A 55837-nucleotide genomic window follows, 5' to 3' on the forward strand; every position below is an offset into this window, starting at 1 on the left:
TCGACGTAGTCGTCCGCGGGCGAGGGAAAGCCGGCCTTCACGGCCCGGGCGAGGACCGGGAGCGGTGCCCGGACGCCGACAATGATGGCATGAATGTGCATGACGAACCCGAATCCTCGTTCTTGAGAACATAACAAGAACATGGTCGAGAAAGCGTCAACTCACGAGGGCGCGCGCTGGGGTTGGTGGTTAGTCGTGCTCGCCTACCGATGAAATTGCCTGCCGTAGGGCGTCCAGCCCATCCGTCAGAGCCGCCGGCCCGGGTTGCAGGATCAGCGGTGACTTGATCTCGTTGATCCGCCCGGCCCGCACGGCCGGAATGGCGTCCCATCCCCGCCGTGCGGCAATCCGCGCCGGCACGACCTTTTTGCCGCACCACGAGGCGAGGATCAGGTCAGGGGCGGCCGCAACGACCGCGTCGGGCCTAACGATGCGGTCCCGTGCCCCAGCCCGGGAGCGCAGGTGGGCGAACACGTCGTCCCCGCCCGCGATCTCGATAAGCTCTGATACCCAGCCGATGCCGCCGATGAGCGGGTCGTCCCATTCCTCGAAGTAGACGCGCGGCCGCGGCCCGCGCCATTCTGCCCGCGCGGCCTCGATGCGCGCCTCGTAGGTCCGGGCCAGCTTCTCGGCTTTGTCTGCCGCGTCGACGAGTGCCCCGAGCGTGCGGATCATCGCCAGGATGCCGGCGACGTCGCGCTGGTTGAAGGCATGAACGGCGACCCCATCCCGGACGAGCTCGGCGACGATGTCGGCCTGCAAGTCGGAGAAAGTGAGGACGAGGTCGGGCCTGAGCGCCAGGATCTTCGGGATGTCCGCCGAGGTGAATGCGGAGACCCGCGGCTTCTCCTTGCGGACCTGTGGCGGACGCACGGCATACCCAGAAACGCCGACGATCCGGTGGTCCTCCCCGAGCAGGTACAGGGTCTCGACGGTCTCCTCGGTGAGGCAGACGATCCGGCTAGGCGGGAACGCGCTCATGGAAACGAGCTTCGGCGCCCGGGCGCGATGCCTTGCGGGTACGGGGTGGACGTGTCGGCGGCGCAGTTCCGTTCGCGCTTCGTAAACACGGCGCAAGCCTGGCGCGGTAGCCGACGTAAGCGCACCCGCCGGACCCAGCGAGGGCCGCTTTCTAGTGAGTGCCACTTAGGCATAGATCGTGGTTGCCAACTATTTCGATGACGCGACATTCGGCTACGCGACCGTGGCCGCACTCGCTCACCATTCGCCGTAGCTCCGCTTGTAGAGCGATAAGTTGATCGATCCTCCGCCCGACCGCAGCAAGATGACGAAGAGCGATGGAATCGGCGACGTGACACGAAGCTTGCGGTTCGGTCTCCAAGGAGAGGAGCTCCCGGATCGATGGAATGTCGAACCCGAGCTCGCGCGCATGACGGACGAAGCGGAGCCGACGGACTGTGTCCCCTCCGTAGCATCGGCGATTGCTGCCGCTTCGATCCGGAGGAGGTAACAAGCCAATCTCCTCGTAGTAGCGGATGGTGGGCACTTTCACGCCGGCTTGGCGGCTCAGTTCGCCAATCGTTAGTGGCTTCATTTCTTCAGGCTCCGGACCCAAACATCGACCGCCAACTTCCCTCGGGTCTGGGTGTTGCCCGGGGCCTTGCTCCTCCAGTGGCTTGAGCATGCACAAGGTCGCTATGGCGGTCGAAAGGGGCCAAGTCGGTCCCGGGCTGCCGACCGACCGTAAAGGCGGTCGGCCACAAGACGGGAGATGGAAGGCATGCCTCAAGAAAAACCCGGATCTCACCACGACCACCCGGGCCACAAGCCGGGCGATCTCGATCCTCACGGCCATCGGGACAAGAGCGTTTCGGAGGTGCCCGGCCAACATCACGAGCATCCGGGACATACGCCCGGCGACCTCGACGAGCACGGCCATCGCGATACCAGCGTGAAGGAGGTGCCTGGACCTCATCACGACCACCCGGATCATCAGCCGGGTGATCTCGATCCGCATGGTCACCGGGACAAGAGTTCGCCGCCGAACCCGTAACCCGAGCGGAGAGCATCGGAAAGGGCGGCAGGAACCGCCCTTTCCACCTCGGATTGCTTGTAGCTTGGCGGCTGGATTGCCTCAGGGCTCGTCCTCCTCGTTCGCGTGCCGGCCGTGGTCGTCCACGAGACATCTCGCTTGGGTGCAGACGAGCGTCAGGACACGCCCGGCCCCTTCGCGGCATTCCACCTCATAGACGGAGGTTTCTCCCGTGGACGTAACCTCTCGAACTTGCTGAGGCAGGCAGCGCGCGATCTGCAGCGCGCGCTTGAGATGATGGTGGTCGGCGGCTGCTTCGACCCCGCTGCACGCGAGCAACATCGCCGTGCCTGCGCCGGTTAGAACACGTTGTCGGATCATATCAGACCGGTAGCGCCGCCTCTGCTTCGGGGGAGTTCGCGTCCTCGACTTGGATGGTGACGTGGCCGATGCCGAACTCCTCCGCCACAAGCTGCCGCGCTTGCGCCAGAACTCTCCCGCCGGAGGAGGCCTCGGACACGACCAGGTGCGCGCTCATGGCGTCGAGACCGGACGTGATGGTCCATACGTGAAGGTGGTGCGTAGCGACCACTCCTGGGATCGAGCGAAGGCGTTGATCGAGTGCACGCAGGTCGATGCGCGCCGGGGTGGCCTCAAGCAGCACGTGGGTGGCCTCACGCAGCAAGCTCCACGTCCTCGGCACGATGAACAATCCGATACCCGCGCCGACCAGGGGATCCGCAAGACGCCAGCCCGTAAAAGTCACGATCAGGGCAGCGACGATGACTCCCAGTGAGCCCAGCATGTCTGAGAGGACCTCGAAATAGGCCCCGCGGACATTCAGGCTCTCTCCCGAGCCGGTCGACAGAAGCCGCATGCTGACGAGGTTTACGGCGAGCCCGACCGCCGCGACGGCCAGCATAGGCGGGCCGAGAACCTCCGGCGGGTTCCTGAAGCGCTCGTAGGCCTCGAAGAGGATGTAGATCGTGAGCAGGAGGAGGACGACGGCGTTGCCGAGAGCTGTGAGGATCTCAGCCCGGAGCAGGCCGTACGTTCTCTCCGGCGTCGGCGGACGCTCTCCGAGCCTAATCGCCAGAAGGGCGAATGCCAGCCCACCTGCGTCCGTCAGCATGTGAGCCGCGTCCGCAAGCAGGGCGAGGCTCCCGGTGAGGAGCCCGCCGACCACCTCTGCCGCCATGTAGGTGAGGGTGAGCGCGAGAGCCCACGCGAGTCCCTTGCGGTTTTGGGATGCTGCCGACCGCGTTAGGCCGCCGCGAGAATGCTCTCCGCTCATGCCGCTTCCTTCCCGCCCCACTTTGCGCAGGGCCGTTCGGGTTCAGGGACCAGAGCCACGACGTCCGGCGTTTCAACGTCGCCGGGCTTGCGCGCCACCTTCCTCGCACGGGCGGTGCCTGCGCCGGGACCGAGTAGCTGCGCGAACCGCATGGAAGCAGCCACTTCCAAGCCTTCCTCCTTCGCCCGCCGCTCGATGCGGGACAGCGCGTTCATCGCTGGTCCGATCACCGTGAGCTCTGCTCTTGCTCCATCGTCGAGGATGCCGGCGAGGACGGTTCCGGAGTGCAGGGATGCAATCAGACGGATCGGCGGCAGGCCGGCTCCCGCTCGATCCTTGTTCAATTTCGAGAACCTGAGACCTATCGAGCTCACAGCCCGAAATGCAGCGGCGGCTTGGGCTGGAGGATCGCCCGCAAAGAATTGCGCTAAGACCCCGTCGCCAACGTACTTGTCGACCGTGCCGCCCTCAGCGGTGACCGCGGCGTTCACGATTGCTCGGGCCTGGAGGAGCCAGCTAACTACCTCCGACGCCGAATGGCGGCGAGAGAGTTCGCTGAACCCGCGAATGTCGACCGACACGAGGCAAGCGTGGCGGCGTTCCATCGGTAGCACCCGGCCGTGAGACCGGAGGCCTGTCCCCGGCGGGACGAACCTCGACAGGAAGGCTCGCTCCCGTTCGGTTCGTAAGGCGACACTGATCGCGCGCCTCAGAGCTCTCATCCCATGCAGGACGAATCCGCTGGCGGCCAGGAAGCTGACCAGACCGAACAGCTGGTGCCCGAGGCCAGGGGAGCCCGGTCCCGTCAGGGCATACGCGGTCGCGAGCGCGCCGCCCCATGCGGCTGAGACCAACCCGCTGTATAAGGCAGTCCGGCGCGGATCGAGCTCCAGCGCGCTCGACAACAGGAGAAGGAATGCAGGCAAGAGCGCGACCGCGTCCGCACCGACCGGATCGGTCCTGATCAGAACGTGCTCCGCCAGGACGTAGGCGACGAGCCCGGCATCGATTGTCGTCGGGAGCCAGGTCGGACCCGATCCGCGCCGGAACCGCCTTGCTGCCAGCAACCCCGTCGCGCCGGCGTAGGCGAGTATTGCGAGCCAGTGCGAGTGGGCGTGACGGAAGCCGTCGTCCAGGGCAGCTGAGCCCAACAAGACAAGCAGCACGACGCATCGTGGTGCGAAGAGGGCCGCAACCGTGCTTAGTCCCGTGAGAGACGCGAGCTCGGCCGACGCCCAAGCGGGCGGGGCGGCGGCCATCAGCGCCCGTCCGGCGTGCGCAGGCCCCATAAAAGGTCGCGGACCTGCTCGTAATGCGTTCCCGCTCGGTATCGGGCCACCTGAAGGTCGAGAGACGCTGCGCTGAGCCGGCCGACCGCCTGCGCCACCGCGAACGCGCCCACCACCCGATCCCGTTGCGCAATAATTAGGTTGACGCGCGCGATCAGGAGTTCCTGCTGCTGATTAAGAACGTCGAGCGTCGTGCGCTGGCCTGCGCGCGCCTCCTCTCGCACCCCTGTCAGAGCTACGTCGTTTGCCGCGACCTGCGCCTGGGCCGAGACGACGGTCGCCTTCGCGGCTTCGAGCGCACCCCAGGCCGAAAAGACAGTCGACCGAACCGCGTCCCGAGTGGCTTCAGCCTCGATGCGGCGCTGGCCAGCTACCTCCTTGGCCTGCCGGACGCGCGCATAGGTCTCGCCCCCCTCGTAGAGCGGTACCGAGAGCTGGGCGACGAGGGCTGCCGATACGACCCGATCCCCGGAAGTCGACGTGTCGTATCCCCCGCCGACGCTCCCGACGAGGTTCAGGCTCGGGGCGAGTTCCCCCTCGACGACCTTCACCTGAAGCTCGGCCGCGTCAACCGCGTGCAACGCAGCTATGATCGCGGGATGCTCGGCCTGCGCGATCCGAACTGCTTGGGCGAGCGAAGGGGGCACAAGCCGATCCGGCGGCTTCCCGGGCGCGAGTTGCCGCGGCTCCACCCCGACGATCCTTCGGAACGTTGCTATGGATGCTTGCAGGTTCGCTTGCGCAAGGCTGACCTGGGAGCGGGCGCTTTCGAGACGCGCCTCGGCTTGGGCCACGTCCGTGCGCGTGATCTGGCCTGCCACGAGACGTTCGCGCGTTTGCCGAAGCTGCTCTTCGAGGACCTCGACGTTGTTGCGCTGGAGATCGAGGGTCGCCGTGTCGCGAAGGACGTCCATGTATGACTGCGCGGCGGAGAAAAGCGTGTCTCCCTCTGTCTGCGTGAGGGTCTCTCGCGCGCCGAGGACGCCGCTCTCCGCTTCCCGGACGGAGTTCGCCGTCCGAAAGCCGTTGAACAGGTTCTGCGTGACCTGGAGACCGGCCTGTCTCGGAAACAGCGCGTCGCGCGTGTTCGCGAGCACGCCGGAGCTCCCGGACCGACCAGTCTCGTAAGTCGCTCCGGCGTTGGCGGAGGCCGTGACGGAGGGCCGGTACCCGGCAAGCGCTCGGGGAACGTTCTCGTCCGTTGCACGAACCGAAGCGCGACCGGCGTTCAGGTCCGGGTTGCCCATGTAAGCCTTTGCCAGAGCCGACGGCAGCGTCTCCGCCGTTGCGGTTCCCGCCAGCGCAACCGTGATCGCGGTCGCGCGCAGGGACTGTCCGAACTTCACCGTTGATGCCCCTTTCGAGTGTCCGGCCGATGCTCGCGGGCCGGTCTGACCGGCTCGGTGCAATGCACGAACGCATCCTCGTCTGGTTCGCGGTGTCGGTCCCTCATCGCGGCCTGGCCGGGCAGTCGCCGGACCCGTAAAGGCCCATGCGGCCCGGGGATGCACGTGCCTCGTTCCGTCCGGATGGGCGGAAGCTCCGAAGCGGCCACCGGTTCGGGCGATGGCACTCCGAGGCCGGCGAGCAACGAGAGAGCAAGTATTTTCATCAGTCAGCCCTCCTCACTCTGCTGCCAGCGGAAGCGGCTGGTACTCGCGGTCGGGTTCAGCTTCGGCCTGCTTCGGAGCGTCGGCCGTCCCGAACAGGGCGTAGAGGGCTGGCAGCACGAGCAGCGTGAGAAGGGTTGCGGAGATGAGACCGCCGATGACGACCGTCGCGAGCGGCTTTTGAACCTCGGCGCCGGTCCCGGTCGCCAGCGCCATCGGCACGAAGCCGAGCGACGCGACGAGCGCCGTCATGGCCACAGGCCGAAGTCGGGTCATTGCCCCTTCCATGATCGCGTCGAGCTTGGGCCGTCCTTCCTCGACGAGCTGCTTGACGAAGGTCAGCATCACGAGGCCGTTCAGGACGGCGACGCCGGATAAGGCGATGAAACCGACCGCTGCGGACACGGAGAAGGGCATTCCCCGGAGCCACAGGGCCAGGATTCCTCCCGTCAACGCGAGCGGCACCGCGCTGAACACCAGGAGCGCGTCCTTCGGGGAGCCGAGCGCCTGATACAGCAGAAGGAAGATCAGGAAGAAGCAGCCCGGGACCACGATGGCGAGGCGCTGACGCGCAGCAGCGAGGTTCTCGAACTGCCCGCCCCAAGTGATCCAAGCGCCCGCAGGCAGCTGGACTGAGGACGAGACCTTCGCCTGCGCCTCTGCCACCACCGAGGCGATGTCGCGCCCGCGGACGTTCGCGGTCACGACGATCCTGCGCTTCCCGTTCTCGCGCGAGATCTGGTTCGGCCCTTCCGAGAAGGAGAAGCTCGCCACCTGCTTCAGGGGCACGGTGGCCGCTTTGCCCGAGGCTCCAGGCGGGAGCGGCACGGGAAGGTTCTTGAGCGCCTCCAAATCGTCGCGGACGTTGTCTGGCAAACGCACGACGATCTCGAAGCGCCGGTCGCCCTCGAACAGGACCCCCGCCTCGCGACCCCCGATGGCAGCACCGAGGACGTCCTGCACGGCGAAGTGGCTTAGCCCAAGCCGAGCGATCTCTGCCTTGTCGATGCCGATCTCCAGGAACGGCAGGCCAGTGACCTGCTCGACCCGCACATCCTGCGCGCCATCAACGGAGCGGAGCGCCGTCGCGACTTGGTTCGCTGCCGGAAGCATGGTCGAGAATTCCTCGCCGAAGACCTTCACGGCGAGGTCGCCGCGGGTGCCCGCGAGAAGCTCGTTGAACCGCATCTGGATGGGCTGGGTGAACTCGTAGTTGTTGCCCGCGAGCTTGCCGACCTTGGCCTGGATATCAGCGATGAGCTTGTCCTTGGGGAGGGACGGGTCGGGCCACTCTGCTTCCGGCTTCAGGATGATGAAGGTGTCGGACACGTTCGGCGGCATCGGGTCTGCGGCGACCTCGGCCGTGCCCGTCTTCGCGAAGACGAACGCGACCTGCGGGAACGAGCTCACCGCCTTCTCGACCGCCAGTTGCATGTCCTGCGACTGGGTGAGCGAGGTCGACGGGATACGCATCGCGTGCATGGCGATGTTCTTCTCATCGAGTTGCGGGATGAACTCCTGCCCGAGGCGCAGGAACAGGAGGCCGCTCGCGAGGAAGAGCAGGACCGCCCCTGTCACGACCACCCCTGGATGCCGGATCGAGCCGGCAAGCGCCGGGCGATAGATCGCCTTGAGCCAGCGCACCAGGAACACGTCCTTCTCCTGCACCTTGCCCGTGATCACGATGGCGATAAGGGCCGGGACAAAGGTCAGGGAGAGGACGAAGGCCGCCGCGAGCGCGATGATGACGGTGAGGGCCATCGGCGCGAACATCTTGCCCTCGACGCCCGTGAAGGTGAGGAGCGGGACGTAGACGAGGATGATGATCGCCTGCCCGTAGACGGACGGCTTCACCATCTCCTCGGCGGACCGGCGGACGGTCTCCAGCCGCTCCTCCAGGCTCAGCTTACGCCCGAGCTCGTGCTGGCGTTCGGCGAGGTGCCGGAGCGAGTTCTCGGCGATGATGACAGCGCCATCAACGATGAGGCCGAAATCGAGCGCGCCGAGTGACATCAGATTGGCGCTGATCCGGCCCTGCACCATGCCGGTCATTGTCATGAGCATCGCGACCGGGATGACGAGGGCCGTGATGATGGCGGCGCGAATGTTCCCGAGGAGAAGGAACAACACGGCGATGACGAGAAGGGCGCCCTCCGCCAGGTTCTTGGCCAGGGTCCGCACGGTCGCTTCGACCAGTTGGGTGCGGTTGAGAACCGTCTTCGCCTCGATGCTCGGCGGCAGCGAGCGTGCGATCTCTCCCATTCGGGCGTCGACGGCCTTGGCCACCTCGCGGCTATTGCCGCCGATGAGCATCAGCGCGGTGCCGACCACGGCCTCCTTGCCGTTCTCCGAGGCCGAACCGGTGCGGAGCTCGCGCCCGATGGTAACGCTCGCGACGTCCTTCACCCGGACGGGAACGCCGCCGCGCGTCGCGACCACGACGTTGCCGATCTCATCCATGCTCTCCAGCCGTCCGGCCGAGCGCACGACGTAGCCTTCGCCGTTGCGCTCCAGGTAGCCGGCGCCGCGGTTCTGGTTGTTGTTCTCGATGGCTTCGGCGACGTCCTTGAACGACAGCCCGAGCCCGATCAGCTTCGCCGGGTCCGGCTGCACGTGGTACTGCTTCTTGTAGCCGCCGATGACGTCGACGCCGGCGATCCCCGGAACCGTCCGAAGCTGCGGCCCGATGATCCAGTCCTGCACCGTGCGGAGATAGGCCGCTCGCTCGAAGTCGGAACGGAGCCGTTGGCCCTCTGGCGTCAGATAGCTGCCGTCCGACTGCCAACCGGGTTGGCCGTCCTTCACGGGACGCCCGTCGCCCGGCTCCTTGAAATGGACCGTCCACATGTAGATCTCGCCGAGCCCGGTCGAGATCGGCCCCATGTGGACCTCGGCGCCCGGCGGAAGGCTCGCCTTAGCCTCCGAGAGGCGCTCGTTGACCTGCTGGCGGGCGAAGTAGAGGTCCGTCTTCTCGGAGAAGACGGCAGTCACCTGGGCGAACCCGTTGCGCGACAGGGAGCGCGTGTATTCGAGGCCCGGGATGCCGGCGAGCGCCGTTTCCATCGGATAGGTCACCTGCTTCTCGACGTCGTAGGGCGAGAGGGATGGCACGACCGCGTTGATCTGGACCTGGTTGTTCGTGATGTCCGGAACGGCGTCGATGGGAAGCTTGGTCAGGGACCACACGCCGACGGCGCAGGCGACGAGCGAGACGAGGAGCACCAGCCAACGCTGGCGCACCGAGAAGTCGAGGATGCGGCTGATCACTGTCCCCGCCCTCAGTGCACGTGCTCGGCCTCGGCCTTGCCGAGCTCAGCCTTGAGGACGAAGGAGTTCGTGGCCGCGATCTTCTCGCCAGGGTCGAGCCCGAAGACGACTTCGACAGAGGCGTCGTCTCCCTTGCCGAGCACCACCTCGCGCTTCTCAAAGCCCTTCTCGTTACGGACGAAGACGACCTGCTCGCCTCCGATAGCTTGGAGCGCGCCGCGGGGGATCTTCATGTCCACCGGCTCCTCCGAAACGACGACGTTCGCCGTGACGTACGAGCCGGGCCTCCAGGACATGTCCTTGTTCTCGACGGACGCGATCACGCGGGCGGACCGGGTCTCCTGGTTGAGGACGGGACTGACGAAGACGATCTTCCCCTTCGAGGGCTCGGCTCCGTTGCCGGCCGAGATGGCGACCTCCTGGCCCTCGCGAATAACGGCGAGGTCCCCGCTCGGGACGGACAACTCGATCCAGACGGAGGAGAGGTCGGCTACGACATAGAGCTCCTTCTCCTCGCTCTCCCCGCCGATGGGCGCCCCGAGATCGACCCTTCGCTCGATCACGCGGCCAGCAAGCGGGGATCGGATCTCGTACTTCTGCAGGCCCGCCATTGTCCGGGCGACGGGCGCGGAGGCGCCGGCCGATGCCGTGCGCACCGGAGCGGAGCGGCGCGCGAGATCGCCGACCTCCGATTCCGAGAACCCGAGCGCCTGCAGCTTCTGAGAGGCGAGCTCGACCCTAAGCTGCGCCTCAGTGAAGGTCTGGCGAGCGCGCAGGTATTGCTGCTCTGCCGAGATACGCTTGTCCCAAAGGGCCTGCTCGCGCTCGAACAGGGTCTGCTGCAATTCGAGGTTCGTCGTCGCGGCGAAGTATTCGCTTCGCGCCTCGGCGACCTCGCGGCTGTCGAGCACGGCGACGACCTCTCCCTTGGCCACCTGCTCGCCGAGGCGCTTGCGCATCTCCGCCACGGTCCCGACGACCTTGCCGGCGACGCGAGCGACCCGGTCTGCATCCGTCGTCACGGTGCCGGGGACGGAAAGTTTGCGGGCAAGGTTCCCGCCGCCCACCTCCGCCACCCCGATCTTGGCCGCCTCGATTTGTTCGGCAGTCATGACGACGTGGCCTTCAGGTCCCTCCTTTTCGCCTTCCCCGTGCCCATGGCCGTGCCCGTGGCCGTCTCCCCCCTTAGGTGGAGGAGGCAAGGCAAGGCCGGCAACTTGGCGGATGGAATCTGTGACGCTGGGCACGAATGTGCCCACCAGTAGCCCCAACCCGACCAGGGCGAGGCACAACAACAGCTTCTTCATGGGACGTCCTGACAAGGCTTGCGCGGCTTGGGCCGGGATGGCGCCGTCAGGGACGGCCGTCATCGCACGCAGGGATGCCGACATGCCGTGGCGTGTCGGCGCTCAGGCCGGCGGGTGCCGGCGCCTGTCAGGCTATGGGTGGTTCAGAAGGAGGCTCGTGCTCACCGGGGGCGATGGCCGTCGCGAGCCGCGCAAACCTGACCTCGGTCTCGCGAGTGAGGAGCACCGGCGCGAATGTCGCCAGCGAGACTGGCTGATGGCAGGCGCAATGCGCGCAGTGCAGGACTGTCCCGGCGTCCCCTGGCTCGCCGGGAGCATGATGGTCGACGCCGTCCGCGGTAACGAGGACGACGCCGTCTCTGCGCGGCTCGACGTCTAGGGCGAGCGCTGGTTGCAAAGCGGCGAGAAGGAAAGACGCGCAGAGCAGCAGCGCGAGCGCGCGGCGCCAAGAGGCGAATGCCTCCTGGAGCCAACCGCCCCGACAATGTTGCCCGACGCGAACCATCTCTCCGCTTATAGCGCTACTTGGTGTCTAGATTGTAGCGGGCCTTGCCCACTTCGGCCGCCCCCTTCTTGAGCGTGAGCGAGGCTCGAAATTTGCCCTCGACAGGGAAATCGATCTTCGTCGCTAGCTTGTTGTCGCCGGCCGGCTTGAGCTCGACCGTCTTCTGCTGGTTGCCCTTGGCAAGGACGGACGCGGTCGCCGAGTACGAAGACGCATCGACCTTCTGCTCCTTGTCATCGACGAGGAAAAGCGTGACGTCCGAACCCTTCACGAGGAGCTCGCCTTCGACGGTCCCGATCTGTTGGATTTGGCCGCCGTTTGGGGCTGCGTGCGAATGCCCGTGCCCGCCTTGCGCAAGGACTGCCCCTGGCGCACCCGCGAGCAGCAGAGAGACGAACGCCGCAGTCATGCTGGCGCGAACGAAACTGAACATGAGCGGCACCCCGGTGTGAGTTGCTGAGGCGCTTCTACGACCTCTAGCCGCTAGAGATGCAAGAACGTTTTTCGATATGGACGAGTTTGTCGCAAGCGTCGTGAACATGGATGATCCTTGAAGCTGAGCACGCGGTTGGCGCAGTGCGGATTTCTGAGACGACCCGGTCGGCCCGGGGCGCGTCAGATCCGCGGCGGCTTCAAGGGCGGTGAGGAAATGGGACCTGGGTCTAGACGTTCGCGGCCGAAGTCGAAGACCGCTTTGGTGAGGTGGCGAACTTGCGCACTTGCCTCGTCCGGCACTCGGCTGATCTTCAAGCAGTGACAGTGCGCTTCGGATGGCCCTGGTTCGCTTTCCTCAACGTCGAGTGGGACCGAGAAGCTCGTAGCGTCGGGTCGATCCGAAAAGGCATAGCTCGGGGCAGAGCCGAGAAGCGCGAAGACGGTCAGCAGGGCAGAGACTAGGCGCATTGCGGCAGCGCTGAAGCGCATGCGGGTCGTTCGCCTTCCCGGTCTCGGAATCATCCGGCGATGATACGGCGAGCCTTTTCGGTCATCAACGCGGCCCGGCAACAAGAACCCCAAGAACGATGGCGGCAGTCATCAAGCCCATGGCTCCGACAGCCATCGCCAAGCGTGCCTTCCGCAGGATAGGTGCTCGCGGGCGCCGGCGCCCGCCCCTGCCTGGTTGTGGGTGAGGAATTGTCCGCCGGAATAGCTTCTTACTCATTAGGAGGATCGGCTCAGTGCCGGTCGTGCTCGCACATTTCGTGATCCGCGAGCACCTGAATAACCCGGCACTCGGCCACCCGGCCGTGCCCGCATTCCGAGATCATCCGCGTGAGCTCACCGCGAAGGGCCGTCAGCTTTGCGATGCGGCGGTCGACCTCGCCGAGGTGGCGCCGCGCAATTTCGTCGGCCTCATCGCACGAGCGGTCCGGCTGTGCTGACATGTCGAGGAGCTCTCGGATCGCGTCGATCTCGAACCCGAGTTCACGTGCATGCCTGATGAAGTTCAAGCGGCCAGCATCGGTCTCGTCGTAGCGCCGCTGCTTTCCCTCCGTCCGAGGCGGAGCGGGTAGCAGCCCGATCTGCTCGTAGTATCGTATGGTCGGCACCTTGACTTGCGCCCTGCGGGAGAGCTCGCCTATCGAAAAGTCCATAGTTGCTGCCGGTGAAGCCCCGGTCGGAGTAATCCCAGTCACGTGAATTGTGAACCAGCGATCTCGCGTCGGCGTCCGCACTGAGGTGCCCGCCATACGTCCTTAGCGTCGCGCGTTCATGATCGTGGCAACCGTCGCGCCGATAAGGGCGCTAAGCATCGTCCAGCCCAAGACCGCGCCGACGAGGAACGCGGCGGACCCGTTCGGCTCGGGAGCGACGAGGAGCCGGCCGGGCCCGAGCAGGGCGCTACAGATCGCGCCGCTCCAAACAGCGAACCAGAGCGATCCGGTCTCGGGCCTCAAGACCGCCTCGCGACGTCGGCTATGCCGCGTGTTGATGCCATGAAGTCGGTCATGATTGCGGCCCGGCGATGCGGCGTAGCTTCGCCAGACGCGTGTCCCGCGGCTCGTGCATGTCGAGTGTGGTAGCAAGGCGGCCCTCGCGGTCCATGACGTAGACGGTCGCGGTGTGGTCGACGGTGTATGAACCGTCGCCGGTGGCCACCTTGCGGTATTCGGCGCCAAAGGCACGAACGACGGCGTCGGTCTGGGCGGGCGTGCCTCTGAGCGCCATGATCCGCTCGTCAAAGGACCGCATGTACTCCGTCAGGATCTCCGGCGTGTCGCGTTCGGGGTCCACGGTCACGAACAGGGCCTGCAGCCTGTCGGCCTCGGGACCGAGCTCCCTAAGGAGCTCGGTGACGTCGAACAGCGTCGTCGGGCAGACGACCGGGCAGTGAGTGAACCCGAAGAACATCAGGAACGGCCTTCCTTTTAGGGTTGCGTCGGTGACGAGGTCGCCCCGGTGGCTCGTCAGGGCGAACGATCCTCCGATCCCCCGAGCCGGGGCAGCCGCCTCGCTCGGACCTGCCTCCCGGAAAATCAGGCCTTCCCGATACAGCCCGAGCGAGGCGCCTGCTGCGAGCGCGACCGCGCACAGGCCCGCCGTCTTCCAGGGCATCCTCAAGTGACGGCCTCAACGTCTCGTGGAAACCGACCTACGCCCCGCGCCCGCCATCGATCAGAGCGCCTGACCACCGCGATAGCGGGCGAAGGTCCGCTGTCCGGTCGGACCGAACAAGGTCACGTCGTACGTCTCGGGCTCCATTCCCTCGACCTCCATCCCGGGAGAGCCTGCCGGCATGCCGGGCACTGCCAGCCCCGTCGCGCGCGGCCGTTCGGCAAGGAGGCGTCTGATAGCCGACGCCGGGACGTGGCCTTCTATGACGTAGTCGGCGACCTGGCCCGTGTGGCACGAATACAGGGACTTCGGCACGCCCAGCCGAGCCTTAAGCGGGTTCACCGGCAATTTTGTCACGGAGACGGCGAACCCTGCTGTCTTCAAATGCTCGACCCATGCGTCGCAGCAGCCGCAGCTCGGGTCCTTGGTGACCTTGATCTCCGGTGCCGTCTCGGCCCGCGACCGCGTGGACAGGGCGGCCGAACCGAGACCGAGGAGCAGAGCGCGACGGCTCGTTTGGATGCTATCGGACATCAAGATCCTCTCGGTTCAGGCGTGGGCTCGGCGCGTCGCGGCCAAGTCGCTTCGCGCGTCCTTGATGATGGCGAAGGAAGACTGGAGGAAGAGGCCGGCGACGACGGCGGCGACGGCTAGGTCCGGCCACGCCGTCCCGGTCCAAGCCACCAGGGCCGCAGCTATGATGACGGCCACGTTCCCGACGGCGTCGTTGCGACTGAACAGCCAGACGGCGCGAACGTTCGCGTCGCCGGTCCGGTGCGGAAGCAGCAGCCAGGCGGAGACGATGTTAGTCACGAGTGCGGCAACGCCGAAGATGCCCATGACGTCCGCGTCCGGTTGGTGCAGGACGAGGACACGATACGCCGATGCCCCCAGCACGCCCAACCCCAGCAGGCCGAGGAAGACGCCCTGCAGGAGAGCCGAACGGGCGCGCCAAACCGTCCTCCAGCCGATGGCGACGAGCCCGAGCAGCGTGATCGTGCCGTCGCCCAGGAAGTCGAGCGCGTCGGCCTTGAGGGCCTGGGAGGCGGCGAAGAAGCCGGCCACGATCTCCGCGGCCCCCATCCCAAGGTTGAGCAGGACGACGAGCCAAAGCGCCCGCCTGTAGGCCGGGGTCGCGCTCGTAAGGTCCTGCAAGCCCTCGTCGTCGTCGCAACTCACCGCCGGCCGCCCTCCGGGCGAAATCGGAGGAGCCGCAAAGCGTTCAACGTCACGAGCACGGTCGCGCCGGTATCCGCCAAGATGGCGAGCCACAGCCCCGTGGTTCCCGTGATGGTAGTAACAAGGAATACGGCCTTAAGCCCGAGCGCGATGGCGACGTTCTGCTTGATGTTGCCCAGCGTCGCGCGCGACAGCCGCACCATGTCGACGACGCCACCCACTCGTTCCCGCAGGAGCGCCGCGTCGGCCGTCTCCAGCGCCACGTCGGTGCCGCCGCCCATCGCGATGCCGACGTTGGCCGCCGCCAGCGCCGGGGCGTCGTTGATGCCGTCCCCGACCATCGCCACGCCGCCGAGCGCCTTCAGATTGGCGATCTCTGCGAGCTTCTGGTCGGGGAGGAGCTCGGCTTTCACGGAAAGCCCGAGCGCCCCGCCGATGGCTTCCCCCGTGCGCGAGTTGTCCCCGGTCAGCATGACGGAGGAAACGCCGAGTTCCGACAGCCTACGAACTGCCGCAGCGGCATCCGCGCGTGGTTCGTCCCTGACCGCGATCAGACCCACGGCCGCGCCGTCCAGCGTCACGACGACGACCGTCTTGCCCTCGCGCTCCAGCGTTTCGACGAGCGGGCTCTCCGCCGGCAGGGCGCCAAGCTCACGAGCGTGCCGCGGCGAAGCCACGAGGACGACCTTGCCCCCGACCCGCCCCTCGACCGCCTTCCCGGCGATAGCGCGCGCCGCCAGCGCCGGCTTCACCGACAACCTGTCGGCAAGGGCGCGTTCCAGGATCGCCGCGGCAATAGGATGGGCGGAGCGCGCCTCCACCGCCGCCGCGAGCTCCAGCACCCGAGCCTCGCTCACATCGCCGAGCGCGTGAACGTCCGTGACCTTGGGGCGGCCGATGGTCAGCGTCCCGGTCTTGTCGAAGGCGACCGTCTTCGCGTGGCCTATCGCTTCGAGGGCGGCTCCGCCCTTGATCAAGAGCCCGGCCCGCGCCCCAGCAGCCAGCGCGGAGGCGATGGCGGCCGGGGTGGAGAGCACGAGGGCGCACGGGCACGCGACCAGCAGGAGCGCCAATCCGCGGTAGATCCAGGTCGGCCAATCGCTGCCGAGCAACAGCGGCGGCAGCACCATCACGAGCGCGGCGAACAGGATCGCGAAGGGGGTGTAGATCTTGCTGAACCCGTCGATGAAGCGCGCCGTGGGCGACTTCGCCGCCTGCGCCTCCTCGACGAGACGGATGATACGGGCGATGGTGTTGTCCGCCGCGGCCTTCGTGACGCGCAGCTTGAGCGACCCGGTCGTATTCACGCTTCCCGCGAACACCCTTGCGCCTACGCTCTTGGACACGGGCACGGACTCGCCGGTCACAGGTGCCTCGTCCACGTCCGAGGCGCCTTCGACGATCTCGCCGTCCGCTGGCACGCGGTCTCCCGGCCGGACGAGCACGACCTCATCGACTGCGAGCTTCCCGGCCGGCACTTCGCGGGTTGCGTCCCCGTCCAGCACGAGCGCCGTCCGGGGAACAAGGTCCGCCAGCGAGCGGATGCCGGCCCGAGCCCGCCCTGCGGCAAGCCCTTCGAGAAGCTCGCCGACGAGGAAAAGGACGATGACGAGCGCGGCCTCGGAGCTCGCGCCGATTGCCAGGGCGCCGGCCGTGGCCACGCTGACGAGGGTCTCGATGCTGAAAGGCGTTCCGGCGAGCGCGCCCGCCCACGCACGGCGCCCGAAGAACACCAGGCCGAAGCCTGCGGCGGGCATGTACGCCCACCGCTCCGACACCCCCGCGCCGAAGTGCAGGGCGGCCCCCACGACAGCGAGCCCGGCGACGAGCAGGGTCAGGCGACCCTTGCGCGTCTGCCACCAGGCGCGATCCTCGCCATCGTCCTCGTCCTCAGCCCTATTGGAGTGGGTCCGGTCCAGAGGGACAACCCCGTAACCGAGGTTCTTGATCGTTTTCTCGATGGATGTCGGATTGGTCCTCGCTTCGTCGAGCTTGAAGCTGAGCACCTGGTTGGCGAAGTTGACGCTGATGTCCTCGGCTCCGGCGAAGCGGCTCACGACGGCTTCGATCTTGGATGCGCACGAGGCGCAATCCATTCCGTCCACGCGGTACTTGAGCGTGCGCGGGTCGACGTTGATCGTCATGACCTGTTGCCTCCCGGCTTCGCTCGGGTGCGAGCTTGCCGTCGTCGCGGGCGGGCTTACATCCTGTAGGTGCTACAGGAGCAAGGACCGATGATGCTGGCCATTGGCGGGCTGTCGAAGCGGACGGGCGTCAACATCGAGACAATCCGCTACTACGAACGCGTCGGGATGCTGCCCAAGGCCCCGCGGGCGGAGAACGGACGCCGCGTCTACGACGAGGGGGACGTCGGGCGGCTCGCCTTCATCCGCCATGCCCGGGAGTTCGGCTTCGGCCTCCCGGCCATACGCTCGCTGCTTGCCCTGCAGGAACGTCCGGACATGCCCTGCGAGGCCGCGGCCGATCTCGCGCGAACGCAACTGGTCGAGGTCGAGCGACGGATCGTGCGCCTTTCCGCGCTGAAGGCCGAGCTCGCTCGGATGATCGACGCCTGCGAGGGCGGTTGCGTCTCGGAGTGCCGCGTTGTCGAGGCCCTGGCCGCGGGTTCCAACCTCCCGAACTAGGCCGAAGAGCCGCCGGGCGAAAAAGCGCTTGCTCCTGTAGCCGGTACAGCATGTACCGAGGGGCAGCGGCATTCGCAGGCGGCTGAAGTGATCCAGGAACAGGACCGTTCGCACCAGCCGCGCCCAGGCTCGTCGGCCTCGGCGAAAGCGTTCGTGCCGGCGCTCGGCATCCACGCGCTGACACGCTTCTACGACGGATTGATCCGGGGCGCACTGGCCGAGGATGCCTGGAAAGGACGGCTGGTCGAGAGGATCGCGCCGGCACCTGACGACGTGATTGTCGACCTGGGCTGCGGTACGGGCACGCTCGCAATTATGCTGAAGCAGGCTTGCAGCAGCGCTCGCGTGATCGGGATAGACCCGGACGAGGCCATGCTCGCCCCGGCGCGCGACAAGGTCCGGGCGGCCGGCATCGAGGTCGATCTCAGGCGCGGGCAGGCCGATAGGCTGCCGCTCGGCGACGGGAGCGCCACAAAGGTCGTGTCCAGCCTCGTCTTCCACCACATGCAGCAGGACACGAAGCGGGCTGCGCTCCGCGAAGCCTATCGCGTCCTCCGGCCGGGCGGGCGGTTGATCCTGGCGGATTGGGCCAAGCCGCACGACTTGCTGATGCGGCTTGCCTACCTGCCGGTCCAGATCGCCGACGGGTTTCCGAACACGCGCGACAACCTGCAGGGCTTGCTGCCCGTGCTCGTACGCGAAGCGGGCTTCGAAGGGGTCGTGGAGACGTATCGGAGGCGGACCGCGCTCGGCAGCCTCGCCTTCGTCGAGGCGACCCGGTGAGGGAGTGGCGGGCTCGGCTGGCCGCCATCCTCGCCGGCACGGGCATAGGCGCCGCCGTGGACAGCGGGACGAAGTCGGTCGCGGAGACCCTGCTCGACCCGTCGCGGACGCCGTTCATTCCGTTCGTCGATCTGAGCCTCGTCTACAATCGGGGGGTCAGCTTCAGCCTCTTCGCGACGCGAAACACGACAGAGGCGGTACTGTTGGGCGGTGTCCAGGCCGCGCTGATTCTCGCCCTGTTCGTCTGGGCATTGCGGGCGCGAGGGGGCCTGGAGGCCGTCGCGTTGACGGCGGTGCTCGCCGGCGCGGTCGGCAACCTGCTCGACCGAATTCCTGACGGGGCGGTAACCGACTTCCTGCACCTGCACGCGCTCGGCAGGTCTTTCTTCACCTTCAACCTGGCAGACGTGTGGATCTCCGCCGGGGTGGCGCTGCTGCTCGTGGATGCCCTGCGCCGGCCGACGCCGCCCAAGACCGAAGACCACCTGGCGGCACGCGACGCCTAGCCCAAACTAGCGAACGAGCGGCCCGGCAAAGGGACCGCTCCCGAGATGGGGGACACATGTTGAGGAAGCTGTCGCTGTGCGTCGTGCTCGCGCTGGCGTTGTCGGCCTGCCAGGAAGCGAAGCTCGGAGGCAGCAACCGGCATCTCGCACCCATCCCGCCGGCCACAGTCGCGCTGATGACGTCTAAGGGAGTTTCCGCCTCCGACCCCATCTTGATGCGGTCGTACAAGAAGGAAGCCGAGGTCGAGCTCTGGAAGAAGGCCGCCGACGGCAAGTACGTGCACCTGAAGACGTACCCCATCTGCCGCTGGTCCGGTCAACTCGGGCCGAAGCTGCGGGAAGGGGATCGGCAGGCGCCCGAAGGCTTCTACGACGTCACGCCCGGGGCGATGAACCCGAACTCCAGCCTCTACCTCTCGTTCAACCTGGGCTACCCGAACGAGTACGACCGCGAGCATGGCCGGACGGGCGCGCACATCATGGTCCACGGGCAGTGCTCGTCGCGCGGCTGCTACGCCATGACCGACGAGGCCATGTCCGAGGTCTACGCCCTCACGCGAGAGGCGTTCGCGTCGGGGCAGCGCTCGATCCAGTTCCAGTCCTTCCCGTTCCGCATGACCCCGGAGAACCTGGCCAAGCATCGCCGGGACCCCCACATCGCGTTCTGGCGCAATCTCAAGGAGGGCTCCGACGAGTTCGACGTCTCCGGCGAAGCGCCGCGCGTCTCGGTTGCCGGTGGCAAGTACGTCTTCAACGGCGGGCAGGCCTCCGCCGCGGCCGCGAGCAAGCGAGCGCAGGACGACCGGCAGGTTGCGGAGCTCGTCGCGAAGGGCACGCCGGCGATCCGGCTGGCCTACGAGGACGGCGGGCAGCATCCCGTCTTCCGCGAGCTCCTGAATGGCTCCTCTGCAGCGGGCGAGGGATCTTTCGCTGTGCTCGACGCCCGAGGCAGTCGGAGCAAACTCGGTGAGGTCAGCCGGCCGGACGCCTTGGCCAGCGGGCCTCGTGAGATCGTCTTGAACATCGAGCCTTCCGGTCGGGCAAAGTCTTCCAGCGCAAGCCGCGCGCAAGCTCCTGTCCAAGCCGTGCCTCCTCGGATTCTGCCGTTGCCTCGGCCTGCAGCGCTCGCGGACGCAAGGTCAAGGGACGGGGCGCTGAGGGCGCTCCGTTGAGCAACCAGGACAGATTGCCGGCTTGGTATCGCCGACAGGCACTCTGGGCTAGGCAGCGCAGGCAGCGTTGCGTCGGTTCTGCGAAATCTTCCCTTAGGCACGTTCGAGTTCCACCTGAAAATCGCATAACCCCCGGGAGGCCACCTCCCAATCACCTCCGAAGCGAGAGCCCTGACTAACCACCGAGCGGTCGGCCAATTTCGATCGCATCTTTCCTGGCGCGTTCCCCTCAGAGTCGGGTCATTGTTGGCGAGAAGTCGCGACTTTGTTGGCGTGGGTAGGAGCTAAGGTATTGACGTTGCACACTGGGCGGTTGTGGCTTATCTGTCGTGCGACACTTCGTCCGACGTGACCTCCGTTTCTCGTCCGGCCGGCAAGGAACGGAGCGCCCCCTCAGAAGGACCCGAGGCGGTGGCGTGCGTAGTCCAGTGACGTCGGGCCGCCTTGCCCCGAGCAGGTCGATGACTGGGAGGCCGATCGGCCGGACCGAGGGCCTTCCTTGCTGTCCTGCAAGCGCCGGCAGATGTTATCCGGGTCGACCTCCAGCCAGATCAGGTTGATGATCTCGCCGCGGCGGCAGCCAGTCAGGGCCATCATCTTGGCCATGTCCGCAGCCGTGGCGAACTGTTCGTCCGCCGATGCCTCGCGCAGGATTTCACCGAGCAGCCGGTACTCGTCTTCCGACAGGCGCGCATCCGTTTCTGATCGGCAGCCTTCCGGACGCCGTGCGCCGGGTTTGGTCTCGATGATTCCGTATCTCGCGCGCGTGCTGTCGGCGAGCTATCCAGTAGCGATGCCAACTGTGGACCGGGCGCGCGGGGCGGGCTGCGCAAATGCTTCGTCGATCCCGGCGGCCTGAGCGAACCCGAACTCATCCGGCTGATGGCCGACCTGCAGGAGCAGGAGTTTGAACGGCTGGGCCTCGACTTCCAATCGCTGCGGGGCCGCCGGCTCCAGCTGCGCGAGCCCTTGTCATAGGCGGCGCCCGGCGATCTCGGCGCCGAGCGAGAGCGAACGGCCTAGGGCTGCCGCGGCCTGCTCCAGGCTGGCGAGCCGCACGGGAAGATTGTCGTTGAAGATGCGCTGGACCGGCCCGGTCAGGCCGATGCTGTAGAGGATCGAGCCGTCCGCGAGGCGCACCGGGTAGCCGAGCGCGCCCAGTCCCTCGTCGATCTCGGAGACGCAGGTCCCGTAGCCCTTCTCCCGCACCGATTCGTAGTCCCTCAGGATCTTGTCGCGCTCTGTGCAGGTCTGGCTGGTCAGGACCACGAGGTCGCCCTCCAGCGCCTTCTCGATGATGCCGGGCGGCTGAAAGGCCAGGATCGCCTTCGCGGTCGCGGCCGCGTGCGGGGGCATCTGCAGGTCGGGCTGCACATAGCCGCGCCACTGGACCTCGGGCGAGACGCTGAAGACGACCCGCACCGCATGCCCGACGAGGCGCGTGAGGTAGCAGGTCTCGCCGCGCTCGGCCGCGAGCGCCTCGATCACAGGTCGGGCGAGCGTCTCGACCCAGCCTTGCTCGGCCGAGGCGTGCAGAAGCCGCACGAGCCGTTTGCCCAGAGTGTAGGGGCGGTGGCGGCCGCCGCCCTCCACCAGCCCGGCGCGCGACAGCCCGGCCAGGAGCCGGTGGGCGCTCGTCTTCGGCATGTCCAGCGCGAGGCAGACGTCGCTCATCGTCACCGCACCCGGGAAGGCGGCCACGAGTTCGAGCACGGTCATGTAGCGGTCGAGCGGGCCACCGGGCGAGGTCTCGCCGTCTCCGGTCGGCGGTGCCCCCAAAAGCGGCGAACTGCCCGAAGAAGTGCGATTGACAATCCGTTCGGTCACTTTAGTTTCCAACTGAAATCCGGAACATAGTTCCGATTATCGGAACTAGTAAGCGGATTCGCTCCTGACAGCAACGGGGAACGGGGACATGCGACAGACACGACGGGTAGTTCTTGCGGCAGCCGCCACTGTCTTCCTGGCGGGCACGGCCATGTCGTCGGCCGCGGATGGCCCGATCACGGTCGGCGCGACCGTCCCCACCACCGGCCCGCTCTCCCTCACGGGCAAGCAGTACTTCAACACGCTGACGATGGCCGAAGAGGACATCAACAAGGCCGGCGGGATCAACGGTCGTCAGCTCAAGATCGTGATCGAGGATGCCGGCGCCTCGAACAGCACGGCCGTTTCGGCCTTCGTGAAACTGGTCCAGGAGACCAAGCCGCCCTTCGCGTTCCTGACGAGCTATTCCACGCAGAACCTCGCCGTCGCTCCCGAAGTCGCAAAGGCAGGCATCCCGGTCATGTATTCGGGCGGTGCGGATGCCGTTGCCGAGAACGGCAATTCCTGGATGTTCCGCATCCGCCCCGCCGACAGCCTGGCTGGCCGCGCCATGGCGCAGTTCGCGACGGGCACGCTCAAGGCGACCAAGCCCGGCATTCTCTACATTCAGAACGATTTCGGGCAGGGCGGCGCCGCCGTCGCGCAGAAGCAGCTCGAGGAAGCCGGTCTGAAAGTCGTGGCGAGCGAGGCCTACGGCCAGAACGACAAGGACTTCTCCGCCCAACTCCTGCGGCTCCGCTCCTCGGGCGCGGATGTCGTGTTCATCTTCTGCTACCCGGCCGACGGGGCGCTGGTGCTGCGCCAGGCCAAGGCGCTCGGCCTGAAGATGCCGATCGTCGCCTCGTCCGCAGCCTTCGTGCCGGCAGCTCTTCAACTGCTCTCGGCGGCCGACCTCGACAACGTCTGGGGCGTGGTCGACGCCTTTGTCGACCCGAGCGTCGGCGGCCGCATGAAGGACTTCGCCGAGCGCTACAAGGCGAAGTTCGGCACGGATGCCGACCCGTACGGCCTCGCCTATTACGACGGCGCGATGCTGATGGCCGAAGGCATGCGCAAGGTCGGCACCGACCCGAAGGCGCTGCGCGACTGGCTCGCCGCCGTGAAGGAATGGCCCGGTATCGGGCATGCCTACACCTTCGACGCCAAGGGCAACGGCGTGCACGACCTCGCGGTGGTCAAGGCCAAGCGCGGCACCAAGGCCCTCGAGCTCGTCCAGAGCTTGAAGCTCGACTGAGCCAGACAGCGGCCGCGGGATCTCCGCGGCCGCTCTTCCTGGCGGCGCGCGGCAGAACCCGATGGCTGATCTCATCCAACTCGTCACGAACGGGCTTGCGCTCGGCAGCGTCTATGCGCTCGCCGCGATCGGCTTCGTGATCGTCTATTCCGCAACCGGCGTCGTGAACTTCGCCGCCGGCCAGTTCGTGATGCTCGGCACCTTTGCCGGCGTCACCACCCTCGTGACTCTCGGCCTGCCCATGCCCGTCGGCTATGCCGGGGCGGTGGCGCTCATGGCCCTGTTCGGGCTCCTGTTCTACGCCGCCGTCTACCTGCCGCTCAGCCGCAGCCCGGTCGTCACGATCATCATCGGGACGGTCGCGATCGGCATCACGCTGCAGAACGCGGCGCTTCTCACCTTCGGCTCCTGGCCCGTCCGCCTGACCTCGCCCGTCGAGGACATGATCGTGGAGGTGGCCGGCGCCGTGATCCCGCTCCATGCGATCGCCGTCGTGGTCGCGACCGCGGTGCTGATCGGGCTCCTGTGGCTGCTCCTCAACAAGACGGCGCTGGGCATCGCCATGCGGGCGGTCGCGCAGGATGTGCGGGCCGCCAAGCTGATGGGCCTGCGCGTCAACGTGCTTCTCGCCTTCACCTGGGTGCTGGCCGCCGTGCTCGCGGGCATCGCCGGCCTGATGCTCGGCCCGATGTGGTTCGCGGACGTCAACATGGGCGACCCGATCGCGCTGAAAGCCTTCGCGGCCACCATCATCGGCGGCTTCGGCAGCCTCCCCGGCGCGATCGCGGGCGGCCTGTTCGTCGGCCTCGCCGAGGTTCTCGGCGCCTCGTACATCTCCTCCGCCTACAAGGACCTGATCGCCTTCGGGGCCATGATCCTGTTCCTGCTCGTGCGTCCCCAGGGCGTGTTCGGCGAGCGCATCCAGGATCGGGGCTGAGCACCATGCGCTCCTCGCTCCCCCTCGTCGCGGTCCTGCTGCTTGCGGGCTTCGTCCTGTCCTTCACGGCGTCCGAATACACGCTGCGTCTCCTCAACATGGCCGTCATCGCGTCCGTCGCGGTGGTCGGGCTCAACTTCGCCTTCGGCTATGCTGGCCTGATCTCGCTCGGCCACGCCGCCTTCGTCGGGCTCGGCGCCTACACGCTGGCCATCCTCACCACGCAGGCCGGCTGGTCGCCCTGGCTCGCCGCCATTCCGGCGATCCTGGGCACGGGCCTCGTCGCGGCGGCGCTCGGCTATCCGCTGCTGCGCCTCAAGGGGCATTACCTGGCGCTCGCGACCCTCGGCCTGAATGTCAGCTTCAGCATCGTGGCCGCGAACTGGATCGAGGTCACGGGCGGCACGAACGGCATCGCCCGGATTCCCGGCCTGAGCATCCTCGGCCACGACCTGAAGGACGAGCGCTCCTTCCTGTGGTTCGGCCTGGCGGTTCTCGCCGTCCTGTCCGTCCTGGCGCTCGCCATCCACGGCTCGCGCATCGGCCGGGCCATGATGGCGGTGCGCGACGACGAGACCGCGGCGGCCATGACCGGGATCAACGTCACGGGGGTCAGCGTCTCCGCCTTCGCGCTCTCCGCGATCTATGCGGCCGTGGCAGGCTGCCTGTTCGCCACCCACGTCCATTTCGTCTCGCCAGACGATTTCAGCTACGCGCATTCGATCACGCATCTCGCCATGCTGATCGTCGGCGGCGAGGCCACCGTCGCGGGCGCGATCATCGGCGCGACCCTTCTCACCTTCCTGCCCGAGTGGTTCCGCATCTTCGGAGACGGCTACCTCGCCTTCTTCGGCCTGATGATGCTGGCCATCCTCGTCTTCCTGCCCACGGGCATCATGGGGCTGCTGCGGCGCTGGCGCCGGGCTCCCCGCCCCGGCACGGCGCCTCACGGAGCGGCGCGGTCATGAGTGCACTCCAGGCAACCGGCATCACCAAGCGCTTCGGCGGGCTCCTGGCGCTCTCCGAGGTCGACCTGACCGTCGATCCGGGCGAGTTCGTCGCCCTGATCGGCCCGAACGGCGCAGGGAAATCGACGCTGCTCAACGTCCTCACGGGCCTGTCCGCACCCACGACCGGGCGCATCGCGCTCGACGGCCGCGACATCACCCGGCTTTCGACGCACGACCGCATCCGCGCCGGGCTCGGGCGCACGTTCCAGCACGGGCGCCTCTTCGAACGCCTCAGCGTGATCGAGAACGTCATGGTCGGCGCTGCCAATCGGAAGGGCCGGAGCGAGGCCGAGCTGCGCAGCACGGCGTTCGCGCAGCTGCGGCGCATGGGGCTGGAGCGCTTCGCCGACCAGCCGATCTCGGCCCTGACCTATGGCAACCGCCGCATGGTCGAGCTGACCCGCGTCCTGGCCTGCGAGCCTCGCGTGCTGCTGCTCGACGAGCCCGCCGCCGGCCTGAATACCGGCGAGGTGGAGGACCTCATGGCGCGGCTTCGCGCCATCCGGGCTCAGGACAAGATCGCGATCGTGCTGATCGAGCACAACATGGGCATGGTCATGCGGCTCGCCGAGCGCGTGGTCGTGCTGAACTTCGGCGTGAAGATCGCCGAGGGTACGCCGGCCGAGGTGCAGGCCGACCCGGCGGTCCTGTCCGCCTATCTCGGCGAGGGGGCAGCGCATGCTCGCCATTGACAACCTGACGGTCGCCTATGGCGAGATCGTCGCCCTGCACGGCGTGTCGCTGAAGGTCGAGGCGGGCGAGACCGTGGCTCTGATCGGCGCCAACGGGGCCGGCAAGACCACGCTTCTGCAGACCATCTCCGGGCTCAATCCCGTGCGGGGCGGCGACATCCGCTTCGCCGGCGCCTCCATTGCCGGCGCGTCCTGCGACCGCCGGGTGCGGATGGGCATCGCCCACGCGCCGGAAGGCCGGCGCATCTTCCCCGGACTCACGGTCGAGGAGAACCTGATCATCGGCACCGCTCCATGGCGGCGTGCCGGCGCCTCCTATGCGGACGAGCTGGCCTTCGTGGTCGACCTGTTCCCCCGCCTGAAGGAGCGGCGGAAGCAGCTCGGCTGGTCGCTCTCCGGCGGAGAGCAGCAGATGCTGGCGATCGGGCGCGCCCTCATGGCCAAGCCGAAGCTCCTGCTGCTCGACGAGCCGTCGCTCGGCCTCGCGCCGCGTCTCGCCGAAGAGGTGTACGAGCGCGTGAGCCGGATCCGGACGAGCGGCCTGACGATCCTCGTCGTCGAGCAGAACACGGTGCTGGCGCTGGCCGTGGCGGATCGCGGCTACGTGCTCGAGACCGGCCGGGTCGTCCTGGAAGGCTCGGCCGCCGACCTCAGGACCAGTCCCCGCGTGCGCGAAGCCTATCTCGGCCGCTGAGGCCAGGAGAAGAGTGATGACCTACCCAGATCCCGCCTCCCGCTCCAAGGCGGCGCATGACCGGGCGCGTGCGAGCCTGCCGGGCGGCAACACGCGCACGACCGTGTTCATGAAGCCGTACCAGATCTACGCGGAGCGCGGCGAGGGCTGCCGCGTGATCGACCTCGACGGCGTCGCGCGCATCGACTGCATCAACAACTTCACCTCCCTGATCCACGGCCACGCCCATCCGGCTCTCGTGGAGGCCGCCTGCGCGCAGATGCGGCTCGGCAGCGCCCCCGGCCTGCCGACGCTGTCGGAGATCGACCTCGCGGAGCTGCTGTGCGGGCGCGTCGCGTCCGTGGACCGGATCCGGTTCAGCAATTCCGGCACGGAAGCGGTGATGAACGCCCTGAAGGCCGCCCGTGCCTTCACGGGGCGGCCGAAGATCGCGAAATGCGAGGGCGCCTATCACGGCTCCTACGACTATGCGGAGGTGAGCCTCGAGACCCGCCCGGAGACCTGGACCCAGGGCCCACCGGCTTCGGTCCCCTACGCCAAGGGCACGCCGCAGGGCGTGCTCGACGATGTCGTCACGCTCCCCTTCAACGATATCGACGGCGCCGTCAGCCTGATCCGCGCGCACGGCGCCGACCTCGCCTGCGTGCTCGTCGACCCCATGCCGAACCGCGCCGGCCTCGTTCCCGCCGACCGCGCCTATCTCCAGGCCCTGCGCGAGGCGACCCGGGAGGTCGGTGCGCTGCTGGTGTTCGACGAGGTGATCAGCTTCCGGCTCGGCTATGGCGGCGCGCAGCCGTTCTGGGGCGTCGAGGCGGACCTGACGACCTTCGGCAAGATCATGGGCGGCGGCTTCCCCGTCGGGGCGACCGGCGGACGGGCCGACGTGATGGCCGTGTTCGACCCGAGCGAGGGCAAGCCGGCGCTGCCGGCCGGCGGCACCTTCTCGGCCAATCCCGTGACCATGCGGGCCGGGCTCGCCGCCATGGAGCTTCTCGACCACGCCGCGTTCGAGCGCCTCGACGCCATGGGCGAGAAAATCCGCGCCGGCGTGGACGAGGCTTTCCGCAAGGCGGGCGTTCCCGGCTGTGCGACCGGCAAGGGCTCGCTCCTGAAGATCCACTTCACGGACCGCCCGGTGCGCGACTACCGCTCCGCCCATCTCGGGGCCGCCGAGGCGCAGCGCCAGGCGGCCTTCTTCCGCGCCCTCCTCAACGAGGGGGTGCTGATGGCGAGCTACGGCCTGATGGCGCTTTCCACGCCGATGACCGACGATGACCTGGACGCCATTCTGGCGGCCGTCGCGGCGGGTCTCGAGGCCGCCAAAGCCGCCTGATCGCAACCTATCCGGCCCTGCCAGGGGCCCCTGTCACCATCCAGAGATCGTCATGACGCGCGCCGTCGATCCCATCACGCGTTCGGTCGTCGAGCACCGGCTGTCCTCCATCGTGGCCGAGATGGGGGAGGCCATGCTGCGGACCTCCTATTCGCAGATCCTGAACTCCAGCCGCGATTTCTCGATCGGCATCACGGATACCCAGGGGCGGCTTGTCGCCCAGGCGGACCACATCCCGGTCCATGTCGGCGCGCTGCCCTGGGCCACGAAGGCCGTCGAGGAGCGGTTCAAGGATGTCGTGCCGGGCGACGTGATCCTGATGAACGACCCGTATCACGGCGGCTCCCACCTCCCAGATCTCACGGCCTTTGTTCCAGTTTTCGACGGCGATGTACGCCTGTTCTGGACGATCGTGCGGGCCCACCAGAGCGACATCGGAGGCTCCACCTACGGCGCCTACAACCCCGATGCCCGCGACATCTGGACGGAAGGCCTGCGCGTGCCGCCGGTCCGCCTCTACGAGGCGGGCAAGCTGCGCGACGACCTGCTCGACCTCCTCGCGCTGAATACCCGCATCGCTCACGATTTCCGCGGCGACCTCGCCGCGATGGTCGGGGCCGCGCGCCTCGGCGAGCGCCGGATACTGAAGCTGTTTGGGGAGTTCAGCGGCCCCGTGGTCGTCCAGGCCGTCGAGGGACTCTTCGATGCCGCCGAGGCGCGCAGCCGCGCTATCATCTCGACCTGGAAGGACGGTGTCTTCGAAGGAGAAGCCTTCCTGGACGACGACGGGCACGGCCGCGAGAACATCCGCATCGCCGCCCGGGTCACGGTGCGCGGCACCGATGTCGAGATCGACCTCTCCGATTCCGACCCGCAGACGACCAGCTTCGTGAACTCCTCGCACGCCAATATGCAGTCGGCCTGCGTGATGGCGATCGCCTATCTGCTCGATCCCGACATCCCGAAGAATGCCGGGGCGTTCCGGCCGGTGACCGTGAAGGCGCGCGAGGGCACGATCGTGTGGGCCGAGCCCGGCCGACCCGTCACGATGTGCACGAGCCATCCCTCCGACGAGATCGTCGAGGCGATCGTCAAGGCGCTCGCCGCATCCTGCCCGGATCGCGCGATGGCTGGATGGGGCCGGCGCTTCCGCATCGCCCTGCAGGGCGAGGACCCGCGCACCGGCCGCAGCTTCATCTGGCACATGTTCCACGCCCGCCCCGGAGGCGGAGCATCGCCCGCCGGCGACGGCTGGTCCTCCGCCGGCGAGTGGCACACCGTCGGCGGGCTGAAGTTCGGAAGCGTCGAATTCGCCGAGGTGCGCTTCCCGCTTCACTTCCGCCGGCACGAGTTCCTGCCGGATTCGGGCGGGGAGGGGCAGTTCCGGGGGGGGCTCGGGGCGGCGCTCGACCTCGTCGTCGAGACGGAGAAGCCGGCGCTGGCCAATACGGCCGGCGACGGTGCTCGGTACGGCGCCTGCGGCATGCTCGGCGGGAAGGACGCCCCTCCGCACCGCTACATGCTGCTGTCCGAGGGACGCGAGCCGCGCATGCTCAAGACGAAGGAAACCAGCATCCCGGTGCGCTCCGGCGACGTGTTCGAGGTCCGGTCTGGCGGCGGCGGCGGCTGGGGTCCGCCCGAGAAGCGCGATCCCGCCGCACGCGAGCGCGACCTGCGCGAGGGCTTTGTGACGGCGAAGGGAGCCGGCCAGTGACGTCTTTGAGGATCGGGATCGATGTGGGGGGGACCTTCACGGATCTCGTCGCGGTCGATGAGGACGGCCGCACTGTCTTCGCCAAGTCGCCGTCGACGCCGGCCGACCAATCGATTGGCGTGCTGGCCGGCCTGGAGGAACTGGCGCGGAGGCTGGACCTGAGCCTGCGCGACATGCTCGCCCGTACGGAGCGGATCGTCCACGGCACCACGGTCGCCACCAACGCGCTGCTCGAGCGCAAGGGCGCGAAGGTGGCCCTCCTCACGACGGAGGGCCATCGCGACGTGCTGGAAATGCGGGAGGGGCTGAAGGACGACCGCTACGACCTTCGCTCCCCGCCCAAGCCCCCGCTGGTGCCGCGGAGCCTTCGCATCGGTGTCCGCGAGCGGCTGCGCGCCGACGGCTCCGTGCTGATCCCGCTCGATGATGCTTCCCTGGCGGATGCGATCGAACAGGTGCGGGCTTCTGGCGCGACTTCGGTCGCAGTCTGTTATCTGCACTCGTATCGCAACCCGGCCCACGAGATCGCGACCGTGGAGCGCCTCGCGCGCGAGCTGCCCGATCTCTATGTCGCGCGCTCGTCCGACGTCCTGCCGCAGATCAAGGAATACGAGCGCGTCTCGACCACCGTCGTGAACGCCTATGTTGGGCCAGCTGTCCGACGGTACCTGACCAATCTCGAGCGGCGCCTGCGCGAGAGCGGGCTGGCCGGGAGCCTCTTCATCATCCTCTCCCATGGCGGCATGGCGCCGGTCGAGGAGGCGGGCCGGCTGGCCGCTGCGACTGTGCTCTCCGGTCCCGCGGGCGGCGTCGCGGGCGCGCGGCGCTGCGCTGAGATGCTCGGGATCGCGGACCTGATCCCGTTCGACGTCGGCGGCACCTCGACTGACATTTCGCTGATCGCGAACGGCCAGGCAGCCCTGTCGGGCGCCCGCGGGCTTGCGGGCGAGCGCATCGCGCTCCGGTCTCTCGACATCGCCTCCGTCGCGGCGGGCGGCGGCTCGCTCGCGCAATACGAGGGCGGCCGGTTCCGGGTCGGCCCGGAGAGCGCCGGCGCGGTTCCGGGTCCGGCCTGCTACGGCGGGGGCGGCACGCTTCCGGCCGTGACGGACGCCAACCTGCTTCTCGGCTATCTCGACGCGTCCACCTTCCTCGGCGGCCGCAAGGCGCTGGACCTCGGGGCCGCCGAGCGCGTCGTGGACGAGTTCTCCGCCCGGCTCGGCATGTCGCGCGACGAGACGGCGCTCGGCATCCATCGGCTGATCAACCTGCAGATGGCTGACGGGATCCGACTGATGACGCTCCGTCGGGGCGTGGATCCGCGCAAGTTCGCCCTCCTCTCCTTTGGCGGCGCGGCGGGTATCCATGCCGTCGAGGTGGCGCGCGAGCTGGAGATCCCGCGCGTGATCGTCCCGACCGTCGCCTCCGTCCTGTCGGCCTGGGGCATGCTGGCGAGCGACCTGCGTTACGAGGTCAGCCAGACCCATGCGGGAGCGGGCGCGACCATCGACGATGTCGGCATGAGACGGATCTTCGCCGACCTGGAAGAGCGAGCGACCGCGCGCCTGCGCGAGTGGTTCGCCGGGCCCATCCGGATCGAGCGCTCGGCCGAGATGCGCTACGGCGAGCAGGTCTTCGAGGTCGATGTCCCGCTGGACGAGGTCGCCTGGGACGCGCCGGATCTCGTCGCCCGGGTACACGAGCGCTTCCACGCGCGGCACGAGGAGCTCTTCACCTACGCCTCGCGCGACCAGGAGGTCGTCTTCGTCAATGCCCGGGTCGCGGCGGTCGGCGTGGTCCCATCCGCCGGCGGAGACCTCGTGGTGACGCAGCCGATGACGGCTCCCGCGGTGACGGAGCGGCGCGCCTTCTTCGACGGCTGGCGCTCGGTCCCGGTCTACCGCATCGAGTCCCTGCAACCCGGAGCGGCCGTCTCCGGCCCAGCCATTTTCGAGGCGGAGACCACGACCGTGCTCGCCGGCGAGGGTGATCGCGTCACGGTGAACCGGTATGGCTGGCTCGACATTGCGCTTCGGGGCTGAGCCACTCCATCCAGGCACACTCGCGCTGGTACCCGGCTTTCCGTGTCTGCTCTTGAACCCTAACTGGGCGAAGAGCACCTCGATCTTCTTGCGTTCGCGCTGCGAGGCGCTGGCCGGACTGAGCGGGTTCGCGGCGATCTGCGCGGCCGGGATCGGCCGGCCGTCGATCCCGCCGGAGCGCCTGCTCGGGCGCTGCTGCTTCAGGCCCTCTACGGCATCCGGTCGGAACGTCAGATGGTGGAGCCGGAAATGCTCGTTGCCCTCGGTGCGCATGAGATGGACGGCCAGATCCGGCGCCGCCTCGCTGGGAGGCTTTGAGGATCATAGTGAGGTCGAAAGTCCAAGCGCTCGGAGCAGGCAGTCCCGTATGGTCCGGATATCTCCGGCTGCCTCGTGGAACTCCGCTCCTATCTCGTCCGAGACGGGAAGGGCACCGATGTGAGCGAGGCGTGCGAGCTGGTTAAGGTTGCTCACGAGCCTTGAATTGCTCAGCAAGGCGAGCGCCTGCCGGTCCTCAATCGGGAGGCCAGGCCTTCGGATGCGCGGGGCGAACCGCCCAGCAGCTTCGCCGTAGGACGCGAGCGGAGCGCCGTTCGCCTCCCGGCCGAGCTGAACCCGTTCGTCCTCAGTCACCGGAAGCTGAGAGGCCGCGTCGCCGGTCGTCTCGCGGACCAATCCAACGTCCTTCAAGACCGAATCGGCGACATTGAAGGACTCTTCCGCGCTCATGGGTGCGGTCCGAGATCAAGGACCGTGCTCTGCTTGAGATACGTGCCCCACTGGTCGAGAAACATCGAACAGCTCGTTCGAGGTTTCGACATCAAGGTGCACCACCGGCATCCGAAGCCGCGAATGCCGGAGCTGGGCTCGGCCCCGGCGGGGGATCGACTCGTCCGGACCGGCCTTCCGGGCGACGGTGCGGATCGCCTCATCGTTCGCCGTCATGCCCTCGCGCATGAGCCGTCCGAGCCGCCCGGCGCTTTCCGCTTCGCGCGAGAGCGCCTCATGCCGTTCGGCCTCCGGCCCGGTGCCGGGCTTGCAGGCGACCTCTGCAGGGATCGGTACGCGGGAGGAAGCCTCGGCGCGGCGTAAGCGCACGCGGTGCCGGGAGGCGAGCTGTTCGAGGACCGATCCCGCCCCGCCGTTCCGGTGCGCCGCGCCGCCGTCTCACTGGATCGGCGCCACCACCTTGTCGTTCTTGAAGTCGTTCGCGCTCAGTTTCTTCGAGACGAGCCCCTCGGCATGGTACGTGTCGAGCATCGCCTGGATTGCCTGGAAGTCGGGCGAGGCGTCCGGCCGGCGCGCGAAGTCGTTCTCCTTGAGGAGGTAAGTGTCGAGCACCGGCACCGGCACCTTCATGATCTCGGAGACGACCTTCATGGTCTGCTCGCGGTTCTCCAGCGCCTTCTTCATGCCGAGCGTGAGGTCCTTCACGTACATCCGGGCGAGTTCGGGCTTCTGCGCGAGGAAGTCCTTCCGGCAGGCCTCCAGGATGTGGACGATGTTCGGCAGGGCCTCCGAGAGCGAGAAGAGCTTGCGGATGCCGCCCTTGGCCTCCGCGCGCGCCGCGAAGGGCTGGTTCATGTTCACCGCGTCCACCCGGCCCTGGCGCAGCGCGTCCTCGGCGAGCGGGAAGGTGACCTCCACGAGCTTGATGTCCTTGTTGGGATCGAGGCCGGCCTTCTTCAGCATGAGATTGAAGGGACCTTGCGTGCCGCCGTTGATGATCGAGATCCCGACGGTCTTGCCCTTGAGGTCGGCGACCGTCTTGATCGGGCTGTCCTCCTTGACGGCCCAGTAGACCGAGAAGGAGCCCGGCTTCTCGCCGACATGCTGCGCGACGATGTCGACGGACAGTGTGCCGGCGGCCGTGCCCTGCGCGATCGGAAGCACGCCCTGCGTGCCGCAATCGATCGCGCCCGCCGCGAGCGCCTGGCTGATGGCAGATGTGCCCTGGAACTGCGACCACTCGATCCTGTACCCCTTGCCGAGGTCGGGGAACTCGGTCGGGCGGCGCATCATCGTGTACTTGCCCTCCTCGGCCGGGATCGTGAATCCGACCCGGATCGTGGGCACCTCCTGGGCCACGGCCGCCGCCGAGGCGGCAAGGCCGGTCGCAAGCGACAGCATCAACACGCGCGCGATCATCTTGTGGTCCCCTTCAGCATGCCGGGCTTGATGCCCCTCGCCTCCGCTCCGCGCATCAGATGACAGCCGCGCCGCCGCTTCAAGCAACAATTTGAAGCCTGAAGCATCCCGCGCAGGCAGCGCAGCCTCACGGCTCCGGCCAGGGCCGCTGCTCGCCGCGCATCCGCTCGAAGGCGGCCGAGAGCCGCAGCACGCCGATATCGTCGAAGCGGCGTCCCGCGATCTGGAGGCCGATCGGCAGGCCGGATGCCGTGTAGCCGGCATTCACGGAAGCGGCGGGCTGCTCCGAGAAATTGTACGGCACCGTGAAGCAGATATGCTCGAACGGCCGGTCCGGGTCGTCGATGGGCGAGGCGAGCTCGGCCGGGTAGGAGGCGCAGGGCGCGACGGGCGACAGGACGAAGTCGAAGCCTTCCGTCGCCCGCAGCGTGGCGTCCCGGATCGCGCCCATCTGGCTCAGCCCGCGATAGAGCTCGGCGCCGGAGATGTCCCGTCCTCCCTCCGCCCAGCGCAGGATATAGGGCAGGATCTTCGCCTGCTGCGCCTCCGCGAGCGGCGCGATGTCGGCCCAGGCGCGCTGCCGCCAGAAGATGTCGAGCCCGTCCAGCATCTCGCGCGTCAGGAACGGCGCGACCGGCTCCACGATCGCGCCCGCAGCCTCGAAGAGCCGTGCTGCTCCTTCGATGCAGGCCCGGACCTCCGGCGCCACCTCCATGCCGATCCCGGCATCGAGCTGAAGCCCGATGCGCAGGCCTTTCGGGTCGATCTCGAGCGCCTCCCAGGCGATCTCGGCCGGCGGCAGGCTCATGCCGTCCCGCGGGTCGGGCCGGGACAGCTCGCGCATCATCAGCGCGGCATCGGCCGCCGTTCGGGTCATGGGCCCCGCGACGCGGCCCCAATAGGGCGGGTCGACCGGGACCCGGCCGAAGCTCGGCTTCAGGCCGAACACGCCGCACCATCCCGCGGGCAGCCGGATCGAGCCCCCGATATCCGTCCCGACATGGAGCGGGCCATAGCCGGCGGCCGCCGCCGCCCCGGCGCCGGAGGAGGATCCGCCGGGATTCCGGGACGTGTCCCAGGGGTTCCGGGTGAGCGGGTGGAAGCTCGACAATCCGGAGGACAGCATGCCGTAATCCGGCATGGTCGTCTTGGCCAGGATCACCGCGCCGGCCTCGCGGAGCCGCGCCGCTGCCGGCGCATCGTCGGAGGCCGCGGCAAGCTCGCGCGCCGCCGTGCCGAGCGGCATCGGGGCGCCCCTGGTGGCGATGTTCTCCTTGATCGTGACCGGCACGCCGTCCAGCGCGCGCGCCTCGCCGCGGCGCCAGCGCTCGGCCGAATCGCGGGCCGTCGCGAGCGCCTCCTCCGGACGGTAGTGGTAGAGGGCCGCGATCTTCGGCTCCCAGGCCGTGATGCGGGCGATCACCGCCTCGGCGACCTCTACGGGGGTGAAGTCTCCCGCGCGGAAGCCGCGCAGAAGCTCCGTCGCGTTGAGGTCGGCGAGATCGGTCAAGGCGTGTCTCCGGGCGGCAGGGCAGGGTCTCGCTAGCACGACCGATGCCGGGCGCGACACCGCAGTGCGGCCCGGCAGGGCCGGGCTACGGCCTTGCCATGGCCGGATCGAAGCCGCATATGACGCGCGGGAGGTTGGCGGGGGACGTTTCACTCGCCAACCGGGTCAGGTCCGGAAGGAAGCAGCCCTAACGAGACCGAGCGGGTCTCTGTCCAGCCTCCCAACCTGCGCCGCCCATCCCAATCTGTGCCGGGCGAGTTGCAGCCGGCCCGGGCCCGGCGCAGAAACGTCTCATGACCGACATTCCCGGCGGCGATGCCGCGCCATACAGGCCGGAGGCGGACGAGCCGAGCTTTCTCGGCCTCGCCGGGCTGCCCGACGCACCGGCGCCCTACCGCGTTCTCGCCCGCAAGTACCGACCGCAAACCTTCGCGGACCTGATCGGCCAGGAGGCGATGGTCCGCACCGTCTCCAACGCCTTCGCGACCAACCGCATTCCCCAGGCCTGGATGCTGACCGGCGTGCGCGGGGTCGGCAAGACGACCACCGCACGCATCCTGGCACGCGCGCTGAACTACGAGGTCCCAGGAAAGGTCGGCGCGCCCACGGTCGAGATGCCGGAGCTCGGCACCCATTGCCGGGCCATCATGGAATCGCGCCATATCGACGTGCTCGAGATGGACGCGGCCTCGCATACCGGGGTCGAGAACATCCGCCAGATCACGGATGCGGTGCGCTATGCCCCGGCCCAGGCGCGCTACAAGGTCTACATCATCGACGAAGTGCACATGCTGTCGACGGCGGCGTTCAACGCCTTCCTGAAGACCCTGGAGGAGCCGCCGCCGCACGCGAAATTCGTCTTCGCCACGACCGAGATCCGCAAGGTCCCGGTCACGATCCTGTCCCGCTGCCAGCGCTTCGACCTGCGCCGCGTCGATTCGGCGACGCTGGTCGCGCATCTCGACCGCATCTGCCGGGCCGAGGACGTGACCGCCGAGCCCGATGCGCTGGCCACGATCGCGCGCGCGGCGGAAGGCTCGGTCCGCGACGCACTCTCGCTGCTGGACCAGGCCGTGGCTCACGGAGCCGGGACGGTATCGGCCGAGGCCGTCCGCGACATGCTCGGCCTCGCCGACCGCAACCAGGTGATCGACCTTTTCGAAGCGGTGATGCGTGGTGACGTGCCCCGGACCTTCGCGATCCTGCGGTCCGGCTGGGAGGCGGGCGCGGATCCGGCGCAGATCCTCGCCGATCTGGCGACCTTCACGCACCTGGTCACCCGCATGAAGCTGGCGCCGGACGCGGCGAAGGACCCCGCCCTGACCGAGGCCGAGCGTACGCGCGGTGCCCAGTTCGCAAAAGCGCTCTCGGTCCGGACGCTGTCGCGGGCGTGGCAGATCCTGTCCAAGGCCGTCCCGGAGGTCGGGGCCTCGCAGCGTCCGCTGGCCGCGGCCGAGATGGCGCTCGTGCGCCTCGCCTATGCGGCGGACCTGCCGACCCCGGACGAGGCGCTGCGCCAGCTGCAATCGGGCCAGCCGCTCTCCGCGCCGCGATCGTCGCCGCCTCCGGCCAGCCACGCCATCGGGAACGGCGGAGGCGGGAGTGCGGCCTTGGCCGTCGCGTCCATGCCGGCCGCGGCGCCGCGGCCGGAGCCGGAGGGTATCACGCTCCGCCGCTTCGAGGACGTCGTCGCGATGGCCGGCGAACGGCGCGAGATCGCTCTGAAGACCGCTCTGGAGCACGATGTCCGCCCCGTCGCCTTCGAGGACGGACGTGTCGAGCTGTCGCTGGTCGAGGGTGCTTCCCCGACCCTGCCGCACGAACTCGGACGGGCTCTGAACGCCTGGACCGGACGACGCTGGGTCGTCACCGTCTCCTCCGCGTCCGGCGGCCCGACCATCGCCGAGCAGCGCGAGGCGCGCGAGCGCGAGCGCCGGCACGACGCCCTCTCGCATCCGCTCGTCCAGGCCGTGCTGAGCTCCTTCCCGGGAGCCGAGATCGTGGACGTGCGCGATCGAGGCCCCCCGCCGGAGCCGGAGGCGGCTGCCGCCGCGCCGGCGCCGGACGAGCCCGAGACCGACGAACTCTGAAGGATCGCCGATGAAAGACATCATGGGGCTCATGAAGCAGGCCCAGGGCCTGCAGCAGAAGATGGCCGACATGCAGGCCGAGCTCGAGACGCTCGAGGTCGAGGGCACGTCCGGCGGCGGCGTCGTGAAGGTGGTCGCGACCGCGAAGGGCCAGGTGAAGAACGTCTCCATCGACCCCTCGCTCATGCTGCCGGACGAGAAGGAGGTGCTCGAGGATCTCCTCGTCGCCGCCCTCAATGACGCGCGCGGCCGCGGCGAGCGGCTCATGCAGGAGCGCATGGCCGACCTGACCAGGGGGCTTCCGCTTCCGCCCGGCCTGAAGCTCTTCTGAGGCGGCATGGCCCAGGCCGTCGCCGGGCCCGAGATCGAGCGGCTGATCCAGCTCCTGGCGCGCCTGCCGGGGCTCGGTCCCCGCTCGGCCCGCCGGGCCGCCCTCCACCTCATCGCCAAGCGCGAGCAGCTGCTCGGGCCGCTCAGCGAGGCCATGCGCGTCGCCAACGAGCGCATCGTCGTGTGCGAGACCTGCGGCAACGTCGATACCAGCGATCCCTGCACCATCTGCCGCGATCCTGGCCGCGACTCTTCGATCATCGTGGTGGTGGAGGGCGTGTCGGATCTGTGGGCGCTCGAGCGCGCCGGCGCGCTACGCGCCAGGTACCATGTTCTCGGCGGGGTGCTGTCGGCGCTGGACGGCGTCCGGCCCGAACATCTGAACGTCGACGCGCTCGTGAAACGGGCGGCGGAGCCCGGCGTCCGGGAGATCATTCTGGCCCTGAACGCGACGGTCGACGGGCAGACCACCGCCCATTACCTGACCGATCTCGTCAGCCACCTGCCCGTCCGCGTGACGCGCCTCGCGCATGGCGTCCCGGTCGGCGGCGAGCTCGATTATCTGGACGAGGGCACGCTCTCGGCCGCGCTCCGGCAGCGCACGGCGTTCTAAGCGGGTTTGACGAGGCCGTTTGACCCCCTTTCCGCCACACCCTATCTGCCTGCCATGGCCATCCGCCCGCTCGTCATCCTGCCCGACCGCAAGCTGCGCCTCGTCTCCGAGCCGGTCGGCCCGATCACGGACGAGGTGAAGGCGCTCGCCGCCGACATGCTGGAGACGATGTACGACGCGCCCGGGATCGGGCTCGCGGCGATCCAGATCGGCGTGCCCAAGCGGATCGTCGTGATCGATCTCGCCAAGAACCCCGAGGAGCGCAGCCCCATGGTGCTCGTCGATCCCGAGATCACCTGGATCTCCGAGGAGAAGCGGGTGCACGAGGAGGGCTGCCTGTCGATTCCCGAATATTACGAGGAGGTCGAGCGGCCGGATCGGATCCGGGTGCGCTACCGCGATCTCGCCGGCGAGACGGTCGAGACGGAGGCAGATGGCATCCTCGCCACCTGCATCCAGCATGAGGTCGATCATCTCAATGGCGTGCTGTTCGTGGATTACCTCTCGCGGCTGAAGCGGTCGCGGGTCCTGAAGAAGTTCGAGAAGGCGGCGAAGCGCGAATCCGAGGACGCATGACGCTCCGCGTCGCCTTCATGGGCACGCCGGATTTCGCCGTGCCCACGCTCGAGGCGATCGCGGCGAAGCACGAGCTCGTCGCGGTCTATACGCGCCCACCCGCCATGTCCGGCCGCGGGCTCAAGACAAGGCCGTCGCCGGTTCATGCGGCCGCCGAGCGGCTCGCGCTCCGGGTCGAGACCCCGGCGCGGCTGCGGGACGAGGGCGCGGCTCCGAAGCTCGCGGCGTGTCGGCCGGACGTGGCGGTCGTGGTCGCCTACGGGCTCATCCTGCCGGCGGCGATCCTCCGGGTGCCGCGGCTCGGCTGCCTCAATCTCCACGCCTCCCTGCTGCCGCGCTGGCGGGGGGCCGCTCCGATCCAGCGCGCCGTGATGGCGGGCGACCGGGAGACAGGGGTCGCGGTGATGCGCATGGAGGAAGGACTGGATACCGGGCCGGTCGCCATGGTGGAGCGCGTGGCGATCGGCGCCGACATGACGGCCGGCGAGCTGCACGACGAACTCGCGATCCGCGGCGCGGCCCTGATGGCGCGCGCGCTCGACGAACTCGAAGCCGGCGTCCTCGCTTTCACGCCGCAGCCCGAGACGGGCGTGACCTACGCGGCCAAGATCACGAACGAGGAGGCGCGGATCGACTGGTCGCGACCGGCAAAGGCGGTCCACGATCATGTCCGCGGTCTCTCGCCTTTTCCGGGCGCCTTCTTCGAGGCCGATCTCGGCAGGGGGGCCGAGCGCGTCAAGGTCCTCCGGACTGCGCTCGCCGAGAGCTCGGGCGAGCCGGGAACGCTTCTCGCCGGCGAGACGGTGGCCTGCGGCGGGGGCACCGCAGTGCGGCTTCTTCAGGTCCAGCGCGCCGGCCGGGGCCCGACGAGCGCCGCCGACTTCCTCCGCGGCGTGCGGCTGGAGCCCGGCGCCCGCCTGAGCTGATCATGCCTCGTTACAAGCTCGTCATCGAGTATGACGGTACGCCCTTCGCGGGCTGGCAGCGCCAGGCGAATGCCCTGTCCGTCCAGCAGGTCGTGGAGGAGGCGATCCGGCGTTTTGCGGGCGAGGATGTCCGGATCCAATGCGCCGGGCGCACCGATGCCGGCGTCCATGCCACCGGGCAGGTCGCGCATATGGATCTGTCACGGACCTGGCGCACGGATACGATTCGCGATGCGCTGAATGCGCATCTAAAGCCCCGGCCCGTCGCCATCCTGTGGGCCGAAGAGGTGCCGGACCGGTTCAACGCCCGGATGTCGGCCGTGAAGCGGCATTACCGCTACCGCATCCTGAACCGGCGGGCGCCTCCGGCCATCGAGCGCAACGCGGTCTGGCACGTGCCCTGGCCGCTCGATGCGGGGCGGATGGAGGAGGCCGCGCAGGTGCTCGTCGGCCGGCACGATTTCACGACCTTTCGGGCCTCGGAATGCCAGGCCGCTTCGCCCGTGCGCACGCTCGACCGGTTCGACGTCCGCCGCGAGGGCGACCTCATCACGGTCGAGGCCTCGGCGCGCTCCTTCCTGCACAGCCAGGTGCGCTCGATGGTCGGCACGATCGTCCAGGCCGGCAACGGCCGCTGGTCGGTCGAGGACGTCAGGCGGGCGCTCGACGCACGACGGCGTTCGGCCTGCGCTCCGCTCGCGCCGCCCCAGGGTCTCGCGCTGATCGGCGTGGATTACCCGGACGAACTACCCGATCGCCGTGCGGAGCACGCCGTGGATCACGACCTGCAGGGACAGTCCGAGCAGGGCGACCGCGCCCGCCAGGGCTGAGCTCACGCCCAGCGTGACCTTGGCGGCGAACCATTGCGCCTCCAGCACGATCGCCCCGAAGGCGAGGGTCAAGAGCGCCACCAGGCCGCGCGGTTCGAGCCCCATCAGGAACAGGGCGGCCGGAGCCGCGAGAGCCAGGCTGCCGAAAACGGCGATCCAGTTGGTCGCGATCGCGAAGGCGGCATAGCGCGGAGCGAGCGGGCCGCGGCGGAGTGCGTAGGCCATTGCGACCTGCAGGGCCGCGAGGCTCGCCAGATGCGCCGCTGCGACCACGCAAAGTAGGGCAGGGCGATCGAAGACGGCCAGTCCCTCTATGTCGAGACCGAGGCCGCGGCGCTCGAGCGCCACCGTCACGACGAGGGCCGGAATCGTGAACGCAAAGGCCGCGAAGGAGCGGACGAGGCCCTCGCGGCTGATGTCGAAGGCGGAGAGCGCGTCCGGCTGCCTCGATACGAGCGCGGCCGTCCCGCGGAGAGAACGACCGACCTCTTCCACCGTTACCATGGCGACCTCGCAAGCGGCGTGGAGGCCCGACCTCGGTGTTTCCGTCCGCAGGCAGCCTACGACTTTGGTCGCATTACGCGCAAGTGCCTCGGGAGTTTCGGGGCGGCAGGTAGCTTTCGATGATGCGCCCATAGATGCGAGCGAGGCTCTCCAGATCGCGGACGGCTACGTTCTCGTCGACCGCGTGCATCGTCTGGCCGACGAGCCCGAACTCGACGACCGGGCAGTAGCGGCGGATGAAGCGGGCGTCCGAGGTGCCGCCGGTCGTGGACAGCTCGGGGCTGAGGCCCGTCTCCGCCCTGATCGCGCCCGAGACCAGATGCACGAAGTCGTCCGGCTCGGTCACGAAGGCGACGGCGTTGGTCGGATCGAAGGTGAGCGCGAACCTGGCCTCCTCACAAGCGGTCGCAACCCGCCTCCCGATCTCGGCGGCGAGCGTCTCCGGGGTCCAGAGATCGTTGAAGCGGATGTTGAACACCGCCTTCGCCTCGGCCGGGATCACGTTCGTCGCGGGGTTGGCGACGTCCACGGTCGTGAATTCGAGATTGGAGGCGTCGAACCGCTCCGTGCCCCGGTCGAGCGGGGGATCGGTCAGCGCCGCGATGACCCGGCCCAGCACCGGGATCGGGTTGAGCGCCAGGTGCGGATAGGCGACATGGCCCTGCCGGCCCTTGACCGCGAGCCGCCCGGTCAGGGACCCGCGGCGGCCGATCTTCATCATCTCGCCGAGCCGGTTCGGATTCGTCGGCTCCCCGAGCACGCAATGGTCGAAGCGCTCGCCGCGCTCCTTTGCCCAGGCGAGAAGCTTGACCGTGCCGTTCACGGCCGGTCCTTCCTCGTCACCGGTCAGCAGGAAGGCGAGGGAGCCCTCCGCCGGCGGGCCATGCCGGTCGAGGTGAGCGAGCGCCGCCGCGAGCATGGCCGCGATGCCGCCCTTCATGTCGGCCGCGCCTCGACCGTAGAGGCGTCCGTCGGCGACCTCGCCGGCGAATGGCGGGTGGGTCCAGGAGCCCTCCTGTCCCGGAGGCACAACGTCGGTATGGCCGGCGAAGACGAGGCAGGGCGCACCGCGCCCGATCCGGGCATAGAGGTTGCGGATCTCGGGCTGGCCCGGCTCCGAGAAGGCGGGCGTATGGACCTCGAAACCAGCCCGTTCGAGCAGGCCGGCGACATAGGTCAGCGCGCCCGCGTCCTCCGGGGTGACCGAAGGGCAGCGGATCAGGGCCTGTGCGATCGCGAGAGCGGTTTCAGGCGCTGGCTGCAAGGTGAAGCTCGATGTGGTCCGGTGGAGCCGCCCGCAGGGTCGGCTCGTCGTGCAGTGCCGCCACGCACAGGATCAGGGACGGCTCGTTGCCTGCGAAGACCGGAATGAGCAGGCGCGTGAAATACTTGCTCCTGCCGCCGACGATCGGATGGTCGCGCGTGACATGGGGCAGGCCGAGGCGATGCACATGGGCGAAGCCCGCGAGGCAGGAGCGGTAATAGGCGGAATCGAGGAGATCCCCGAAGGCCACGCCGTTCAGGTCTCCGGCGGGGCTCGAATCGGAGAAGGCGGATCCGTAGAAGGCGAAACGGAAATCCCCGAACCGCCGGGCCGGCTGCACGATCGCCAGATTGTCCGCGATCGCCTCGAAATCCTCCGGCGTGAAGTTGCGCCCCGTGATGCGCCCCTCCGTCGTCAGGCTCTCGGCGAGGGCGCGGAGGCTTGCGAACAGCGTGACCTCGTCATCCATCCGATAGGGTTCGAGCCACTCCTTGTCCGCCACGCTCGGTCCCCCCGCCCTGCTCTCTGCAACTGCCGATCGGTCCGCAGCTTTAGGGTGCGTTTTCCGCCCTACAAGCCGTACTTCCGGCCTATTGCCAGGATGGGATCCTAGTCGCGCAGCAACTCGTTGATCGAGGTCTTGGCGCGGGTGCCGGCATCGACGCGCTTCACGATCACCGCGCAGTAGAGCGACGGGCCGGCAGAGCCGTCCGGCAACGGCTTGCCGGGCTGGGAGCCGGCCACCACGACCGAGAAGGGCGGGACGCGGCCCTGGAAGACCTCGCCGGTATTGCGGTCGATGATCCTGGTCGAGGCCCCGATATAGACGCCCATCGAGAGAACCGAGCCTTCGCCGACGATCACGCCCTCGGCGACCTCGGCGCGGGCGCCGATGAAGCAATTGTCCTCGATGATGACCGGGTTCGCCTGGAGCGGCTCGAGCACGCCCGCGATGCCGGCCCCGCCGGAGATGTGGCAGTTCTTTCCGACCTGGGCGCAGGACCCGATCGTCGCCCAGGTATCGACCATCGTGCCCTCGTCCACATAGGCGCCCAGATTGACGAAGCTCGGCATGAGCACCACGCCCGGCGCGATGAAGGCGCCGCGCCGGACGGTGCAGTTCGGCACGGCGCGGAAACCGGCGCTCCGGAACCGCGCCTCGTCCCAGCCCTGGAACTTCGACGGCACCTTGTCGAACCAGGTCGCGCCGCCCGGCCCGCCCGGGATCGAGGCCATGTCGGTCAACCGGAAGGACAGGAGCACGGCCTTCTTCAGCCATTGATGGACGTGCCAGCCGCCGGGCGTCTTCTCGGCCACGCGCGCTTCTCCGGAATCGAGAAGCTCGAGCGCGTGTTCCACCGCCTCGCGCACCGCTCCCGTCGTGCCCGTCCCGACGGAGGCGCGGTCCTCCCAGGCGGCGTCGATGGTTCGGGCGAGGTCGGTCAAGCTCATTGCGTCGCTGTCTCGATGATGGGGCGGGCCCGCTTAGCAAGGGGCAGGGGGACTGTCATCACCGGCCGCCCGCTCCCCGGAACGGGTTCGGCGCGGCCGAGTTTGCCGCCAGAGGAGGAAGGACATGGCCGAAGGCAGCGGAGAGGACGCAAGGCGTTTCGACGAGGTCGATTCCACGGGCCCGAATGCACGCCCGCGGCACGACACGATCTCGCAGACGGGTCCGGGGATCCCGGACGACACCGGCGCGGCCGTGGAGGTGGGCCCGGAGGAGGAGAAGCGGATCGCCGATTCGATCAGGAACCTGCCCGGCAGCGGCAAGGGCGCCTGATCACATCCGGAAATCCTCGCCGAGATAGACCCGGCGGACATCCTCGTCGGCGACGATCTCCTCCGGCGTGCCCTCCGTGAGCACCCGGCCGGAATGGATGATGTAGGCGCGGTCCGTCAGCGCCAGCGTCTCGCGGACGTTGTGGTCGGTCACGAGCACGCCGATGCCGCGCGCGGTCAGGTGCCGGACGAGATCCTGGATGTCGCCGACCGCGATCGGGTCGATGCCCGCGAAGGGCTCGTCCAGAAGCATGAAGGAGGGCGAGGTTGCGAGCGCCCGGGCGATCTCGCAGCGCCGCCGCTCGCCCCCCGAGAGCGCGATGGAGGGCGACTTGCGAAGCCGTGCGATGTCGAACTCCTCCAGCAACTCCTCGAGGCGGTTCTCGCGCTCGCGCCGGTTCGGGATGGCGACCTCCAGGACGGCCCGGATATTGTCCTCGACGTTGAGGCCCCGGAAGATCGAGGCTTCCTGCGGCAGGTAGCCGATGCCGAGCCGGGCGCGGCGATACATCGGCAGCCGCGTGATGTCGTTGCCGTCGAGCGTGATGGTGCCGCGGTCGGCCGCGACGAGCCCGGTGATCATGTAGAAGATCGTCGTCTTGCCGGCCCCGTTCGGACCCAGGAGGCCGACGGCCTCGCCCTGCCGCACGACCAGCCCCGCATCCTGCACCACCGTACGCCCGCCATAGCTCTTCTGGAGGCCGCTCACGGACAGGATGCCGGGCCCGCTCCGGGCCTCGACATCGGCGAGGGGCGTCGCATAGGCGTCGAAGCGGGATCCGTCCGGCTCCGCTGCCGCACCCGGCGTCCGGACCCGAAGGCTGAGGGTGAATTTCACGCGATGTAGGTCCGGCAGCCGGAGCCTGGGATAGCTCCCCGCCCGGGCTCCCGCAATGTCCCGGCGCGGCCCGCCGCGCCCTGCTTCAGCGCTGCGGCCTCTGCCCCGTCTGGCCGGGATTGCTCTGGCTGCCGGGCACGATCAGGGCCCTGACGCGTCCGCCCTGTCCGCCGCCCTCGACGTTGGCGATGCCGGTATTCAGGTCGTAGGCGACGCGCTCGCCGCGCGTGACGTTCGGGCCGTCGCTGAGGGTCGCGTTGCCCACGAGCACGACCTTGTTGCGGACCCGGTCGAACTCGGCGTTGTCCCCGCTCGCCACCTGCGTCTTGGACACGATGGTGACCGGGCCCTTGCAGTTGATCTTCCGGATGGCACCGTCGCCGCCGAGCGGGTTCTGCTGCGCCTCGCGTCCGGCCTGGCCGGCGGCCGCTGCTCCGCGCCCGGCCTCGTAATAGACCGTGAGGAGCGAGCACTTCATCGTGGAATCGCCCTGGACCGCCACGACGTTGCCGGCGAAGACCGCCCGTCCCTCCTTGTCGAACACGTCCAGGCGGTCCGCGTCGATCCTGATCGGGTCCTTGTTCGAGCCGAGCTCGCCGAAGGCCGAGGGCCGCTTTCCGCCCGGCCGGGCCGGCGAGGACGCGGCCTGCGCGAGCTTCAGCTCCGCGCCGCCCCTCGGGGCGGCGAGGTCCGCGGCCGCGGGGAGCGACAGGGAGGTGAGTGCGGCGGCGAGCGCGAGACCGCGCATGGGCGAGGCTCCTGAAAATGTCGGGGCGGCGATCAGCGTGCGGGTTCCGCAGCCTGGGACATGCGGCCCACCTCGCCGGAGGTCGGTTCGGCCGGTTCGATCGCCGCGCGGCTGAACTGGGTCCTGACGCGGCCCTGGAACGAGATCGTGCGGCCGCCATCCGAGACCTCGACGCCTTCGGCCTCGATGGTTCCGTTCTGGGTGGTGATCCTGACCGGCTCGCGCGACACGACGGTGCCGCCCTTGATGTCGACGGAGGCCGAGCGCAGCAGCACCTCTTCCCCGCGGGTCGTGGTGATGCGGATGTCCTGCGACAGGTCGATGATCTCCTTGGCGGTGTCGAACAGGGCGCTGGCGGAGACGAGATTGGCGAAGGTGCCCGCCGCATCGGTCGCGAGCTTCGCGCTGACGTCCCTGAGCTCGACGAGGCCGGGTTTCCGCACGTCCTGGAACGCCGCCTTGGCGGTGACCTCGTAGGGCCGGTTGTCCTTGCGGAACCCGGTCAGGCGCGGGTTCTCCATCGCGATCTTGGTCCCGGACATCGACACGCCGCCCATGGACAGTCCGGCCATGTCGCCGAGCGGCCTGAACAGGGGCGCGGCGAGCACGAGCCCGCCCGCGACGAGCGCGCCCGCCGGGATCGCGATCTTGAGCAGCCGCACGCGCCCCGAATGGCGCCTCGCCTTGGCATAGGCTCCGGCCCGATCCGGGCCGCGGCGGCCGTCGCGTCTGAGCGCCGGCAGATAGCCAGTCACGGGCACATCCGAACGTCGAGGTGAAGCCTCATCCCTGCCCGCCCGCAATGGCGAAGTTATGGCCGCGGAGCCTGTCTGCGCCCGTTCGGGAACCTGCGTCAACTCTCCGGCATTCCGTCTAGCTATGGGCGAAGATGTCCGTCTCCGGCCAGCCGAGCAGATCGAGCCGCGCCCGGGTCGGGAGGAACGCGAAGCAGTTCTCCGCCAGTTCGGTCCGTCCTTCCCGCGCCAGCATCGCGTCGAGCCGTTCCTTCAGCGCGTGAAGATGAAGCACGTCCGAGGCCGCGTATTCGATCTGCGCCTGGCTGAGTTCGGGCGCCGCCCAGTCGGAGGATTGCTGTGCCTTCGACAGATCGATCCCGAGGAGTTCGCGGGTGAGATCCTTCAGGCCGTGCCGGTCGGTATAGGTGCGCACGAGCTTGGACGCGATCTTCGTGCAGTAGACCGGGCCCGGCATCACGCCCAGGCGGAGCGACAGCACCGCCAGGTCGAACCGGGCGAAGTGGAAGATCTTGAGCACGGATGGATCCGCGAGGACGCGGATCAGCACGGAGGGCGCTGGCCCGGCCGGCAGGATCTGCACGACATCCGCGTCGCCGTCGCCGCGCGAGATCTGGACGACGCAGAGCCGGTCGCGGTGGGGGTTGAGGCCGAGCGTCTCGGTGTCGATGGCGATCGCGGCGCCCGGCGCGTAATCGGCCGGAAGGTCGCCCCGGTGGTACCGGATGGTCATGCGGGCTGCGCTGGCGGGAAGGTCATCCCCGCCTGTAGCGCATGACCGCGGATGGTGGAACCGGTGCGGGCGCCCGTTACGACTGGCGGGCGACGATCCGCTCCTTGATGCCCTCGTAGACGCCGGACGGGATCACCTTCTTGCGCAGGAGCTCGTCCTTCCCCTTGTAGGGGCGCCCCTTGATGATCGCCTCCGCCCGGGCCGGCCCCACGCCGGGGAGCGCGTCGAGCTCCTCCTTCGAGGCATGGTTGATGTCGACCAGCGGCGCCCTCGCGGCCGGCTGCGCAGGGGCGGCGGTCGCGCCTGACGGGGCCGGCGGGGCCGCGGGAGCCGCGCCAGGCTGAGGGGCCTGCGCGAACACGGGTCCGGCTGCGAGTGCGGCGAGGATCGCCAGAGCTGCCAGTCTCGACCTCATCATGGTCTCTCTCCTTCGTTGCGCCGGGCGCTACGCCTCGCCGCTCGTCAGCCCAGGAAGCGTCGACGCGGTCTCTCCTCGGCCTCGTCCTCATCGGCGCCGGGATCGTCCGGTGCGCGCGGCACCGGGAACACGACCGGGGACGGCGTGGCCCCGCCGACGATGGCGGGCCCCGGCCGCCTGGCGCCGTCGTTCGCCTTCATGGGTTCGGCGGGGAGCGCGCCCGGTGGCGCCGGGCGGGGCGGGAGGGCCGTCACCTCGCCCTTGCTCTCGGGGGCGGGTTCGGCCGGCACCGTCTCGGCGGGCGCTTGCGTCGCCGGGGGGGCCGGCTCCGCCGGAGGGGGGCTCGCGGGTTCGATCCCGGCGGACGGTGCGGCTTCCGCTGCAGGCTCGGCCGGCGGAGCGGGCTCGGCCGGGTTAGGTGCGCTCAATGTCGGGAGGGCGGCAGGTTCCTGCTCGGCCTCGGCGAAGACGAGGGCGTCGCGTCCGGTGGGCCCGCCCAGCACCTCCGGTGGCGTGTCCCATACGAAGGCGTCGAGCCGCCCGCTCACGGGGGAGACCGGGGCCCAGCTCTCCGACACGATTCCGTCGGCGATCCAGGCCTTGTCGCGCGGCGCATGGGCCGCGCGCGCGAGCCATTCGCGGACGCGGCCGGTCGCCCCCTCCGCCTGCTCGATCTCGGCCATGGCGAGGCAGACCCGCACGGTCGGCCGCTCCTCGGCAAGCGGCCGGAGCGCGTCCCGGGCGCGGTCGAGCTGCCGCGCATCGATCGCGGCGCGGGCGATGGCGAGACGCGATTCGGGAGCCCAGCTCGACAGCTTGGCGAGGGTTTCGGCCCGGCGGAGCCGGTCCATGGCGGCGTCGCCCGGACGCAGATTGAGATAGACGGCCGCGAGGTCGGGATGCTGGATCTGCCGCCACGCGGTCTCGACCAGCTTGGCGGCCCGGCGCAGGTCGCCCTTGCGCGAGAGCTGGCGCGCCGCGAGCGCGACGGCGGGCACGAGGTCGGGTGCGAGCCGGACCGCCTCGAGCGCAGCATCCAGAGCGCGGTCGGGATCCTGCGCCTCCTTGGCCAGGGCGTCGGCCGCATGCAGGACGGCGCGCTGCCGGCGCGAGACCGTGCGGTCGACGAGGCCGAGCGAGGCCCGGCGCTCCACGTGCCGGAGCGCGGCCGCCCAGTTCCCCTCCGCCGAATACGCTTCCAGCACGGCATCGCTCGCCCAGGCGACGGCAGGCGCGAGCCGCGCCGCCTCCTCGGCATAGCCGCGCGCGGCCGCGAGGTCGCCGGAGCGCCGCGCCTCAATGAACAATCCGCGCAGGCCCAGGACGCGCGTTTCGGGAACCTCCGTCATCTCGCGGAAGGCGCTTTCGGCCGCGTCGCGGTTGCCGGCGGCCTGCGCGGCCTGGGCCTTGAGCAGCAGGGCGAGCGGCTGGTGGCCGAGAAGGCGCTCCGCCTCGTTTGCGTAGCGGCGCGCGGTTGTGACGTCCCCGGCTCCGACCGCGATGATGCCGCGCGACAGGGCGGTGAGGCCGCGCTCGCGCTTGCGCCGGCGCGAGCCCTCCCCGACGCGGCTTGGGATGCGCAGGACGGCGCGCACGATCGACCAGAGCAGCGCCAGCAGCATAGCCAGGACGACGATCGCGACCACGCCGACCGCGAGAGAGGTCGTGTATTCGCGGCCTGCCCAGGTGAATGAGATCGTCTCCGGGTTCTCGGCCAGCCATACGGCCCCGTAGGCCGCGACCGCGAAGAGGGCGAGGTACAGAAGAACGCGCCACATGCGATGTGATCCTGGTCAGCGGGACGGCGCGTCGAGCGCCGCCAGCGATTCGGCGCCGAGCTTCTGGGCTGCGGCATCGGCCGCGATCCGGGCCTTCAGGCGGGCGCCCCATTCTGCAGAGATGCGCTTCGGCTCCTCGGGCAGCGAATCCCAGGCTGCCGCCGCCTCCGGCAGGGCCCCGCGTGCGAGGGCCGCTTCGATGCGGCCGACGAGGCCCGGCACGTCGCGCCCGCTCCCGTCGCCGACGGCCCGCACCGTCACGATCTTGTCCGCAACCCGCCGGAGCCGGTCGGTGATCGAGCCGGCAGGCCCCTGGGGCTCGGCCGTGATCTTCTCGGCAAGCGGCTTGAACTCGGCCGCGAGCATCGCGGCGCTCGGCGCCGGCTGGGCTTCATAGGGGCGCAGCGGATCGAGCGCCGGGCCGGAAACGCCGAGGCGCTCCAGCGCGGAGAGGGCCGGGCCGAGCGGCACGCCGCCCCGCAGGTTCTGCCCGATCTGGCCGGCGACGACGGTCCGCAGCCCGGCCTGCAGGAGAGACGGCGGCAGCTTCGCGACCTCGGCCGAGAGCTTCTCGATCGCTTCGCCGTTCGCCTGGACGCGCTGGTTCAGCCCGGTCGTCCCCGCCTGAAGCGCGCCGAGCGCCGCGACGGTCGCGCGGTTGCGCTCCTCGGCCTGGTTCTGCGCCGTCTGGATCGCGGCCCGCAACTCGTCGATCGCGGCCGCCGGGGCGGCCTGTGCGATCCGGCCTTCCAGGCCGTCGAGCCGGGTCGCAAGCCGCTCCAGGCCCTCGCGGATCGCCGGATCGGGCTGCGGCGGTGCGGCGGGGGAGGGCGTCGAGGCGTCCGGAGCGGGGCGGCTCGCAAGCTCGGCCACCTGCCTCTGGCTCGTCTCGGCGGCGCTGCGCGCGGCCGCCGCCGCTTCCGAGAGGCTGCGCGCCTGGGTCTCGAGCGCCGCGATCCGGCGCTCCAGGGCTTCGTTGGCAGGCTGCGGAACGCTGGGCACCGGCGCCGCCGGGCGGGGCCGCGTCTCGAGCGCCGAAAGGCGGCTCTCGAAATCGGCCGGCGGCTGGCGCCAGTAGATGTCCGCACCGACCGCGAAGGCGGCGCCGACCACGCCGCCCATGAGGCTCGCCGCGATGAGGCCGCTCATCCCGCCCTTCTCCCGCGCAGGCTCGCGCTTGGGCACGGGCGGAACGGATGCGGCGGGACTCGGCCCGGGCGGCGGGGCGGCGTCGCTTGCGGCAGAACTGCCCGCGGCAGGCCTGCCGTTCGGGATCTCCTCGTCGGGCGTGGGCCGCACAACGGCCGCGGCCTCCGGCTCGCCGGCGCGGGCGCCGTCCAGCCCGGTGGCGGCCACCGGCTCGATGGCCGTCTGCGGCTCGTCTCCGTGCTCCCCGGCAGGAGCCGGCTCCGCGGCCGGAGTCGCGGACGAGAACTCGTCCTTGGCCAAGTCGATCACCGGCGGTTCGCGGCGGTAAGGATCGTTCGGTCGCGATCCCTTCGGTCGGTCCTTCATCGCGGGCGGGGTCCCAGTGCTGTCCGGCAATCAAAGCTTGGCGGATTGGTTCCGTCCTTAGCACTCCGATTGTGGCGGCCGCGAGCCCGGGCCCGCCCCGACCTTCGCCAGGAGCCGAAGAAGGGCGGTCTCGTCCGGCTTGGGGGCGATGAGGAGCTTCAGGCCCGCCAGGGAGGCCAGCCCCGCGGCGACGTCGGCGGACATGCAGACGTGGTGCGTTCCCGCGATCGCTTCACCGAGCCCGGCATGGCGGGCGAGCCGGGCGAACAATTCGGCGCTTCGGCGGGAATAGTGCAGCACCGCGTCCACCCGCCCGTCCCGCAACGCCTCGGCAGCGGGGACGGGGAGCCCGGCCGCAGGCCGCGCCTCGTAGCATGCCCAGGTCGCAACGTCGTAGCCCGCGGCGGCGAGCGAACCGCCCGGCTCAGGCTTCCGGTCCCGCCCGGCGGCGTGGAGCAGCCTCGCCCCGCGCGGCGTTGTGCCCAGGACGAAATCGACCAGCGCGCGGCTGTCGCCCCCCGCTTCCGCGACATTCCCGAAACCGGCCGCGCGGGCGCGTTCGGCGGTGCGCCGGCCGACCGCAACGATCGCGGCGCCGGCGAAACGATCCCGTTCGCCTGCGAGCGCGGGCAGCGCGTTCGCGCTCGTGACGAGAACCGCATCGAAGCGGCCTTCGGGTGGCGCCTCGGTCACGGGAACGACGTCGAGCACCGGCGCGAGGAGCGCATCGTGTCCCATCAGGGCGAGCCGGCGCGCGGTCGCCTCACCCTGGTCCCGCGGTCGGGTGACCAGGACCAGCATCGTTCAAGCCTGCAGCATGCCGCCCGGGAGCCGCGCCTTGATGTCGTGGCCGGCCCGCATGCCGATCTCCGCTGCGTCCCGCGCCTGGCCCTCGCTCGCGATCTCGACGGCGTCCGTCCCGTCGGGCCTGAGAACCAGGCCGCGGAACCGGACGGTTTCGCCCGAAATCCGGGCATGACCCGCGATCGGCGTCCGGCACGATCCGTCGAGCACGGCCAGGAAGGCACGCTCTAGCGTGAGCGACGCCTCGGTCTCGGCGTGGCTGATGCGGCCCACCGCCTCGCGCAGCCTCGCATCCTCCGCGCGCGTCGTGACCGCGATGGCGCCCTGGCCGACGGCCGGCAGCATCTCGTCGGTCGAGAAGATCCGGGTCGCGTGGCTTTCCATGCCGAGCCGCTTGAGCCCGGCGAGCGCGAGCAGCGTCGCGCCTGCCTCGCCGCGCTCCAGCTTCTGCAGCCGTGTCCCGACATTGCCGCGCAGGAGCGCCACCTTCAGGTCCGGCCGTGCGCGCAGGACCTGCGCCTGACGGCGCGGCGAAGCCGTGCCCACGACGGTGCCGGCCGGAAGGGTCGCGAGGCTGCCCGCCAGCGGCGAGATGAACACGTCCCGCACGTCCTCGCGCGGGAGATAGCCCGCGATGACGAGGCCCTCCGGCAGGAAGGTCGGCAGGTCCTTGGCGGAATGGACCGCGAGATCGATGCGGCCGTCGAGGAGCGCGGCGTCGAGCTCCTTGGTGAACAAGCCCTTGCCGCCGGCCTCGGCGAGGGCCCGGTCCTGGATCACGTCCCCGGTCGTCGTGAAAGGCCGCAGGGTGAGGCGGGCGATGTCCCAACCCAGCGCGGCCGCCAGTCGGGCCTGGGCCTCCTTCGCCTGCGCCATCGCGAGGGGAGAGCCGCGCGTGCCGATGACGATGGGCGGGGTAGCGGGCAAGGACAGGTCTCCGGCTGCCGCTTTGCCTCGCGCGGCGCTCCCGCGTTATAGGCCCGCATCAGCCGTCGCGCGAGGCGCGATACCTCTTCTCTTCGTGCGGACCTCACGCCTTCCATGCTTGTTCTCGGGCTCGAGACCACCTGCGACGAGACGGCCGCCGCGGTTGTGTCGCTCGGCGCCGACGGGCGCGGCGTCATCCTGTCGAACGAGGTCTTCAGCCAGATCGCCCAGCATTCCGCCTATGGCGGGGTGGTGCCGGAGATCGCGGCCAGGGCCCATGCCGAGGTGATCGACCGTCTCACCGCGCGCGCCCTGTCGGCGGCGGGCGTTGGGTTCTCCGATCTCCACGGCATCGCGGCCGCGGCCGGGCCGGGCCTGATCGGCGGCGTGCTGGTCGGGCTGACGACCGCCAAGACGCTTGCGCTCGTGACCCAGAAGCCGCTCATTGCCGTGAACCACCTCGAGGGCCACGCGCTCACGCCGCGGCTCACGGACGGCATCGCCTTTCCGTACCTGCTCTTCCTCGCCTCGGGCGGGCATACGCAGCTCGTGGCCGTGCGGGGCGTCGGCGAGTACCTGCGGCTCGGCACGACGGTGGACGACGCCATGGGGGAGGCCTTCGACAAGGTGGCGAAGCTCCTCGGCCTGCCCTATCCGGGCGGCCCGCAGGTCGAGCGCGAGGCCCAGAACGGCGACCCTGACCGCTTCCCGCTGCCCCGGCCGATGCTCGGGCGGGAGAAGCCCGACTTCTCCCTCTCCGGCCTGAAGACGGCGCTGCGGCTCGAGGCCGAGCGCGTCGCGCCGCTGAACGCCGCCGATGTGGCCGACCTGTGCGCGTCCTTCCAGGCAGCCGTCGTCGACGTCGTGGTGGACCGGACCCGGGTCGGGCTGAAGCTCTTCCGCGAGGCGGTCGGACACCCGACGGCCCTGGTGGCGGCCGGCGGCGTCGCGGCGAACGGCGCGATCCGGCGAGCGCTCTCGCGTCTGGCCGGCGAGGCGGGGCTGAGGCTCGTCGCGCCCCCGATCGAGCTCTGCGGCGACAACGGCGCCATGATCGCCTGGGCCGGGATCGAGCGGCTGCGTCTCGGGCTGAGCGACGACATGACCGCGCCCGCCCGGGCGCGCTGGCCGCTCGGAGCTCCCGACCCGGCTCCCGTCACCGTGTAGCAGCCACGCGTGGGCGCGCTCCGTACCATCGGCGTCATCGGCGGCGGAGCCTGGGGCACGGCGCTCGCCAATGCGGCTGCCGCCTCGGGCAAGGCGGTGGCGCTCTGGATGCGCGATCCGGAAGCCGCCGCCGCCGCCGAGCTCTCGCGCACGAACGAGCGATACCTCCCCGGCGTGCGGCTCCTCGACGCGATCGGCGTCACCTCGCGGCCGCAGACGCTCGCCCTGGCCGAGACCGTGCTGCTCGTCGTGCCGACGCAGAATATCCGCAGCGCGCTCGCGGGCTTCGCCGGCCTGCTGCCCCCGGAGACGCCGCTCGTGCTCTGCGCCAAGGGTATCGAGCGCGGAACGAACCTGTTTCCGAGCGAGATCGTGCGCGAGCTCCGGCCCGAGGCGCCGGTCGCGGTCCTGTCCGGCCCGAGCTTCGCGGCGGATGTCGCGCGCGGCCTGCCGACCGCCGTCGCGCTCGCATCCGGGGACGAGGAACTCGCCCGCCGGCTCGCGGCCGACCTCTCGGGACCGGCGCTCCGTGTCTATCACGGCTCTGACATGCGCGGCGTCGAGATCGGCGGCGCGGCCAAGAACGTGCTCGCCATCGCGGTCGGGATCGTGCAGGGACGGCGGCTCGGCGAAAGCGCCAAGGCCGCCCTCACCGCCCGCGGCTTCGCCGAGCTGCTCCGCTTCGCGGAGGCCTTCGGCGGCCGGCCGCACACCCTGATGGGGCTCTCGGGGCTCGGCGACCTCGTGCTCACCTGCGGCTCGGCGCAGTCGCGCAACTTCTCGCTCGGGCTGCGGATCGGCGCCGGGACACCCGCTCGCGACGCGACGGGCGGCAAGCTCGCGGAAGGAGCCTTCACGGCCGACGCGCTGGTCGACCTCGCCCGCAGCAGGAGCGTCGAGATGCCGATCTCCGAAGCCGTCGCGGCGGTTCTCGCCGGCACGCGCAGCGTCGACGAGGCCGTGGACGGCCTGATGGCGCGGCCGCTCAAGGCCGAGTAGAGGCGGCGGTGGCTTACGAGGAGGGTGGCGGATGGCACATTGGCTCTTCAAGTCGGAGCCTTCGTCCTGGTCCTGGGACGAGCAGGTCGCGGCCGGCGAGGCCGGGACGGCCTGGACGGGGGTGCGCAACCACCTGGCCAGGAAGCACCTGCAGGCCATGAGGCTCGGCGACCAGGGCTTCTTCTACCATTCGAACGAGGGCAAGGCGGTAGTCGGGATTGTGGAGGTGATCCGCGAGTACTACCCGGACCATACGGACCCGACCGGCCGCTTCGGCATGGTGGACCTGAAGGCGGTCGAGCCGATGCCCGAGCCGGTGACTCTCGAGGCCATCAAGGCGCAGCCCGAGCTCGCCGACATGGTGCTGATCAGGAATTCACGGCTCTCCGTGCAGCCGGTCACGGACGAGGAATGGCGGATCGTCCGCCGTCTCGGCGGGCTCTGAGCGGAGCGCGCCCGCAATCCAGTCCCGCCACAGGAGGACCAGGGCCGCCATGATGGCCGGCCCGAGGAAGAGGCCGAGCAGGCCCCAGGTCTCCACCCCGCCGAGGATCCCGAGCAGGACCCACAGGAAGGGCAGCCTGGTCGCGCCGCCGATCAGGACGGGGCGGACGAAGTGGTCCGCCACGAAGACGACCACGAAGCCGAACGCAACGACGGCGGCCGCGGCCGTCGCGGAACCGGCCGCGAGCAGCAGGATCCCGGCCACGCAGAAGACCACGGGAGCGCCGAACGGGATCATGGCCGCGATCGCCGTCGCGGCCCCGAACAGGGTCGGGTGCGGCAGCCCGGCCAGGAGATAGGCGATCCACATCAGGAAGCCTTCGCCCAGCCCGACGAGAACGAGGCCGTCCACCGTGCCGTGCACGGACGCGATCGCCTGCCGGCCGATCCGCTCCCCGTGCGGGCCGAAGGCGCGGTGGCTCGCGGCCAGCATCTGCCCCGCCAGGCGCTCGCCGTCGCGATAGAGGAAGAAGAGCGCGAGCAGCGTGA

56 protein-coding genes, 1 other RNA gene and 2 pseudogenes (2 of these 59 running past the window's edge) are annotated in these 55837 nt (G+C 69.3%); 25 read left to right on the forward strand and 34 right to left on the reverse strand.

The genetic code is table 11. The features are described from left to right. From HJG44_RS16170 to HJG44_RS24265, 3 genes are all read right to left on the reverse strand, one after another. On the reverse strand, positions 1–101 hold the 5' end (the start) of the coding sequence (locus HJG44_RS16170) for a LexA family protein (RefSeq protein WP_171219369.1). 331 nt of this gene lie to the left of the window's left edge; 101 of the gene's 432 nt are visible here — the first part of the coding sequence; it begins with the start codon at positions 99–101; its stop codon lies off the left edge, out of view. Between the two features lie 88 nt (positions 102–189). After that, positions 190–981 (reverse strand): cobalamin-binding protein, encoded by a 792-nt coding sequence (locus HJG44_RS16175; RefSeq protein ID WP_171219370.1) that lies wholly within the window; start codon positions 979–981, stop codon positions 190–192. A 151-nt stretch (positions 982–1132) separates the two neighbouring features. Then, positions 1133–1852: a MerR family transcriptional regulator gene (locus HJG44_RS24265; protein WP_346767191.1), complete on the reverse strand. Its 720-nt coding sequence runs from the start codon at positions 1850–1852 to the stop codon at positions 1133–1135. Between HJG44_RS24265 and HJG44_RS16185 the strand changes: the two genes are divergently transcribed. Beyond that, positions 1733–2014 (forward strand): hypothetical protein, encoded by a 282-nt coding sequence (locus HJG44_RS16185; protein WP_171219009.1) that lies wholly within the window; start codon positions 1733–1735, stop codon positions 2012–2014. The two genes, HJG44_RS24265 and HJG44_RS16185, sit on opposite strands and share 120 nt — an antisense overlap. Before the next feature lie 81 nt (positions 2015–2095). Here HJG44_RS16185 and HJG44_RS16190 read toward each other — a convergent pair whose 3' ends face one another. From HJG44_RS16190 to HJG44_RS16245, 12 genes are all read right to left on the reverse strand, one after another. Then, positions 2096–2335 carry a hypothetical protein gene (locus HJG44_RS16190; RefSeq protein WP_171219371.1) on the reverse strand — a complete coding sequence of 80 codons (240 nt, stop codon included), beginning with the start codon at positions 2333–2335 and terminating at the stop codon, positions 2096–2098. 40 nt (positions 2336–2375) lie between these two features. Next, positions 2376–3287 (reverse strand): cation diffusion facilitator family transporter, encoded by a 912-nt coding sequence (locus HJG44_RS16195; protein ID WP_171219372.1) that lies wholly within the window; start codon positions 3285–3287, stop codon positions 2376–2378. Beyond that, complete coding sequence (locus HJG44_RS16200; RefSeq protein ID WP_210261148.1) at positions 3284–4453, reverse strand: adenylate/guanylate cyclase domain-containing protein; 1170 nt, start codon at positions 4451–4453, stop codon at positions 3284–3286. Before HJG44_RS16200 ends, HJG44_RS16195 begins: the two co-directional genes overlap by 4 nt. Before the next feature lie 92 nt (positions 4454–4545). Next, positions 4546–5922, reverse strand: a complete 1377-nt coding sequence (locus tag HJG44_RS16205) for a TolC family outer membrane protein (protein ID WP_346767183.1) — start codon at positions 5920–5922, stop codon at positions 4546–4548. 279 nt (positions 5923–6201) lie between these two features. After that, positions 6202–9453 carry a CusA/CzcA family heavy metal efflux RND transporter gene (locus tag HJG44_RS16210; protein ID WP_171219374.1) on the reverse strand — a complete coding sequence of 1084 codons (3252 nt, stop codon included), beginning with the start codon at positions 9451–9453 and terminating at the stop codon, positions 6202–6204. An 11-nt stretch (positions 9454–9464) separates the two neighbouring features. Further along, positions 9465–10760: an efflux RND transporter periplasmic adaptor subunit gene (locus HJG44_RS16215; protein ID WP_171219375.1), complete on the reverse strand. Its 1296-nt coding sequence runs from the start codon at positions 10758–10760 to the stop codon at positions 9465–9467. Positions 10761–11281: 521 nt separating this feature from the next. Continuing rightward, the gene (locus tag HJG44_RS16220; protein WP_171219376.1) at positions 11282–11698 is read right to left on the reverse strand and encodes a hypothetical protein; all 417 of its coding nucleotides are present in this window, start codon (positions 11696–11698) and stop codon (positions 11282–11284) included. A gap of 742 nt (positions 11699–12440) precedes the next feature. Next, the gene (locus tag HJG44_RS16225; RefSeq protein ID WP_171219377.1) at positions 12441–12860 is read right to left on the reverse strand and encodes a MerR family transcriptional regulator; all 420 of its coding nucleotides are present in this window, start codon (positions 12858–12860) and stop codon (positions 12441–12443) included. Between the two features lie 352 nt (positions 12861–13212). Beyond that, on the reverse strand, positions 13213–13821 hold the full coding sequence (locus HJG44_RS16230; RefSeq protein ID WP_171219566.1) for an SCO family protein: 609 nt from the start codon (positions 13819–13821) through the stop codon (positions 13213–13215). 60 nt (positions 13822–13881) lie between these two features. After that, positions 13882–14355: a DUF411 domain-containing protein gene (locus tag HJG44_RS16235; protein WP_171219378.1), complete on the reverse strand. Its 474-nt coding sequence runs from the start codon at positions 14353–14355 to the stop codon at positions 13882–13884. A 15-nt stretch (positions 14356–14370) separates the two neighbouring features. Next, positions 14371–15000, reverse strand: coding sequence for a cation efflux transmembrane domain-containing protein (locus HJG44_RS16240; protein WP_346767185.1), 630 nt, complete (start codon positions 14998–15000; stop codon positions 14371–14373). After that, positions 14997–17144, reverse strand: a complete 2148-nt coding sequence (locus HJG44_RS16245; protein ID WP_210261149.1) for a heavy metal translocating P-type ATPase — start codon at positions 17142–17144, stop codon at positions 14997–14999. The genes HJG44_RS16240 and HJG44_RS16245 overlap by 4 nt, the downstream gene beginning before the upstream one ends. A gap of 93 nt (positions 17145–17237) precedes the next feature. Between HJG44_RS16245 and HJG44_RS16250 the strand changes: the two genes are divergently transcribed. The 4 genes from HJG44_RS16250 (at position 17238) to HJG44_RS16265 (ending at position 20106) form a co-directional block, all read left to right on the forward strand. After that, complete coding sequence (locus HJG44_RS16250; RefSeq protein ID WP_171219568.1) at positions 17238–17645, forward strand: MerR family transcriptional regulator; 408 nt, start codon at positions 17238–17240, stop codon at positions 17643–17645. An 87-nt stretch (positions 17646–17732) separates the two neighbouring features. Further along, complete coding sequence (locus tag HJG44_RS16255) at positions 17733–18428, forward strand: methyltransferase domain-containing protein (protein ID WP_171219380.1); 696 nt, start codon at positions 17733–17735, stop codon at positions 18426–18428. Beyond that, positions 18425–18934 (forward strand): signal peptidase II, encoded by a 510-nt coding sequence (gene lspA / locus HJG44_RS16260; RefSeq protein WP_346767186.1) that lies wholly within the window; start codon positions 18425–18427, stop codon positions 18932–18934. The genes HJG44_RS16255 and lspA overlap by 4 nt, the downstream gene beginning before the upstream one ends. Before the next feature lie 56 nt (positions 18935–18990). Further along, a complete protein-coding gene (locus tag HJG44_RS16265; protein ID WP_246736285.1) occupies positions 18991–20106 on the forward strand; it encodes a L,D-transpeptidase family protein in 1116 nt (371 codons plus the stop codon). Positions 20107–20499: 393 nt separating this feature from the next. Here HJG44_RS16265 and HJG44_RS16270 read toward each other — a convergent pair whose 3' ends face one another. Then, on the reverse strand, positions 20500–20712 hold the full coding sequence (locus HJG44_RS16270; protein ID WP_171219381.1) for a site-specific integrase: 213 nt from the start codon (positions 20710–20712) through the stop codon (positions 20500–20502). Between the two features lie 201 nt (positions 20713–20913). Between HJG44_RS16270 and HJG44_RS16275 the strand changes: the two are divergent. Next, a pseudogene (locus tag HJG44_RS16275) lies at positions 20914–21084 on the forward strand (nucleotide kinase domain-containing protein); the annotation flags it as partial. Here HJG44_RS16275 and HJG44_RS16280 read toward each other — a convergent pair. Continuing rightward, positions 21079–21933 (reverse strand): IclR family transcriptional regulator domain-containing protein, encoded by an 855-nt coding sequence (locus tag HJG44_RS16280; RefSeq protein WP_171219382.1) that lies wholly within the window; start codon positions 21931–21933, stop codon positions 21079–21081. The pseudogene HJG44_RS16275 and the gene HJG44_RS16280 sit on opposite strands and share 6 nt — an antisense overlap. An 88-nt stretch (positions 21934–22021) precedes the next feature. On the opposite strand from HJG44_RS16280, the gene HJG44_RS16285 reads away from it, so the two are divergent. The 8 genes from HJG44_RS16285 to HJG44_RS16320 all read left to right on the forward strand — a co-directional run bounded on the left by HJG44_RS16285 (position 22022) and on the right by HJG44_RS16320 (position 31589). Then, on the forward strand, positions 22022–23167 hold the full coding sequence (locus HJG44_RS16285) for an ABC transporter substrate-binding protein (RefSeq protein ID WP_171219383.1): 1146 nt from the start codon (positions 22022–22024) through the stop codon (positions 23165–23167). Positions 23168–23228: 61 nt separating this feature from the next. Beyond that, a complete protein-coding gene (locus HJG44_RS16290; protein ID WP_171219384.1) occupies positions 23229–24104 on the forward strand; it encodes a branched-chain amino acid ABC transporter permease in 876 nt (291 codons plus the stop codon). Between the two features lie 5 nt (positions 24105–24109). Then, positions 24110–25072, forward strand: coding sequence for a branched-chain amino acid ABC transporter permease (locus tag HJG44_RS16295; RefSeq protein ID WP_171219385.1), 963 nt, complete (start codon positions 24110–24112; stop codon positions 25070–25072). Then, positions 25069–25806: an ABC transporter ATP-binding protein gene (locus HJG44_RS16300; RefSeq protein ID WP_171219386.1), complete on the forward strand. Its 738-nt coding sequence runs from the start codon at positions 25069–25071 to the stop codon at positions 25804–25806. The genes HJG44_RS16295 and HJG44_RS16300 overlap by 4 nt, the downstream gene beginning before the upstream one ends. After that, complete coding sequence (locus HJG44_RS16305; RefSeq protein ID WP_171219387.1) at positions 25793–26500, forward strand: ABC transporter ATP-binding protein; 708 nt, start codon at positions 25793–25795, stop codon at positions 26498–26500. Before HJG44_RS16300 ends, HJG44_RS16305 begins: the two co-directional genes overlap by 14 nt. A 16-nt stretch (positions 26501–26516) precedes the next feature. After that, a complete protein-coding gene (locus HJG44_RS16310) occupies positions 26517–27833 on the forward strand; it encodes an aspartate aminotransferase family protein (RefSeq protein ID WP_171219388.1) in 1317 nt (438 codons plus the stop codon). 52 nt (positions 27834–27885) lie between these two features. Beyond that, a complete protein-coding gene (locus HJG44_RS16315; protein ID WP_171219389.1) occupies positions 27886–29547 on the forward strand; it encodes a hydantoinase B/oxoprolinase family protein in 1662 nt (553 codons plus the stop codon). Then, on the forward strand, positions 29544–31589 hold the full coding sequence (locus HJG44_RS16320; RefSeq protein ID WP_171219390.1) for a hydantoinase/oxoprolinase family protein: 2046 nt from the start codon (positions 29544–29546) through the stop codon (positions 31587–31589). Before HJG44_RS16315 ends, HJG44_RS16320 begins: the two co-directional genes overlap by 4 nt. 321 nt (positions 31590–31910) lie before the next feature. On the opposite strand, the gene HJG44_RS16325 is transcribed toward HJG44_RS16320, so the two are convergent. The 3 genes from HJG44_RS16325 to HJG44_RS16335 all read right to left on the reverse strand — a co-directional run bounded on the left by HJG44_RS16325 (position 31911) and on the right by HJG44_RS16335 (position 35247). After that, the gene (locus HJG44_RS16325) at positions 31911–32318 is read right to left on the reverse strand and encodes a hypothetical protein (RefSeq protein ID WP_171219391.1); all 408 of its coding nucleotides are present in this window, start codon (positions 32316–32318) and stop codon (positions 31911–31913) included. Positions 32319–32756: 438 nt separating this feature from the next. Continuing rightward, positions 32757–33737 (reverse strand): ABC transporter substrate-binding protein, encoded by a 981-nt coding sequence (locus HJG44_RS16330; protein ID WP_171219392.1) that lies wholly within the window; start codon positions 33735–33737, stop codon positions 32757–32759. A 127-nt stretch (positions 33738–33864) separates the two neighbouring features. Next, positions 33865–35247: an amidase gene (locus tag HJG44_RS16335; RefSeq protein ID WP_171219393.1), complete on the reverse strand. Its 1383-nt coding sequence runs from the start codon at positions 35245–35247 to the stop codon at positions 33865–33867. 128 nt (positions 35248–35375) lie between these two features. On the opposite strand from HJG44_RS16335, the gene ffs reads away from it, so the two are divergent. From ffs to truA, 7 genes and pseudogenes are all read left to right on the forward strand, one after another. Beyond that, positions 35376–35472: signal recognition particle sRNA small type (gene ffs, locus HJG44_RS16340), an RNA gene on the forward strand. 68 nt (positions 35473–35540) lie between these two features. Beyond that, positions 35541–37337 carry a DNA polymerase III subunit gamma/tau gene (locus tag HJG44_RS16345; protein ID WP_171219394.1) on the forward strand — a complete coding sequence of 599 codons (1797 nt, stop codon included), beginning with the start codon at positions 35541–35543 and terminating at the stop codon, positions 37335–37337. Positions 37338–37347: 10 nt separating this feature from the next. Further along, entirely contained in the window at positions 37348–37668 is a 321-nt protein-coding gene (locus tag HJG44_RS16350) for a YbaB/EbfC family nucleoid-associated protein (protein WP_171219395.1), read from the forward strand. Positions 37669–37674: 6 nt separating this feature from the next. Then, complete coding sequence (recR, locus tag HJG44_RS16355; RefSeq protein ID WP_171219396.1) at positions 37675–38280, forward strand: recombination mediator RecR; 606 nt, start codon at positions 37675–37677, stop codon at positions 38278–38280. Positions 38281–38334: 54 nt separating this feature from the next. Further along, positions 38335–38856 (forward strand): peptide deformylase, encoded by a 522-nt coding sequence (locus HJG44_RS16360; RefSeq protein WP_171219397.1) that lies wholly within the window; start codon positions 38335–38337, stop codon positions 38854–38856. Next, a complete protein-coding gene (gene fmt / locus HJG44_RS16365) occupies positions 38853–39782 on the forward strand; it encodes a methionyl-tRNA formyltransferase (protein ID WP_171219398.1) in 930 nt (309 codons plus the stop codon). Before HJG44_RS16360 ends, fmt begins: the two co-directional genes overlap by 4 nt. Before the next feature lie 2 nt (positions 39783–39784). After that, positions 39785–40534: pseudogene (gene truA / locus HJG44_RS16370) on the forward strand (tRNA pseudouridine(38-40) synthase TruA); the annotation flags it as partial. On the opposite strand, the gene HJG44_RS16375 reads toward truA, so the two are convergent. The 4 genes from HJG44_RS16375 to dapD form a co-directional block, all read right to left on the reverse strand. Further along, a complete protein-coding gene (locus tag HJG44_RS16375; protein WP_171219400.1) occupies positions 40529–41116 on the reverse strand; it encodes a hypothetical protein in 588 nt (195 codons plus the stop codon). The pseudogene truA and the gene HJG44_RS16375 overlap by 6 nt on opposite strands. Positions 41117–41189: 73 nt before the next feature. Continuing rightward, complete coding sequence (dapE, locus tag HJG44_RS16380; RefSeq protein WP_171219401.1) at positions 41190–42380, reverse strand: succinyl-diaminopimelate desuccinylase; 1191 nt, start codon at positions 42378–42380, stop codon at positions 41190–41192. Then, complete coding sequence (locus HJG44_RS16385; protein WP_171219402.1) at positions 42364–42882, reverse strand: hypothetical protein; 519 nt, start codon at positions 42880–42882, stop codon at positions 42364–42366. Before HJG44_RS16385 ends, dapE begins: the two co-directional genes overlap by 17 nt. Positions 42883–42989: 107 nt before the next feature. Then, complete coding sequence (dapD, locus tag HJG44_RS16390) at positions 42990–43832, reverse strand: 2,3,4,5-tetrahydropyridine-2,6-dicarboxylate N-succinyltransferase (RefSeq protein WP_171219403.1); 843 nt, start codon at positions 43830–43832, stop codon at positions 42990–42992. Between the two features lie 124 nt (positions 43833–43956). Between dapD and HJG44_RS16395 the strand changes: the two genes are divergently transcribed. Continuing rightward, positions 43957–44163, forward strand: coding sequence for a hypothetical protein (locus HJG44_RS16395; RefSeq protein ID WP_171219404.1), 207 nt, complete (start codon positions 43957–43959; stop codon positions 44161–44163). Here HJG44_RS16395 and lptB read toward each other — a convergent pair whose 3' ends face one another. From lptB to hemC, 9 genes are all read right to left on the reverse strand, one after another. After that, positions 44164–45000 carry an LPS export ABC transporter ATP-binding protein gene (gene lptB / locus HJG44_RS16400; RefSeq protein ID WP_171219405.1) on the reverse strand — a complete coding sequence of 279 codons (837 nt, stop codon included), beginning with the start codon at positions 44998–45000 and terminating at the stop codon, positions 44164–44166. 85 nt (positions 45001–45085) lie between these two features. Then, positions 45086–45748 carry an LptA/OstA family protein gene (locus HJG44_RS16405; RefSeq protein WP_171219406.1) on the reverse strand — a complete coding sequence of 221 codons (663 nt, stop codon included), beginning with the start codon at positions 45746–45748 and terminating at the stop codon, positions 45086–45088. Between the two features lie 32 nt (positions 45749–45780). Continuing rightward, entirely contained in the window at positions 45781–46503 is a 723-nt protein-coding gene (gene lptC, locus HJG44_RS16410) for an LPS export ABC transporter periplasmic protein LptC (RefSeq protein ID WP_171219407.1), read from the reverse strand. 118 nt (positions 46504–46621) lie between these two features. After that, positions 46622–47236: a ribonuclease D gene (locus tag HJG44_RS16415; protein WP_171219408.1), complete on the reverse strand. Its 615-nt coding sequence runs from the start codon at positions 47234–47236 to the stop codon at positions 46622–46624. Positions 47237–47312: 76 nt separating this feature from the next. Further along, entirely contained in the window at positions 47313–47654 is a 342-nt protein-coding gene (locus HJG44_RS16420; RefSeq protein ID WP_171219409.1) for a ComEA family DNA-binding protein, read from the reverse strand. 44 nt (positions 47655–47698) lie between these two features. Next, on the reverse strand, positions 47699–49432 hold the full coding sequence (locus HJG44_RS16425) for a heme biosynthesis protein HemY (RefSeq protein ID WP_171219410.1): 1734 nt from the start codon (positions 49430–49432) through the stop codon (positions 47699–47701). Between the two features lie 15 nt (positions 49433–49447). Beyond that, positions 49448–50890, reverse strand: a complete 1443-nt coding sequence (locus HJG44_RS16430) for a COG4223 family protein (RefSeq protein ID WP_171219411.1) — start codon at positions 50888–50890, stop codon at positions 49448–49450. Between the two features lie 114 nt (positions 50891–51004). After that, on the reverse strand, positions 51005–51748 hold the full coding sequence (locus HJG44_RS16435; protein WP_171219412.1) for a uroporphyrinogen-III synthase: 744 nt from the start codon (positions 51746–51748) through the stop codon (positions 51005–51007). A 3-nt stretch (positions 51749–51751) separates the two neighbouring features. Next, positions 51752–52684, reverse strand: coding sequence for a hydroxymethylbilane synthase (gene hemC, locus HJG44_RS16440; RefSeq protein WP_430395074.1), 933 nt, complete (start codon positions 52682–52684; stop codon positions 51752–51754). Positions 52685–52792: 108 nt separating this feature from the next. Here hemC and tsaD point away from each other — a divergent pair, with 108 nt between their 5' ends. Genes tsaD through HJG44_RS16455 form a run of 3 tightly spaced genes read left to right on the forward strand, consistent with a single transcriptional unit; the run spans position 52793 to position 55289 of the window. Beyond that, entirely contained in the window at positions 52793–53845 is a 1053-nt protein-coding gene (tsaD, locus tag HJG44_RS16445; RefSeq protein WP_171219414.1) for a tRNA (adenosine(37)-N6)-threonylcarbamoyltransferase complex transferase subunit TsaD, read from the forward strand. 9 nt (positions 53846–53854) lie between these two features. Continuing rightward, complete coding sequence (locus tag HJG44_RS16450) at positions 53855–54844, forward strand: NAD(P)H-dependent glycerol-3-phosphate dehydrogenase (RefSeq protein WP_171219415.1); 990 nt, start codon at positions 53855–53857, stop codon at positions 54842–54844. A gap of 31 nt (positions 54845–54875) precedes the next feature. Then, positions 54876–55289: an EVE domain-containing protein gene (locus HJG44_RS16455; protein WP_171219416.1), complete on the forward strand. Its 414-nt coding sequence runs from the start codon at positions 54876–54878 to the stop codon at positions 55287–55289. Here HJG44_RS16455 and HJG44_RS16460 read toward each other — a convergent pair. Further along, positions 55221–55837 carry the 3' portion of an AI-2E family transporter gene (locus HJG44_RS16460; protein WP_171219417.1) on the reverse strand. The gene runs 538 nt beyond the window's last position, so the window shows 617 of its 1155 coding nt (coding positions 539–1155); its start codon lies beyond the right edge, outside the window — the gene reads right to left on this strand; its stop codon occupies positions 55221–55223. The two genes, HJG44_RS16455 and HJG44_RS16460, sit on opposite strands and share 69 nt — an antisense overlap.

The sequence above is a fragment of the Enterovirga aerilata genome, assembly GCF_013044135.1.
Lineage (GTDB): Bacteria > Pseudomonadota > Alphaproteobacteria > Rhizobiales > Beijerinckiaceae > Enterovirga > Enterovirga aerilata.

Bases quoted from the DNA above. Each gene is read 5' to 3' on its own strand.
- HJG44_RS16195 (WP_171219372.1), bottom strand. From the start codon at position 3,287: ATGAGCGGAGAGCATTCTCGCGGCGGCCTAACGCGGTCGGCAGCATCC.
- HJG44_RS16425 (WP_171219410.1), bottom strand. From the start codon at position 49,432: ATGTGGCGCGTTCTTCTGTACCTCGCCCTCTTCGCGGTCGCGGCCTAC.
- HJG44_RS16435 (WP_171219412.1), bottom strand. From the start codon at position 51,748: ATGCTGGTCCTGGTCACCCGACCGCGGGACCAGGGTGAGGCGACCGCG.
- HJG44_RS16285 (WP_171219383.1), top strand. From the start codon at position 22,022: ATGCGACAGACACGACGGGTAGTTCTTGCGGCAGCCGCCACTGTCTTC.
- HJG44_RS16455 (WP_171219416.1), top strand. From the start codon at position 54,876: ATGGCACATTGGCTCTTCAAGTCGGAGCCTTCGTCCTGGTCCTGGGAC.
- HJG44_RS16295 (WP_171219385.1), top strand. From the start codon at position 24,110: ATGCGCTCCTCGCTCCCCCTCGTCGCGGTCCTGCTGCTTGCGGGCTTC.
- HJG44_RS16305 (WP_171219387.1), top strand. From the start codon at position 25,793: ATGCTCGCCATTGACAACCTGACGGTCGCCTATGGCGAGATCGTCGCC.
- HJG44_RS16215 (WP_171219375.1), bottom strand. From the start codon at position 10,760: ATGAAGAAGCTGTTGTTGTGCCTCGCCCTGGTCGGGTTGGGGCTACTG.
- HJG44_RS16405 (WP_171219406.1), bottom strand. From the start codon at position 45,748: ATGCGCGGTCTCGCGCTCGCCGCCGCACTCACCTCCCTGTCGCTCCCC.
- HJG44_RS16270 (WP_171219381.1), bottom strand. From the start codon at position 20,712: ATGGCCAAGATGATGGCCCTGACTGGCTGCCGCCGCGGCGAGATCATC.
- HJG44_RS16310 (WP_171219388.1), top strand. From the start codon at position 26,517: ATGACCTACCCAGATCCCGCCTCCCGCTCCAAGGCGGCGCATGACCGG.
- HJG44_RS16235 (WP_171219378.1), bottom strand. From the start codon at position 14,355: ATGTCCGATAGCATCCAAACGAGCCGTCGCGCTCTGCTCCTCGGTCTC.
- HJG44_RS16345 (WP_171219394.1), top strand. From the start codon at position 35,541: ATGACCGACATTCCCGGCGGCGATGCCGCGCCATACAGGCCGGAGGCG.
- HJG44_RS16395 (WP_171219404.1), top strand. From the start codon at position 43,957: ATGGCCGAAGGCAGCGGAGAGGACGCAAGGCGTTTCGACGAGGTCGAT.
- fmt (WP_171219398.1), top strand. From the start codon at position 38,853: ATGACGCTCCGCGTCGCCTTCATGGGCACGCCGGATTTCGCCGTGCCC.
- tsaD (WP_171219414.1), top strand. From the start codon at position 52,793: ATGCTTGTTCTCGGGCTCGAGACCACCTGCGACGAGACGGCCGCCGCG.
- HJG44_RS16190 (WP_171219371.1), bottom strand. From the start codon at position 2,335: ATGTTGCTCGCGTGCAGCGGGGTCGAAGCAGCCGCCGACCACCATCAT.
- HJG44_RS16415 (WP_171219408.1), bottom strand. From the start codon at position 47,236: ATGACCATCCGGTACCACCGGGGCGACCTTCCGGCCGATTACGCGCCG.
- HJG44_RS16350 (WP_171219395.1), top strand. From the start codon at position 37,348: ATGAAAGACATCATGGGGCTCATGAAGCAGGCCCAGGGCCTGCAGCAG.
- HJG44_RS16175 (WP_171219370.1), bottom strand. From the start codon at position 981: ATGAGCGCGTTCCCGCCTAGCCGGATCGTCTGCCTCACCGAGGAGACC.
- recR (WP_171219396.1), top strand. From the start codon at position 37,675: ATGGCCCAGGCCGTCGCCGGGCCCGAGATCGAGCGGCTGATCCAGCTC.
- HJG44_RS16250 (WP_171219568.1), top strand. From the start codon at position 17,238: ATGCTGGCCATTGGCGGGCTGTCGAAGCGGACGGGCGTCAACATCGAG.
- HJG44_RS16325 (WP_171219391.1), bottom strand. From the start codon at position 32,318: ATGAGCGCGGAAGAGTCCTTCAATGTCGCCGATTCGGTCTTGAAGGAC.
- HJG44_RS24265 (WP_346767191.1), bottom strand. From the start codon at position 1,852: ATGTTGGCCGGGCACCTCCGAAACGCTCTTGTCCCGATGGCCGTGAGG.
- HJG44_RS16185 (WP_171219009.1), top strand. From the start codon at position 1,733: ATGGAAGGCATGCCTCAAGAAAAACCCGGATCTCACCACGACCACCCG.
- HJG44_RS16225 (WP_171219377.1), bottom strand. From the start codon at position 12,860: ATGGACTTTTCGATAGGCGAGCTCTCCCGCAGGGCGCAAGTCAAGGTG.
- dapD (WP_171219403.1), bottom strand. From the start codon at position 43,832: ATGAGCTTGACCGACCTCGCCCGAACCATCGACGCCGCCTGGGAGGAC.
- HJG44_RS16290 (WP_171219384.1), top strand. From the start codon at position 23,229: ATGGCTGATCTCATCCAACTCGTCACGAACGGGCTTGCGCTCGGCAGC.
- HJG44_RS16420 (WP_171219409.1), bottom strand. From the start codon at position 47,654: ATGATGAGGTCGAGACTGGCAGCTCTGGCGATCCTCGCCGCACTCGCA.
- HJG44_RS16230 (WP_171219566.1), bottom strand. From the start codon at position 13,821: ATGCCCTGGAAGACGGCGGGCCTGTGCGCGGTCGCGCTCGCAGCAGGC.
- HJG44_RS16315 (WP_171219389.1), top strand. From the start codon at position 27,886: ATGACGCGCGCCGTCGATCCCATCACGCGTTCGGTCGTCGAGCACCGG.
- HJG44_RS16330 (WP_171219392.1), bottom strand. From the start codon at position 33,737: ATGATCGCGCGCGTGTTGATGCTGTCGCTTGCGACCGGCCTTGCCGCC.
- HJG44_RS16265 (WP_246736285.1), top strand. From the start codon at position 18,991: ATGTTGAGGAAGCTGTCGCTGTGCGTCGTGCTCGCGCTGGCGTTGTCG.
- HJG44_RS16360 (WP_171219397.1), top strand. From the start codon at position 38,335: ATGGCCATCCGCCCGCTCGTCATCCTGCCCGACCGCAAGCTGCGCCTC.
- HJG44_RS16220 (WP_171219376.1), bottom strand. From the start codon at position 11,698: ATGTTCAGTTTCGTTCGCGCCAGCATGACTGCGGCGTTCGTCTCTCTG.
- HJG44_RS16375 (WP_171219400.1), bottom strand. From the start codon at position 41,116: ATGGTAACGGTGGAAGAGGTCGGTCGTTCTCTCCGCGGGACGGCCGCG.
- HJG44_RS16300 (WP_171219386.1), top strand. From the start codon at position 25,069: ATGAGTGCACTCCAGGCAACCGGCATCACCAAGCGCTTCGGCGGGCTC.
- HJG44_RS16245 (WP_210261149.1), bottom strand. From the start codon at position 17,144: ATGACGATCAACGTCGACCCGCGCACGCTCAAGTACCGCGTGGACGGA.